Source organism: Stenotrophomonas sp. TWI169 (genome assembly GCF_039674705.1).
GTDB lineage: Bacteria > Pseudomonadota > Gammaproteobacteria > Xanthomonadales > Xanthomonadaceae > Stenotrophomonas > Stenotrophomonas maltophilia_P.
Genome location: NZ_JBDJOB010000027.1, coordinates 1 through 47,158 on the forward strand (window position 1 = coordinate 1; position 47,158 = coordinate 47,158).

The window sequence follows — 47,158 nt, forward strand, 5'->3', positions numbered from 1 at the left end:
GGCCAGTAGATCCACGCCGTGCGTGGCTGAAATCTCTCCGATCTCGAGATCCAAGCCAGGGGCAGATCCGTATTCCACAGGAAAACGGATCTGACCCCAAGAGCCGTTCCGACAGATCGCAGGAAACGGTCGAAGGCGGGGTGGATCAGGTTGTGGGGGTGTCCGCGGCATGGATGCCGCGGCCAAGCCCCCAGGGATGGGTTCACGGCGTCCCCCACAACCTGACCCACCCCGCCAACCCCCAGGAAACCAGCCTTTGCCGTTGCTCCAGCCGTTGCTCCAGCCGTTGCTCTGGCTTCTGCGGGTGCCGGGCGCCGCCCGGCCGAACTACAATCCCGCTCATGCTGAAATTCTCGAACACCCCCCGCAGGTGCCGCCGATGAGCGGCCGTGGGGGCAATGACGGCCAGGTCCGCATCATCGGCGGGCGCTGGCGCAATACCCGCCTGCCGGTGCCGAACCTGCCGGGCCTGCGGCCCAGCAGTGACCGCGTACGCGAGACCCTGTTCAACTGGCTGATGCCCCGACTGGCCGGGGCCCGCGTGCTGGACCTGTTTGCCGGCAGCGGCGCGCTGGGCCTGGAAGCCGTCTCGCGCGGCGCCGCTCACGCCACCCTGGTCGAGCGCGATGCCCAGCTCGGCCGCAATCTGTCGGCCGCCGTCGCCAAGCTGCAGGCCAGCGCGCAGATCACCGTGGTCCAGGCCGATGCCCTGCGCTGGCTGCAGGGCGCGCCCGCGCAGCAGGCGGATCTGGTGTTCATCGACCCGCCGTTCGCCGATGGCCTCTGGCAGGATGTGCTGGCCCAGCTGCCGCGGCATCTGGCAGCCGACGCCTGGCTCTACCTGGAGTCGCCGGCCGGTCACGTCCCGGTGCTGCCGCCGGACTGGCTGCTGCACCGCGAGGGCGGCACCCGTGAGGTGCGCTTTGCCCTGTACCGCCGCGCCACTGCTACACTTTGACTTCATCTGAACATCTGCAACCGCCCATGACCGTGGCCAACCGCCGCATTGCCGTCTACCCCGGCACGTTCGATCCGATCACCAACGGTCATATCGACCTGGTGAACCGGGCCGCGCCGCTGTTTGAAAAGGTCGTGGTCGGCGTGGCGCAGAGCCCGTCCAAGGGGCCGACCCTGCCGCTGGAACTGCGCGTGCAGCTGGCCCGGGATGCCCTGGGCCACCATGGCAACGTCGAGGTCTGCGGGTTCGATACCCTGCTGGCCCATTTCGTACGCTCCGTCCAGGGCGGGGTCCTGCTGCGCGGCCTGCGCGCGGTGTCGGACTTTGAATACGAGTTCCAGATGGCGAGCATGAACCGCCATCTGATCCCGGAAGTCGAGACCCTGTTCCTGACGCCGGCCGAGCAGCACAGCTTCATTTCGTCTTCGCTGGTCCGCGAGATCGCGCGCCTGGGCGGCGACGTGTCCGGCTTCGTGCCGGCCGCGGTGCTCGAAGCCCTGCGCAGGGTCCGCGAGGCGAAATCGACCCAGTCATAAGCCCCGCCGTACCCGCACCCCTTACGTACAACACCACGCACCATTCCGGGAGGAAACCATGAACACCACCATGCGCGCGATGCTGATCGCCTCGTTGGCCCTGGCCTTCACCGCCTGCAAGAAGGAAGAGGCCGCTCCGGTCGACGAAGCCAAGCAGGCGCTGGTCGCCCCGTCCAAGGACGACGACGCAGGCTGGAAGAAGTACCTGCAGGAAGTCGCCATCCAGAACATGGGCAACATCTCCAACAGCCCGTTCCTGTACTACCTCTCGCCGGAATCGGACCCGGACTTCCAGGCCAAGTACGAGCGCCAGACCGAGAGCGCGACCCAAGCCGTGGCCCGTGGCGTGCAGCCGGGCAACATGCTGGCCTTCGGTTCGTCGGCCTCGGGCAAGATGGCGGACATGATCCAGGCCGTGTTCAAGGACGTGTCGCCGGATTCGATGAAGGGCGTGCGCGTCGTCTTCATCGGCCAGTCGGCCGACAACGCCCGCGTGCAGGCGGCCGTGCAGCCGACCGGTGCCGAGTACATTTTCGTCGAAGCCAAGTAAGACCGAGCCGTGGCGGCCACGTTGCAACGTGGCCCGGGTGGCGCCTGTAGCGGGCGCCACCGATGACCTGACCGGCCCGCGCGCCCGCGCTGGCCGGTCCTTTGTCCCAAGGCGCGGGCGAGGAGTATCGCCATGTCGCTGAAAATCAATGAGCTCTGCGTCAACTGCGACGTCTGCGAGCCGGCCTGCCCGAACCAGGCCATTGCGATGGGTGAAACCATCTACGTGATCGACCCCGCCCGTTGTACCGAGTGCGTGGGCCATTTCGACGAGCCACAGTGCGTGGTCGTCTGCCCGGTCGAATGCATCGATCCGGACCCGGAGATCGTGGAAACGGAAGACCAGCTGCTGGCCAAACTGCGCCGGCTGCAGCACGATCATCCCGAACTCTACGCGGAGCCCCCATCCGAATGAAGACGCTGCTCGCCCGTCCCGTGTTGCTGCTCGGCCTGTTGCTGAGCCCGCTTGCCTGGGCCGATGCGCCGGCCCGTGCCGAACGTCCCGATGGCGCTGCCATTGCCAGCGGCCACGCGCTGGCCACCCAGGCCGGCGTGGACATCCTTGCGCAGGGAGGCAACGCGTTCGACGCCGCGGTGGCGGTGTCCTCGACGCTGGCGGTGGTCGAGCCGATCAGTTCCGGCCTGGGCGGTGGCGGCTTCTTCCTGCTGCATGACGCGGCCACCGGCAAGGACGTGATGCTGGATGCGCGCGAGACCGCGCCGGCTGCTGCCACGCCGCAGGCCTTCCTCGACGGGAAGGGCAACCTGGACCGCGACCGCTCGGTCAACGGCGCCTGGTCGGCGGGTATCCCCGGCCTGCCTGCGGCGCTGGTGGAGCTTTCGGCCCGGCACGGCAGGCTGCCCCTGGCGGTCTCGCTGCAACCGGCCATCCGCATCGCCCGCGATGGCTTCCCGGTGTACGAGCGGATGGCCAAGGGCTATGCCTCGCGCCGCGAGGTGATGGAGCGTTACCCCGGGACCCGCGAGGTGTACCTGCGCAACGGCAGGCCGATCGCCACCGGTGATGTGTTCCGGCAGCCGGAACTGGCGCAGACGCTGGAGCGGCTGGCGGCAGGTGGCTTCGATGGCTTCTACAAGGGCCAGACCGGCAAGCTGCTGCTGGCCGGAGTGAAGCAGGCCGGTGGCCGCTGGACCGCCGAGGAGCTGGCCGGCTACCGGGTGAAGCAGCGCGAGCCGATCGTCTTCGACTACAACGGCTGGAAGATCACCACGGCGCCGCCGCCGTCGTCCGGTGGCATCGCCCTGGCCAGCATGCTGCAGATCCTCGAAGGCTGGGACATCAAGCAGATGGATCCGGCGCACCGCGCCCATCTGGTAGTCGAATCGATGCGGCGCGCCTACCGCGACCGCACGTTCTTCCTGGGCGATCCGGACTTCGTGCAGATCCCGCAGAAAGTGCTGACCAGCAAGGATTACGCGCAGGGCCTGCGTGCCACCATCCATCCGGAGAAGGCCACGCCCAGCGACCTGCTGTCGGGCAATCCGACGCCACTGGAGGACGACGAGACCACCCATTTCTCGATCATCGACCGTGATGGCAACCGCGTCGGCGCCACCCAGACCGTCAACCTGCTGTATGGCTCGGGCCTGATACCCAAGGGCACCGGTGTGCTGCTGAACAACGAGATGGACGATTTCGCGCTGAAGCCGGGCACGCCCAATGCGTTCGGCGTGATGGGCTACGAGGCCAACGCACCGAAGCCGGGCAAGCGCATGCTCAGCTCGATGACGCCGACCTTCATGGAGAACGCCGACAAGGTCGTGGTGCTGGGCACCCCCGGCGGCAGCCGCATCATCACCATGGTGCTGCTGGGCATCCTTGGTTACGACGCCGGCCTGGACGCGCAGCAGGTCGCCGCGCTGCCACGCTACCACCACCAGTGGCTGCCGGACCTGATCGAGGCCGAAGACAACGCGTTCGACGCGGCCACCGTGAAGCAGCTGCAGGCGATGGGCCACAAGATCGATCTGCCGGGGAATGTCGCCGCCGGTGGCCGCGGCTCCAGCCACGTCTGGGGCAATCTGCAGACGGTGGAATGGGATCGCAGGAGCAACCGGTTGTTCGGCGGCAGCGATCCGCGCAACCCGGTCGGCAGCGCCCAGGTGGTGCCCGGCAGGTAACGGCCGGGCTCGCCGGGTCCCATCCGGCCGACGGTGAGCCGCGGCGCCCTGCCCGCAACGGCAGGGCGCTGCAGTTTCGTTCTAGCGATTATTTAACGGCCTGCCGACGATAATCGGCGCATGAAACTCTGGTCGATTCGTGGTAACTCGCAGCGCCTCGACGGCGGTGCGATGTTCGGCAACGCACCCCGTGCGTTGTGGGAAAAATGGGCGGCACCGGATGAGCTGAACCGTATCGAGCTGGCATGCCGCGCGCTGTTGGCCAGCCCGCTGGAGGGCAAGACGGTCCTGTTTGAAACCGGCATCGGCGCGTTCTTCGATCCGCGCATGCGCGAGCGCTATGGCGTGCAGGAAAGCCAGCACGTGCTGATCGATTCGCTGCGCGAGGCGGGCTTCGAACATGAGGACATCGACGTGGTGGTCCTCAGCCACCTGCACTTCGACCACGCCGGTGGCCTGCTGGCAGCATGGAGCGAGGGGCGCGAGCCCGAACTGCTGTTTCCCAATGCCACCTATGTGGTCGGTGCACAGCACTGGCAGCGCGCACTTCAGCCGCACCCGCGCGACCGCGCCAGTTTCATCCCGGAGCTGCCCGGGCTGCTGCAGGCCAGTGGGCGCCTGGAAGTGGTCGACGGCGAGTTCTCCCGGGCGCTGGGGAGCAGCGTGCGTTTCAGCTACAGCGATGGGCATACGCCGGGGCTGATGCTGGCCGAGATCGTCGGCCATGGGCATGCAGGCGAGGTTGCTCGCGGTGGCGTGGTGTTCTGCGCTGACCTGATTCCGGGGCGCTCGTGGGTGCACGTGCCGATCACCATGGGATATGACCGCAACGCGGAACTGCTGATCGACGAGAAGCGGCAGTTCCTGGAGGACAAGCTGGCGCGCAACGTGCATCTGTTCTTTACCCACGACCCGCAGGTCGCACTGGCCCAGCTGGGGCGCGACGACAAGGGGCGTTTCGTGACCCTGCACGAGCAGGGTGAACTGAAGGCGCGCGCGCTGGGGTGAGTGCCGGGGTCGGAGCCCTTTCTGCGAAAGGGATCTGACCCCGGCGCACCGGTCAGCCGACGCGGGTGCCGAAGATGCGGTCGCCCGCGTCGCCGAGGCCCGGCAGGATGTAGCCCTTTTCGTTGAGCTGGGCGTCGATTGCCGCCGTGTAGATCTCCACATCCGGATGCGCTGCCTTGACCGCTTCGATGCCCTCCGGAGCGGCGACCAGGAAAATGCCCTTGATGCGTCGCGCACCGGCCCGCTTGAGCATGTCGATGGTGGCGATCAGGGTGCCGCCCGTGGCCAGCATCGGGTCCAGGATCAGCGCATCGCGCTCTTCCAGGCGCCCGGTGAGGCGCTCGAAGTACGGCACCGGCTGCAGGGTTTCCTCATCGCGCTGCAGGCCGACCACACTCACGCGGGCGGCAGGGATCAGCGACAGTACGCCGCTGAGCATGCCCAGGCCGGCCCGCAGGATCGGCACCACGGTGATCTTGGCGCCAGCGATGCGCTGCACGGTCACCGGACCGGCCCAGCCGGGCAGGGTGTGCGGCTCGGTGTCCAGGTCAGCGGTGGCCTCATAGGCCAGCAGCGTGCCCAGCTCGTTGGCCAGTTCGCGGAAATCCTTGGTGCTGAGCGCGGCGTTGCGCATCAGGCCGATCTTGTGCTGCACCAGCGGGTGTCGCACTTCGACGATCTTCATGGTCGGAAAAGGGGGAAGGGAGAGGCGATCATTCTGCCGGATCGGGGTGCGGAACCCCAAACGGAGCGCAGCCAGCGGGCGCGGATCGAGGGCGTCTGTCATGGCCATGCAACCTTGCGGACATACCGTCCAGACCCATTCTTAACAGGAATGGGGATTCCCAGTGCATATCAAGACGCCGTTGGCCGTTGCCATCACGCTGCCCCTGGCGATGGGGGCCAGCGCTCCGCTGCAGGCCGCCGCCCAGCAGACGGTCGCCGCCACGGGGGCAGCGGCGGTCGATGCGATCGACCTGGACCGCATCGAGGTGCGTGCGCAGCTCGAATCGCAGATCCGCGCGGTCGATCTGAAGCGCAGCAGCGACGCGATCGAAGACGCCGTGTCTTCCGACGCCCTTGGCCAGTATCCGGACAAGAACGTGGCCGAATCGCTGCAGCGTCTACCCGGCATCAGCGTCACCCGCGACCAGGGCGAAGGCCGTTTCGTGGTCATCCGGGGCCTGGACGCCAACCTCAACAGCGTCAGCGTCGATGGAATCGCCGTGGGCACGCCGGAGGACTCCAGCCGCGCTGCGCCGCTGGATGTCATTCCCTCCGACTCCACCGAGCGGCTGCGCGTGGTCAAGTCGCCAACGCCGGACATGCCCGGCGACGCGATCGGCGGTGCGGTCCTGGTCGAATCGGCCTCGGCATTCGATCGCGACGGGCGCAGCTTGCGCGCCAAGATCGAAGGCAGCCACCAGCAGCTCTCGGGCGAAACCAGCCCGAAGGCCGCCTTCAACTACAGCGAAGTGTTCGCCGATACGTTCGGCATCGCGCTGGGCGTGAACTACCAGAAGCGCAGGTTTGAATCGGACAACACCGAAGTGGAGTACGACGGCGAGGATGATGCTGCACCGGGGGATGTCACCGCGATCAACCTGCAGCACCGCAAGTACGAGATCGAGCGCAAGCGCATCGGCGCCAACCTCAACCTGGACTGGCGCCCGAATGAAGACAGCAAGTACTACCTGCGCACGTTGTACAGCCAGTTCGACGATGCCGAGACCCGCCAGCGGGTGATCTTCAATTTCGACGATGCCGACATGGTGCGCACCGGCACCGACCAGTACCGGCTGGATGACATGCCGGGCGATGCGATCGACAAGCGCATGCGTTACCGCACCAAGAAGGAGAACACCTTCGCAGCCAGCCTCGGTGGCGAGAACCGGCTGACCAGCGCGGTGGTCGATTACCGGATCGGCTACACCCGAACCGAGGAGCGGGTGAACGACGAGATGGAGGCGCGGTTCACACTGGATGGTGATGACTTCAACGGCACCCTGGACCAGCGCAGCCGGCTGCCGACCTACAGTTTCGACAACCCGCAGTGGCTGGACAACGGCAACTACGCCTTCGACCGCTTCGTGCTTTCGCCCAAGCAGGTCAACGACAAGGAGCACAGCGCGCAGGTCAACGTACGCTTCGACGGCGACAGCAGCAGCCTGAAGTTCGGCCTGCTGGGCCGCTGGCGCGACCGCGATGTCAATACCGACGAGCGTGAGCTGCGGGTGGGCCCGAAGGTGGCACTGTCGAGCTGGACCACGTCGGCCCCCGAGCATCGCCATGGCAACCTGGGCGATGGCATGGATTCGGCGGCGATGCGGGCCTACTGGGCGGCCAATGGCAGCCAGTACAGCGCCCGGCCGCAGGATGCCGGCGCCAATGCCCTGGCATCGCTGGAAGAGGACTATGTGGCCAGCGAAGACATCTTCGCCAGCTATGCGATGGGGACCTGGGATATCGGCGCGCTGCGCATCATCGGCGGCGCACGCGTGGAGAACACCCGTTTCAAGGCGGTGGGCAACCAGGTCGAGGTGGCGGCCAACGGGCGCAGCTTCACCGTCAACCCGCGCGTGGCCAACAACAGCTACACCAATGTGCTGCCGGGCCTGCATCTGCGCTACGACGCAGCCGATGACTGGGTGCTGCGCGCCTCGGCCAACAAGACCGTCTCGCGCCCGTCCTTCGGCGACGTTTCGCCCCGTGTGGGCTACAGCCGCGGCGACGAGGAAGTGCGGCTGGGCAATCCCGAGCTGGATCCGTACGAGTCGAAGAACATCGACCTGTCGGTGGAAAAGTACATCGGCAGCACCGGCATCGTTTCGCTTGGCCTGTTCCACAAGTCCATCGACGGCTATATCGTGGAAACCGTGCGTACCAATGATCTGGACTACGACGGCTTCGACGTGACCCAGCCGATCAATGGCCGCAAGGCCACGGTACGCGGCGCCGAGTTCAACTGGCAGCAGCAGCTGGCCTTCCTGCCGGCAGGCTTCGACGGTCTTCTGGTCGGGGCCAGCGGCACCTGGCTGGATACCGAATTCGATGCCGGCATCGCGGACCGTGCCGGCGAGGACTTCACGCTGCCGCGTGCCTCCAAGCACGTGTACAGCGCGCATGTCGGCTACGAGAAATATGGCCTGAGCACCCGCCTGGCTGCGGTGTACCGCAGCGAGTATCTGGACAGCATCGGCAAGGGGCGTGCATTCGACATCTACGTGGCACCCAACACGCAGCTCGACTTCTCGCTGGATTATCGCTTCAGCCCGCGCGTCAGCCTGTACTTCGAGGCGCAGAACCTGCTGGACAAGCCGTTGGAGCTGTACCAGGGCACGCGCTCGCGCACGCTGCAGATGGAAGAATACGGCCGCACCTATGCGTTGGGCCTGAAGGTGGCGCTGTGATGGGGCGGCACGTTCCGGTGCTCGTGGCAGCGATCGCAACCGCGCTGGTCGTGGGCTGCACGCCAGCGCCCGACCGCGCGCCGGCAGCACATGCGGCGTCGCCGACGCCTCCGGCGCGCACGGTGGCCACCGTTGCCGAGGCGTTCGTCTCGCCACTCACGCCCGCCGACAACATCGATTCGCCCGCAACCTGGCGCACGCCGGACGGGCAGATCTGGCTGATCGCCACCGCCAAGGCCACCGACAAACTGGTGGTGTATGACGGCAGCACCGGCCGTCACCTGCGCGACGTCGGTGCCACCGGTACCGGCCTGGGACAGTTCGATCGCCCCAATGGCATCGCCGTGACCGACGACCTGTTGTGGATCGTGGAACGCGACAATCACCGGGTCCAGGTCCTGTCCCTGCCGGACTTCACACCGCTGGCGACGTTCGCTGCCGAAGATCTGCGCAAACCCTACGGGCTGTGGGTCGATCGCAGGGCGGAGGGCTACAGCGTCTACGTCACGGACTCTTGGGACAACGGCGAGGACGCACAGGGCCGCGACATCCTGCCGCCGCTGGCGGAACTGGACAAGCGCGTGCGCCAGTACCACGTTTCCCGCGACGGCGCGAAGATCGACGCGAATCGCATCGCCGACATCGGCGACACCAGTGAGGCCGGTGCGCTGCGCGTGGTCGAATCGATCTGGGGCGATCCGGACAACGACCGTCTGCTGATTGCCGAAGAGGATGAGAGCTACGCCAGCGAGTTCAAGGTCTATACGCTGGCAGGCCGCTTCACCGGCACCACCTTCGGCCGTGACGTGTTCAAGGCGCAGGCCGAAGGGGTGACCCTGCGGACCTGCGGCAAGGACGGCTGGTGGATCACCACCGAGCAGGGCAAGCAGCGCAGCGTGTTCCATCTGTTCGATCGGCACACGCTGAAGCCGGTCGGTGCCTTCCAGGGCAATACCGTGGCCAACACCGATGGCATCTGGCTGATGCAGCAGCCCAGCACGCGGTTCCCGCACGGTGCGCTGTATGCGGTGCATGACGATCAGGGCGTGGTCGCCTTTGACTGGGAAAGCATTGCCAGGCAGCTGGCGCTGCCGCTGGAGTGTGGCGCATGAGGCGGCACAGCACGCGCGCGTTCGTCGCCAGCCTGCTGCTGGCCCTGCCTCTGCTGGTCACCGCGGCGGTCGAACCCAACACGCAGGTGCCTGCGGGCAGCCGCCACTATGCGGCATCGCCACTGCCGGATCGTATCGTTGCCTCGCCCTCGGCCGACCCCAGCCACGGATTCGCCGTGGCCTGGCGCACGGATGGCAGCGTACAGGCGCCACTGCTGGAGATCGCGCGTGCCGGCGATTCGCCGGCCATCGAAGGCATTCGCGCGCTGCGCGCGACCACGCGGGCGCTGCAGACCGAGAACGGCCTGTCGCACCATCACCGCGTTGACATCGATGGCCTGCAGCCGGATACCGCATACATCTACCGTGTGCAGGGCAGGGCAGGCTGGAGTGCATGGAACCAGCTGCGCACGCTGGCCACCGCCGGGCAGCCGCTGACGCTGCTGTACTTCGGCGATACCCAGAACAAGAATCTCAGTCACGTCAGCCGCGTGGTCCGGGCCGCGCAGAAGGCGGCACCGGACGCTCGCCTGAGCCTGTTCGCAGGTGACCTGGTCAGCGGCGGCGACGGTGTGGACGACAGTGAATGGGGCGAATGGTTCGCCGCCACCGGCTGGCTGGCGCAGGAAACACTGGTGGCGCCTGCCATCGGCAATCACGAGTATTTCGAGGAGTTCGAGGACACTCCGCAGGAACGCCGTGTGCTGGGCCGGCACTGGCCGGTGACCTTCGCACTGCCGGGCAATGGCGCCGCTGCCGCGCAGCAGACCAGCTACTGGTTCGATGCGCAGGGCGTGCGCGTGGCGGTGCTTGATGGAACCTCGGCACTCGATCTCGGCACCGCCCAGGCCCAGGCACACTGGCTGGACAAGGTGCTGTCCGGCAATCCGCAGCCGTGGACCATCGTAATGCTGCACCAGCCCTTCTACTCGCCGCGCGAAGGCCGCGAGAACGCCGCATTGCGTGACGTGCTGCTGCCGGTGGTGCGTCGTCACCAGGTGGATCTGGTGCTGCAGGGGCATGACCACACCTATGGCCGCCGTGGCGAAGGACAGTCCGCCACACCGCAGTACGTGGTGACCGTGGCGGGACCGAAGCAGTACCGTCTTTCCGATGAAGCCCGAAGGACGATGGCCCCGGTGGCCGAGGACACCCAGCTGTTCCAGGTGCTGCGCATCGATCCGCAGCGCCTGCGCTATGAGGCGCGCACGGTGACCGGGCAGCTGTACGATGCTTTCGAGCTGCACCGCGACGCCAGCGGGGGCAAGCAGCGCACGGAGCTGACCGAAGGCCGCATCACGCCACGCGACTGCCCGCGCGCGCAGACTGCCAAGGGTCGCGCCGACCGTTGCTGGGAATAAGGAGACGCCGATGACCATGCCCCGACGCATCGTTCCTCTTGCTGCCATCGGTGCCGCTCTGCTGTTGCTGGCCGGTGCGGTGGCCGCCGCTGATGCGGTGCTGCATCCGTTCCTGGCGGCCCAGCCGCAGCAGGCACCGCAGGAGATGAACCTGGCCGTGGAAATTCCCGCTGGCAGCTTCACCAAGTATGAGATCAAGGACGACGGGCTGGTCCACGTCGACCGCTTCCAGTCGATGCCGGTGGCCTATCCGGCCAACTATGGTTCGATGCCGCGCACGCTGGCGGGCGACAACGATCCGTTGGACGCGCTGGTGCTGACCCGTGAACCCCTGCACCCCGGCGTGATCATCCGCTTCCGCCCGATCGGCTATCTGAAGATGATCGATGGCGGCGAACATGACGAGAAGGTCATCGGCGTGCCGACCGACAAGGTTGATCCGAGCTATGCAGGCGTCCGCGATCTGGCCGATCTGCCGGAGATCGAGCGGCAGCGCATCGAGGCGTTCTTCCGCGTGTACAAGGATCTGCCAGCTGGACGCAACCCGGTGCAGCTGCAGGGCTGGGGCAACGCGGCCGAGGCGCGTACGCTGATCCGCGAAGCCATGCAGCGTTTCGACGCCGGGAAGTAGTCCGGCTGCGGACGGCGTTGCACCCCTGCGCGGTCTTCACCTGTGCTGGCTATCATGGCCGCCTTCCACAGCAAAGGCGGTGCACGTGTCGGTAGCGTTGGTCTGGTTCCGTCGCGACCTGCGGCTGCAGGACAATCCGGCCCTGCAGGCCGCACTGGATGCGGGGCACGATGTGGTCCCTGTGTACATCCACGCGCCGCACGAAGAAGGCGAGTGGGCGCCGGGAGCGGCATCCAACGCCTGGCGTCATCGCTCGCTTGCCGCGCTGGATGCGGATCTGCGTGGCCGCGGTTCTTCCCTGGTGCTGCAGATCGGCGACAGCCTGCCGGTGCTGCAGGCACTGATCGCACGGACCGGTGCCACGGCGGTGTACTGGAACCGCAAGTACGAGCCCGCCACCCAGCCACGTGATGCCTCCATCAAGCGCACGCTGCGCGAGCAGGGCATCGATGCGCAGAGCTGCAACGGCAGTCTGCTGTTCGAGCCGTGGGATATCGCCACCCAGCAGGGGCAGCCGTACAAGGTGTTCACCCCCTACTGGCGCAACGTGCTCAGTCACTGGCGCCTGCCCGGGCTGCAGGCGGCGCCCTCGGCACTGGCAACGCATGCCGTCGAAGGCGAGTCGCTGCAGGCGCTCGGGCTGGCACCGGCGCTCGGCTGGGACGAGGGCTTCTGGGAGCACTGGCAGCCGGGAGAGGCCGGCGCGCTGGAGGCGCTTTCGGTGTTCAAGGACGGCGCGCTGCGAGGCTATCGCGCGCAGCGCGACCTGCCGGACCGGGTCGGCACCTCGCGGCTGTCACCGCACCTGCACTTCGGCGAGATCGCGCCCTGGCGCATCGCCCATGCGCTGGAAGGGCTGCGCAGCGCCGGTACCGACGCCGACATCGATGGCTACCTGCGGCAACTGGGCTGGCGTGACTTCGCCTACCACCTGCTGCATCACTTTCCAGAGACCCCCACCGGCAACCTCAACCCGCGCTTCGACCGCTTTCCGTGGGCCACGCCCAGCGCCGGCCAGCTGCATGACTGGCAGCGCGGCAACACCGGCGTACCGATCGTGGATGCCGGCCTGCGCGAGCTGTGGCATACCGGCTACATGCACAACCGGGTGCGGATGATCGTCGCCAGCTACCTGTGCAAGCACCTGCGCGCGCACTGGCTGCATGGCGCACGCTGGTTCTGGGACACACTGGTCGATGCCGACCTGGCGAACAACACGATGGGCTGGCAGTGGGTGGCCGGTACCGGTGCGGATGCAGCGCCTTACTTCCGCGTGTTCAATCCGGTCACCCAGGCCGAAAAGTTCGATCCTCAGGCGCGCTACATCACCCGCTGGGTACCGGAACTGGCGGCGCTGCCGGTGAAGGCGCGCTTCGCGCCGTGGCAGCATCCGCAGTGGCTGGCCGAGCACGCGCCGGAGTATCCGCGCAGCCCCCTGGTGGATCTGGCCGCCGGCCGGGATGCAGCGCTGGCCGCCTACCGCCAGTCGGGAGCGGGGTAAAGCGCCGTCGCGGGGTTCCAGACAGCTAGCTGAACAAGGGCCTGTCGAGCGGCGTGTTCATCATCCCGGCATCGCGTCCTGCTGTTTATCCTCTGGGCGGCCCGCAAGCCGCCGGCCCGACCGGAAACCAAGGAGACCATCATGATCCGCAACACCACCCGCAATGTCGCACTGGCCCTGATGAGCGCGGCCGTCCTGTCGGCCTGCGCCACCGGCGGTTCCTACGTGCAGAGCGATCAGTACGGCAACCCGACCGAGCAGCAGAACCGGACCGGTCGCAACGCGCTGATCGGTACCGCCATTGGCGTGGCCGCCGGCCTGCTCAGCGGCGACAGTGCGACCGAGCGCCGCCAGCACGCGCTGATCGGTGCAGGCATCGGCGCGCTCAGTGGCGCGGCCGTGGGCCAGTACCAGGATCGCCAGGAACGCGCGCTGCGCGAGCGCACTGCCAACACCGGCATCGATGTGCAGCGCCAGGGCGACAACATCATGCTGAACCTGCCCGACGGCATCACCTTCGATTTCGGCAAGTCGGCACTGAAGCCGCAGTTCTACGGCGCGCTCAACGGCGTGGCCGGTACCCTGCGTGATTACAACCAGACCATGATCGAAGTGGTCGGCCATACCGACAGCATCGGCAGCGATGCGGTCAACAACCGCCTGTCCAAGGAGCGCGCCGATTCGGTCGCCCAGTACCTGATCGGGCAGGGCGTGCAGAGCGTGCGTATCGAAACGCTGGGCGCCGGCAAGGCGTACCCGATTGCCGACAACAGCACCGATGCCGGCCGTGCCAAGAACCGCCGTGTTGAAATCCGCGTGATTCCGTTGCAGCAGTAACGCGCGGCGCGTGCGTGCAGGTCCGGCGCAGCCGGAACGGGAATGCCGCCCTTGCAGGCGGCATTTTCGTTGGGCGAGATGCGCGGCGCCTAGCGCAGGAACGGCGGCCGGGTCATGCTGCGGCCGTCGGCCGCACCACGATCTCGTTCACGTCCACGTCGTCGGGCTGCTCGATGGCGAACCGCACCGCGCGCCCGATCGCATCCGGCTGCAGGGCGATGGCGCGATAGCCGACCATCATTTCGGCGGCGACCGGGTCGGTGATGCTGTCCGCAAGCTCGCTTTCCACCACGCCGGGGTGGATGCAGGTGACCCGCAGCTCGCGGTGTTCCTGGCGCAGGCCCTCCGAGATGGCGCGTACCGCGTGCTTGGTGGCGCAGTAGACCGCAGCGGTCGGTACGACCGACAGCGCGCCGATGGACGCGATGTTGATGATCTGTCCGCGGCCGCGTGCGCACATATGGGGCAACACGGCTGCGATCCCGTGCAGTACACCGCGGATGTTGACGTCGATCATCCGGTCCCATTCGTCCACCTTCAGTGATGCCATCGGCGACAGTGGCATCACACCGGCATTGTTGACGATCACATCAATGGCGCCGAATTCCTCCAGGGCTGAAGTGGCGAACGCCTCGACCTGCGCGCGCTGGGTCACGTCCAGCGCATGCACGCGTACGTCGGCGCCGTGCTGGCGCAGTTCATCCGCCAGCGCCTGCAACCGTTCGAGGCGGCGCGCGCCCAGCACCAGGCGGGCACCCGGCTGCGCCAGCGAGCGGGCGATGCCGGCGCCGATGCCGCTGGAGGCACCGGTGATCAGGATGGTTCGGGAATGGCTCATGGCAGGTCTCCGGAAGGGCTAGGGGGAAATGCCGGGTCGTGCCCGGTGCAGCCACGGTAGACGGCCTGCCTCGTCGCGATAAGATGGCGACTGCTGACTACCTTGTATAGATCCGCTAACCAATGTCCGTCGATCTCAATGCCCTCGCGGTGTTCCAGCGGGTAGCCGACTGCAGCAGCTTCACCGCGGCGGCCCAGCAACTGGGCGTGACCCGGTCGGCCGTCAGCCAGACCATCGCCCGGTTGGAACAGTCGCTCGGTGTCGCTCTGGTGCTGCGCACCACCCGCAGCGTCAACCTCACCGATGCCGGCCAGGCGCTGCTTGCGGCGGTCAGACCCGCCCTGGCTGAGCTGGGCAGCGCCGTGGAGTCCACGCTACGTCGCGGCAGCACCCTCAAGGGCCAGCTGCGCTTGGCCGTGTCCTCCATTGCCGAGCATTTCCTGGCCGGTCCCCTGCTGGCCAGCTTCGCCGCCCGGCACCCGGAGCTGCAGCTGGACATCACGGTGACCGATGAGGAGTTCGACATCGTCGAGGCGGGTTTCGACGCGGGCGTGCGTCTGGGCGAGGTGATCGCCCAGGACATGGTGGCGATTCCGGTGTCCGGCCGGCAGCGGCAGGTGGTGGTGTGCACTCCGCGGTATGGGCAGCAGCACGGCATGCCCAGGCACCCGCGCGAGCTGCCCGGGCACCGTTGCATCGGCTGGCGCGCCGCACCACGCAAGGCGCCCTATCGCTGGGAATTCGAAGAGAGCGGACGCGAGTTCAGCGTCGATGTGCAGCCGGAGATCACCAGCAATGACATGGCCACGATGACCCGCCTGGCATTGGCGGGCGCCGGGCTGGCCTTCGGCATGGAGGACACATGGCGCCCGTGGCTGCAGCGTGGGGAACTGGTCAGCGTGCTGGAGCCGTACTGTCCGTGGTTCGCAGGGTTCTTCCTGTATTACCCCAGCCGGCGCCAGGCCGAGCCGAAGCTGCGGGCACTGATCGAGCATCTGCTGGAACAGCGCGCCGCATGACGCCGGGCAGGCCCCGCTTCACGCCGCCGGCGCGGCCACCTTCTCCAGGATCCGCTTGCCGCTGATCTCAAGCGCGGCATCTTCCTGCTCCTGCTGCTGCCGCGCCAGCTTCGCGCCAGGGCACTGCGCCAGCATGTAATTGGCGTCGAAGTTGAGCTTCTCCACCAGGAAGTCGACGAATGCGCGCACCTTCGGCGAGACCAGGCGGCCGCCGGCAAAGACCGCGTTGAAATCCACCTCCGGACCTGTCCACCCGGCAAGCACGCGACGGACCATGCCTGACTCGACGAACGGCTTGGCCATCACATCGCCGGTCAGCAGCAGGCCTTCACCGCACACCAGCGCGCCGTTGAGCGCGGACATGTCGTTGGCCGTCATCAGCGGCGTCACCGGGAAGTCACGCAGTTCCCCTCCGTTCTCGCCCAGCTGCCAGGTAAAGCGCGGTGAATTGCCAGTGTGGTAGGGCTTGCGCATGGCCAGGATGCGATGGAACTGAAGCTCTTCCGGGTGCAGTGGTTCGCCGTAGCGCTCGATGTAGGCTGGGCTGGCGAACACCTGCGTGCGCAGGCTGCCGAGCTTGCGTGCGACCAGGTTGGAATCGGGCAGGGCGCCGACGCGCAGGGCCAGATCGGCTTCACCGGCGATCAGGTCGAGCTTCTCGTTGCCCATGTGCATGTCCAGGCGGATTTCCGGGTACTGCGCATGGAACTGGCCCAGCAACGGCGCGATCCAGGTGATGCCGATGGAGTAGGGCACAGTGAAACGCAGCCAGCCGCGTGGGCCGGACTGCAACTGGCTGACCGCGCTCTCGGCTTCTTCCAGCTCGCGCGCGATGCGCTGGCAGTGCTCGTGGTAGATCGAGCCCGCCTCGGTCAGGCCAAGACGGCGCGTGGTCCGGTGCAGCAGGCGCGCGCCCAGCCGCGTCTCCAGCTCCTGCACCTTGCGGCTGACAGTGGTCTTGGGCAGGCCGAGCGCTTTGGCAGCTGCGATGAAGCTGCCCTGCTCGACCACTTTGACGAAGATCAGCGTTTCATTGAGATCGTGGGACATGGTCGGGAGTCCTGGACGTCGGGGGTGGGACAATCGTGACAGATCGATTGGACCGGGAACGGGATGATTATTCCCCTTAATCAGGACTAATCAAGTAAAGGTTTGAGGTCTATCGTGGCGCCATTCGTGAAATGGAGTCCCCCCGCCATGAGCCTGCGCAACATTCTTGCCCGTTTCCGGCATGCCGGCCAGAACGCCCTGGATCTGGCGATGACCGTTGAGATCCGCCCGAGTTCCTTGGTGCACAAGGATTTCCGTGAGTTTACCGCGCCCATGCGGCAGCAGCGTGGCGGTGCCATCCGCTTGGCGCCGCAGAAGAGCGATCGACTGCGCCGAATCGGGACTATCCCGGATTTGGGAGGAAATGTCCCGTGAATGGGATTCTGATGCCCGAAGTCCTGGTCCTCGGCGGAACCGGTGCGGTCGGCCAGGGCGTGGTCGGTGCGCTGCTGGAAGCCGGCAGCCCGGTGCTGGTGGTCGGCCGCGATCCAGGACGGCTGGCGTCGCTGGAAGCGCAGTTCGCCGATGAGCCCGGCCTGCAGACCATGCTCGGTTCACTGGCAGACGACGGTTCGGCGCAGGTCCTGGCCGAGCGCGTCGCGCAGCGCCCGCGGCCGTTGGCAGCGGTGATCGCGGCCATGGGCGGTCCTTACAACCGTGGCCGGGTGATGGACCGCAAGGGCGACGAACTGCTCGGCGCACTGCAGGCCGACCTGATGCCCCATGTGCATGCGGTACGCCACCTGCTGCCGCTGCTGCGTGACAACGTGCATGCGCGGCGCTACGTGATGATCGGCAGCCCTGCCGGTCTCAAGCCCTGGGCCGGCTACGGCGAGACCTCGATCACCACCGCCGCCCTGCGCATGTACGCACAGGTGGTGCACCAGGAAGCACAGGCGGTCGGTGTCCGCGCGCAGATGCTGGAGGTGTGCAGCCCGGTGTGTACACCGGCCAACGCCGCCAACGCCTGCATCGAGTGGCCGAGCTCGCTGCTGGTCGGCCGGCGCGTGGTGTCGCTGCTTGATGGCTGCCGCGACAACCGCGCCATCGTTCGCTGCGACAGCAGCGATGCGGAACTGCCGCGGGGCCTGCTGCGACTGGAAGTTCCACCACCGTGGCGCGACGCCGTCGGTGTCGCTTGACCTTGACCTTGGTTGAGGTTGCAGCATACGCCGCACTTTCTGATAGCCATTCTCATTAGCTGTACCACCCCTCCGTACGGATGCATGCCATGACTTCCCCCAAAACCACCCCACATCGTTTCGGCCATCGCATTGCGATGGTCGGCGTGTCGATCCTCGCCGCGGCGGTGCTCGCTGCCTGCAGTGGCGGCCATGCCGAAGAAGCCGGTGCACCGCCCCCGCCGCAGGTCAGCGCAGCGCCGGTGCTGGTCAAGCAGATCAGCCAATGGGACGAGTTCAGCGGCCGCATCGAGGCGGTGCAGAGCGTTGAACTGCGTCCGCGCGTGTCCGGCTACATCGACAAGGTCAACTACGTCGAAGGCCAGGAAGTGAAGAAGGGCGATGTGCTCTTCACCATCGACGCGCGCAGCTACCAGGCCGAGTACGATCGCGCCGCCGCTGAACTGGCCCGCGCCCGCACCCAGGCAACCCTGGCCCGCAGTGAATCGGAGCGGGCCAAGCGCCTGGCCGAGCAGCAGGCGATCTCCACCGAGACCGCCGAGCAGCGTCGCGCTGCGGCAGACCAGTCCGGCGCAGCCGTGCAGGCCGCGCAGGCGGCACTGGATGCTGCCCGGCTCAACCTGGAGTTCACCAAGGTGCGTGCGCCGATCGACGGCCGTGCCGGCCGCGCGATGGTCACCGCGGGCAACCTGGTCACCGCCGGCGACAGCGCCAGCGTGCTGACCACGCTGGTCTCGCTGGACACCGTGTTCGTCTACTTCGATGCCGACGAAAGCACTTTCCTGCGTTACGCGCAGATGGCACGCAAGGGCGAGCGCCCGAGCGAGCGCGACAGCGACCTGCCGGTGAAGGTTGGCCTGTCGGGTGAAGAAGGCTACCCGCACGCGGGCAAGGTCGACTTCCTCGACAACCAGGTTGCACGCAGCACCGGCACCATCCGCGTGCGTGCGCTGCTGGACAATGCCGACCGGCAGTTCACCCCGGGGCTGTTCGCCCGTGTGCAGCTGCTGGGCAGTGGCCAGTTCCAGGCGATGCTGATCGACGACAAGGCTGTGCTGACCGACCAGGATCGCAAGTACGTGTACGTGGTCGACAAGGATGGCAAGGCCCAGCGCCGCGACATCCGCCTTGGCCGCACAGCGGAAGGCCTGCGCATCGTCGAGCAGGGCCTGTCCGCAGGCGACAAGGTCATCATCGATGGCGTGCAGAAGGTCTTCATGCCGGGCATGCCGGTGCAGGCCAAGGCGGTGGCGATGCAGCCGGCTGCGACCGCCGCACCAGGCCGTGATGCCACTGCTGCGCTGAACCGCTGATCCGCCGTCTCCTGATCCGAGTTTCCGCTTAGCTGCCGGCGCCAGCGGCGGCCTTCCCTGCCTTCGTCATATCGGCGAGGGGCAGGGTGGCTGTTGCCCGCCGGCGGCATTTCCCAGGAATTCCTCCATGGACTTTTCCCGTTTCTTCATCGACAGGCCGATCTTCGCGGCGGTACTGTCGATCGTGATCTTCGCCGCAGGCCTGATCACGATTCCGATCCTGCCGATCAGCGAGTACCCGGAAGTGGTGCCGCCGTCGGTGGTCGTGCGCACGGTCTATCCGGGCGCCAATCCCAAGGTCATCGCCGAAACCGTCGCCACGCCGCTTGAAGAGGCGATCAACGGCGTCGAGGGCATGATGTACCTCAAGTCGGTCGCCGGTTCCGACGGCGTGCTGCAGATGACCGTCACCTTCCGCCCGGGCACTGATCCGGACGCGGCGGCGGTGAAGGTGCAGAACCGTGTGGCGCAGGCGCAGGCACGCCTGCCCGAGGACGTACGCCGGCAGGGCGTGACCACGCAGAAGCAGTCGCCCACCTTCCTGATGGTCGTGCATCTGACGTCGCCCAATGGCAAGTACGACACCCTGTACCTGCGCAACTACGCCCGCCTGCACGTCAAGGACGCGCTGGCACGCATTCCCGGCGTGGGCGACGCGCAGATCTTCGGTGGTGGTGACTACGCCATGCGCGCATGGCTGGACCCGGACAAGGTTGCTTCGCGCGGCCTGACGGCCAGCGACGTGGTGCGTGCCATGCGTGAGCAGAACGTGCAGGTCTCTGCAGGTCAGCTCGGCGCCGAGCCGCTGCCGAACAGCCAGTTCCTGACCCTGATCAATGCCCAGGGCCGCCTGCGCAGCGAGCAGGAGTTCGGCGACATCGTGCTCAAGAGCGGTGTCGACGGCGAGATCGTGCGCCTGTCCGACGTTGCCCGCCTGGAACTGGGCGCTGGCGACTACACCCTGCGCTCGCAGCTCGACGGCAAGAATGCGGTGGGTATCGGCATCTTCCAGTCGCCCGGTGCGAATGCACTGGAGATTCGCGACAAGGTCATCGCCACGATGGACGAGATGCAGAAGACCATGCCCGCCGACGTGAAGTACGAAGCGGTGTACGACACCACCATCTTCGTGCGTGATTCGATCAAGGCGGTGGTCTCGACCCTGCTTGAAGCGATCGCCCTGGTGGTGCTGGTGGTGATCCTGTTCCTGCAGACCTGGCGCGCGTCGATCATTCCGCTGATCGCGGTTCCGGTGTCGGTGGTCGGTACCTTCGCAGCGCTGTACGTACTGGGCTTCTCGATCAACACGCTGAGCCTGTTCGGCCTGGTGCTGGCGATCGGTATCGTGGTCGACGACGCGATCGTGGTGGTGGAGAACGTTGAACGCAACATCGAAGAAGGTCTGTCGCCGACCGCAGCCGCCCACCAGGCCATGCGTGAGGTGTCCGGCCCGATCGTTGCGATCGCACTGGTGCTGTGCGCGGTGTTCGTGCCGATGGCGTTCCTGTCGGGCGTCACCGGTCAGTTCTACAAGCAGTTCGCTGTCACCATCGCCATTTCCACGGTGATCTCGGCGATCAACTCGCTGACCCTGTCGCCGGCCCTGGCCGCCCGCCTGCTGAAGGCCCATGGCGCTCCGAAGGATGGCCCGAGCCGTCTAATCGATCGCCTGTTCGGCTGGGTGTTCCGCCCGTTCAACCGCTTCTTCAAGTCCAGCTCGGAGAAGTACGAGCGCGGCGTGGCGCGCATCCTCGGCCGTCGCGGCGCCGTGTTCGTGGTCTACGCGATCCTGCTGGTCGGTACCGGTGTGATCTTCAAGCTGGTGCCGCCGGGCTTCATCCCGACCCAGGACAAGCTGTACCTGATCGCGGGCGTGAAGCTGCCGGAAGGTTCGTCGATCGCACGTACCGATGAAATGCTGCGCAAGGTCGCCAAGATCGCCCAGGAAACCGACGGCGTGGCGCATACCATTTCGTTCCCGGGCCTGAACGCGCTGCAGTTCACCAACACCCCGAACACCGGTGTGGCGTTCATTCCGCTCAAGCCGTTCAACGAGCGTCATGGCCGGACCGCGGCGGAGATCAACGCCGAGATCAACCAGAAGATCGCAGGCCTGCAGGAGGGCTTCGCGTTCGCGATGATGCCGCCGCCGATCCTGGGCCTGGGCAACGGCAATGGCTACCAGATGTTCATCGAGGACCGCGGCAACCTGGGCTACGGCGCGCTGCAGAATGCCGTGCAGGCGATGCAGGGGACCGTTGCACAGACTCCGGGCATGGCCTTCCCGATCAGCAGCTACCAGGCCAACGTGCCGCAGCTGGATGCGGAAGTGGACCGTGTGAAAGCGAAGGCGCAGGGCGTGCAGCTGACCGAGCTGTTCGACACGCTGCAGACCTACCTGGGTTCGGCGTACGTCAACGACTTCAACCAGTTCGGCCGCACCTGGCAGGTGATCGCCCAGGCGGACGGCCCGTTCCGTGAGAGCGTCGAGGACATCGCCAAGCTGCGCACCCGCAACGACCGCGGCGAGATGGTGCCGATCGGTTCGATGGTGACCATCAAGCAGACGTTCGGCCCGGACCCGGTGCTGCGTTTCAACGGCTATCCGGCAGCGGACCTGGCCGGCGAGGCCGACCCGCGCCTGCTGTCCTCGGCGGAAGCGATGAACAAGTTGACCGAGATCGCCGGGCAGGTGCTGCCGGTCGGCATGGCCACCGAATGGACCGACCTGAGCTACCAGCAGGCCACCCAGGGCAAGGCCGCGTTCATCGTGTTCCCGGTGGCGATCATGCTGGCCTTCCTCGTGCTGGCCGCGCTGTACGAGAGCTGGTCGCTGCCGCTGGCGGTGATCCTGATCGTGCCGATGACCCTGCTGTCGGCTCTGTTCGGCGTATGGCTGACCGGCGGCGACAACAACGTGTTCGTGCAGGTGGGCCTGGTGGTGCTGATGGGCCTGGCATGCAAGAACGCGATCCTGATCGTCGAGTTCGCCCGTGAGCTGGAGATGGGCGGCAAGGGCATCGTCGAGGCCGCGCTGGAAGCCTGCCGCCTGCGCCTGCGCCCGATCGTGATGACCTCCATTGCGTTCATCGCCGGCACCGTGCCGCTGGTGCTTTCGCACGGTGCGGGTGCCGAGGTGCGCTCGGTGACCGGTATCACGGTGTTCGCCGGCATGCTGGGCGTCACCCTGTTCGGCCTGTTCCTGACCCCGGTGTTCTACGTCGCCCTGCGCAAGTTAGTCACCCGCAACGGCGGTGGCCAGCTGGTGCAGCACGGCGAGCCCACCATTCATCACTGATACGGAACCCCGTCGCCGCCGGTCGATGATCGGCGGCGGCTTCTCCCTCCAAAGGCATGAATCCATGAACACCCATCAGAACAAGATCGCGCTGGTTACCGGCGCTACCCGTGGCATCGGTGCCGAGACCGTGCGTCAGCTGGCGAAGGAAGGCGTGCACACGCTGCTGGCCGGCCGCAAGCGTGAGACGGCGGTGGAGCAGGCACTGAAGCTGCAGGCGGAAGGCCTGCCGGTGGAAGCGCTGCAGCTGGACGTTACCGACGCTGCGAGCATCGCCGACGCGGTCGAGCAGGTGCGCCAGAGTCACGGTCGGCTGGACATCCTGGTCAACAACGCCGGCATCATGATCGAGAACCCGGCACAGGCACCGTCGGAGCAGTCGCTGGATACGTGGCGTCGCACCTTCGACACCAATGTATATGCACTGGTGGCGGTGACCCAGGCGTTCCTGCCGCTGCTGAAGCAGGCCAAGGCCGGGCGCATCGTCAACGTGTCCAGCATCCTCGGCTCGCAGACCCTGCACGCCGACCCGGGTTCGGGCATCTATGACTTCAAGATTCCGGCCTACAACGCCTCCAAGGCGGCGGTGAACAGCTGGACGCTGGCCCTGGCATACGAGCTCCGCAGCTCGCCGATCAAGGTGAACACCGTGCACCCGGGCTACGTCAAGACCGACATGAATGGTGGCCACGGCGAGATCGAGATCGCCGAAGGTGCGCGTTCCAGCGTGCAGATGGCGCTGATCGGCCCTGAAGGCCCGAGTGGCAGCTTCACCTATCTGGGCGAGGTGCTGCCATGGTGATCCGCACCCTGGCGGTGGCCGTTTCCAGCCTCGTGCTGGCCGGCTGTGTCACCGTCGGTCCCAATTACAAGGCGCCCCAGCAGGAGCCTGTCGTCCTGCAGGGCGCGGAGCAGCCGGTGTTCAGCACCACATCGCCCGTTGCCAGCTGGTGGGCGCAGTTCGATGACCCGGTGCTGGAAGAGCTGGTGCACGGCGCACTGTCGAGCAATCTCGACCTGCGCGTGGCCGTGGCGCGTGTCAGCCAGGCGCGGGCGGTGTTCGTCGAAAGCCGCTTCGACCAGGCACCGCACGTGACCGCAGGCGGCAGTTACGATCGCCGCAAGCAACCCGATCCGCAGCTGGGTGGGCAGCGGGTGTTCAGTGAAAGCTACCAGCTCGGCTTCGATGCGGGCTGGGAGCTGGATCTGTTCGGCCGCAAGCGCCGTGCTGCCGAAGCTGCACGCGCCGATCTGGGGGCCGAGCAGGCCAACCTGGCCGATGCGCAGGTACTGGTTGCCGCCGAAGTGGCACGCAACTACTTCGAGCTGCGCGGCACGCAGAAGCGCATCGCCGTGGCCCAGCACACACTGGTCAATCTGCGTGATACGCAGAAGCTGACCGAGGCGCGCTGGGAACTGGGTGCCGGCAGCGAGCTGGATGTGCAGAGCAGCCGTGCCCGGCTGAAGGCGATCGAGGCCGATATTCCCCTGCTGGAAGTGGCCGAGACGCAGTCCCGCAATCGCCTGGCGGTGCTGCTGGGCCAGCGCCCGGAAGTACTGGCCGACATGCTCGCGCCGCATGAGGTGCCGGCGTTCGCCAAGCCGTTGCCGCTGGGCGATACCCGCGAGCTGCTGCGCCAGCGTGCCGACGTGCGTGCGGCCGAGCGGCGGCTGGCAGCCGCCACGGCACGGGTGGGGGTGGCAACGGCCGATCTGTTCCCGCGGTTGTCGCTTTCCGGTTTCGTCGGCTTCCTCGGCGGCGACGCCAATGGCCTGGTCAACGGCAGCAACAAGGCCTGGTCGCTGACGCCGTCGTTGAGCTGGGCGGCCTTCGATTTCGGAACCGTGCGCGCACGTCTGCGTGCCAGCAAGGCCGAGGCCGAGGGCGTTGCCGCGCAGTACGAGCAGACGGTGCTGCTGGCACTGGAAGACACCGAGAACGCGCTGACACGCTACTCCAAGCAGCAGGCAAGGCTGGCGATCGTGGTGGAGCAGGCGCAGGCCGCACGACGAGCCGAGTCGCTGGCGCAGATCCGCTATCGCGAGGGCTCGGAAGACTTCCTGACCCTGCTCGACGCGCAGCGCACCCAGCTGGCCGCCGATGATGCACTGGCGGCCGCCGAGGCGGAGGTCAACGTCAGCGTAGTCGGCGTATACAAGGCGCTGGGTGGTTGGGGCCAGTCCCCGCAGGCGCCGAGCGTGGCACAGGTGAATTGACCGGACGGGGACGGAGGCAGTGGCCTCCGTCCCCGTTTCCGGTCAGGGCCACCGATGGGCGGGCGCCTGCCGCCCTGCCATGCCGTCCTCCACACTTTGCGAACTCAGGCAGGGCAGCGCGGCGTGAGCCGTGGACACCGTCACATTCATGACGCTTCTGACTCTCCCGGAAGCGCCTTCTGCCGTGTAACAAGTGGGGCGGGCCATCAGAGGACAGGCGATGACGGACGGCAAGCGGGATACCCAACGAATGTTGTTCGGCGATCCGGGACCACCCGGTGCAGGACTGTCCGTCGCGGTGGTCGTTCTGCTGGTGCTGGCGATGCTGGCCGCGGCCATCGGCTTCGTGCGGCTGCCGGACTCCATGTTGGGCCTGGGCCTGATCGGCGTGGCCGTGCTGCTGGCCATCGGCGCTCGCATCTGCCAGGCGCGCGATCAGCACCAGGCGCTGTATCGCCTGTTGGCGCGGCAGCCGCCGCGGTGAACGCGGCGGCAACCCGACTCAGGGCCGGGGCCAGTCCAGCTCGACCACCAGCGGGAAGTGATCCGAGGGCAGCACGCCGTCGATGCGACGGTCATCGGTCAGGAAGCTGCGCGCACGGAAGCCTCTCACCAGTACCCAGTCCAGCTGCGTGGTGGCCTTGCCGGTGAAATCATGGAAGGTCAGGCGCGGCCCCTGGGGAGACGCCACCTGGGTGCGTGCGTCCTGCAGAACGCGGGTGAGCGTCGCGTAGGTTCCGCCCCCGGGTTCACTGTTGAAGTCGCCCGTCAGCACCACCGGCAGATCCGGCGGCAGCGTCGCCACCCGCCTGCCGATCAGCTCGGCTCCCTTGACCCGGCGCGGTTCGTCTTCGTCGCGATAGGGCAGGTGGGTGTCCATGAAGTAGAAGCGGCGGCCATCGTCAAGGCGACGGAACAGGGCCCAGGTCACCATGCGCGGGTACAGGTTGCCCCAGGTGATGCTGCCGGCGATCTCCGGTGTATCGGACAGCCAGAAGTTGCCGGATTCCTCCACGGCCAGCACCCGCGTGTCGTAGAACACGCCCATGTGCTCATCGCCGCTGCCACCGCGCCGTCCTTCACCGAACCACGCGTAGCCGGGCAGGTGGCCGGCGAGATAGTCGGCCTGTTCCTGTACCAGCTCCTGGGTGCCGATGACGGCCGGGCGGGCATCCAGGATGACCTTGACCATCGCATCGCGGCGATCCGGCCAGCGCTTGCCTGGCGCGGTGTCGGCCGGGGTGCGGACATTGAAGGACATCACCTTCAGCGGCGCAGGGGCCGCCGCCCAGGCGATGGCGGGAAGAGCGAAGGCCAGCAGCGCACACAGCGCAGGGCGACGGAAACGCGACAGCATCGTGGAATCCCTCCATTCCATGTAAACGATTCCATGAAGGATGGCACGGATTGGCAGGGGAGGGTATGCCGGGATGGGTCATTGGCGTGGCGGCTGCACGGGGGCCCGCTCAGTCTTCGATCTCGCCGCGTCGCGCGGCCGCGCGCACGGCCTGCGCCGTCGTCGCAACGCCCAGGCGCTGGCGCGCGCGGCGCAGGTGGTTCTCCACGGTGCGCGCGGACAACCCCAGCGTGGCGGCGATCTCCGCCTGGCGCCGGCCGGCTGCGACCCAACGCAGAACCTCGCGTTCCCGCGTGCTCAGTTCGCCCAGGGGGCGTTCAGCCGGTGCTTCGGCCAGCCGGCGGGCGGCGCGGAATGCTGCTGTGCCGGCAGACTCCAGCAGCAGCCGGGCAGGCGCGGAAGCGTCGATGATCGTTCCGGCGAAACTGATCGCCCCTTCCAGCCCCGTGGTTCCGAACACGGGTACCTGCAGGCCATGCAGGCCGTCGCCGCGGGGCTGCCTGACCACCTGGTAGCGGGCCCCCCTTGCGCCGTCGCGCTTGCTCCAGAAGAACGGGGCATCGCTGTCGAGCACGTGGCGGTTGACCGGGCAGGCATGCAGGTAGCGGGCAAGATCGGTCTCACGCCCTTCGCCCAGCCAGTCGCCCTCGATCCAGTACACGCGGTGTGCGCCGCGTTCGAGCCCGGTGCCGGCCGCAAACACCAGCACGCGATCGTAGCCGAGGGGCGCGGCGATCGAGCGAAGCAGCGCGCCGATCTCGGCGATCGAACGCGCCTGCTCCAGTTCCAGCAGCATCGGCACCAGCGCGGCCACGGTGTTCAGCGACCTGCCAGCGCGTCCAGCAGGGTGCGTGCGGCCAACTGGCCGAGTGCATTGCCGGCCAACGGACTATCGCCTGTCAGCAGCAGGCGATCCTGCAGCACGCTGCCGTCAATACCCTCGTTGACGATCTGCACGCCCTGCTGCGCGAGCTTTTCACCGAAGAACCACGGCAGTTGCCCGGGCATGTAGCCGATGTCCGGCGTCTGCCGGTCCATCGCATCGGGGAAGGCGCAGATGCGGTAGCCACGGAACAGCGAATCACCGCACGCTTCATCGATCCCGGCAGCCAACAGCGCTGCAGGGCCGTGGCAGAGCGTGATGATGTAGCGCTGCTGTGCCATCGCCCAGTGCAGCGCCTTGCTGACCGCGCGGCTCTCCGGCAGACCGATCAGTGCACCATGCCCGCCCGGAATGAAGATGGCTGCATAGTCCGACGCCGCGTCCAGCGAGGCCACGATGTCGTCCAGCACCTTCGGCTGGCGGAACCGCGCCTGGTAACGTTCGTACAGACCGCCGATGTCGCGGTCCTCGCCGGGGAAGGCCCACCATTCGAACTTCACGGCGTTGCCGGACAGGGTTGCCACATCGAAGTCGAAGCCGGCCTTGTCCAGGTGATACATCGGCAGCAGCGTTTCGACCGGGTGATTGCCGGTGGAGAACAGGTGGCCGTTGGCGGTCGGCAGGTAGCGCTCATCGGCGCCGATCATCAGTATCTTCCAGCGGCCATCCCGGCGTGCGTCGGCATAGTCCGCGCCGGACAGATTGCTGGTGGGTGACGTGAACTGCGAGAGCGACCAGGGCGAGGGAAAGAAGGCATCGCGCTCGGCCGGATCGGGACGGGGTTGGCGGCTGAGGTCCTGGGTGTTCATGTGGCTGGCCTGCTGTCGGGGAGGTGCGGCCAGCATAGGAGGCACTGTGCGTACGTGCGATGAGGGATTTCCCGCAACGGCTGAACCGCCGTCCCGGCTGGTGGCGGAACGGCGATCAGCCTGCGCTACTCATCGCGCCGGTCGTGTGCCTGCATGTCTTCATGCAGGATGCGCCTGAGCTCGACGATGGCGGGCGTGGCTTCCTGCACGCTGTGACCGGACACGATCACCTTCTCCGATTCGGCGCCCGGCAGGTGCGAACTCCAGTACGGCACCAGTCCGTCGCTGGTCTGCTCCAGCGGTCCATCGGCTTTGGCGCGCGCGATGATGGAGTGGTAGCGCACGCTCGGAGACATCGGCAGATCGGCGACGGCCTTGACGAAGGGGTCATCCTTGTCGAGATTCTGGATGCTGTTCATCTGGTAGCCGTGCTTGCCGTCGTCGCGGTCGACGTGGCCGTCGTTGGCGATCGTCGCCACGTCCTCCAGCACGGTCAGTGGCAGCCGTACCAGACGGCCGATCCAGCGCCCGAGGCGGGTACCGGCGACGTCGGTGCCGCGATGCGGCGTGGCAATGAATACCACCCGTGAGATCTCCGGTTCCGGCTTGAACGTGAGCACCGGCGCGCCGCGGGTGCGCAGCAGCTCGCGCTGTGCCGGCGTCATCTGCGCGGTTGCCAGCAGGGTCTCGACCAGATGGTCGCCGGACGAAGACACCATCAGCCGCGAGATCACTCCGCCCATGCTGTGCCCGACCAGCACCATGTCATGCGAGGCCGCCGCCTTTCCAGTGGGATCGAAGTGCTGCAGCACGTCGGCCAGCATGTGGCGGATCGCATCGTGGCTCATCGCGATGGGCATATTGGTCGGGTAGTAGAACTGCCACACCTGGAAGTCCCGGCGGATCTCATCGTCGCGCATCAGCTCGTTGGCGACGTTGACCCATGCCTCCGGGCTGCTTGCCAGGCCGTGGATCATCAACAGCACGCGGCGCTTCGGGTCGTAGGGCTGCATCATGTACAGATGCGGCGTATCGATGCCGCCCTTGCTGCCGAACAGCGAGCGCAGCGATTGCCGGCTGAAGTTGGAGCGTGCGAGCCACAGCGCGTAGCCTGCCGTGAAGTTGGCCGCCAGTGGCACCTGCTGGCCATGCAGGGTGACTTCCGAAACCTGGTAGGGATCGTGGATCTCCACCTCCGGCTCGTCGTCGTGCAGCACTTCCCACAGGTTGTCGCCGGAGAACCGCAGCAGCACCGACATCGAAGGTGATGGCATTTCGCTCCAGCTGCGCTGTACCGGCGCAGCTGCGCTGGCCTCGGCAGCAGGCGTGTCCACGTCGCTGCCGGGATCATCCATCACCGCCACCAGCTCGGCGCCGAAGCCATCCCGGCGATGCACGCTGCGCAGGGTACCGGTGAACGAGAGCGCTGCGGCGGGAACCAGCTCCCTCGGCGTACGCTCGTCCAATGGCGAGCCGTCGTCCGATGGCGCCAGCACAAAGGTCCATCGTCCCAGCTGGAAGCGGCTGGTGTCGCTGTGCACCCGGCCAGTGGCGTAGGCCTCGAACAGCTGCACGGAGGCTTCCTGCACGGCCAGGTTGTAGTAGTCCCGCACCTGCGTCTGGCGATCCTCGAAACCCCGCTGGTTGGCGGTGCGCTCGGTGAAGAACAGATAGGCGTAGGCCTGCCTCGCAACCTGCATCCACGCATCCAGACGCGGCTGGAAGCCGGCGTCCAGTTCGGTGACCACGGCCTTGGCGCGGCCTTCGGCGGAGTACTCGCGCTTGGGGGCGGGCAGAGTCAATGCGTACTGCAGCCAGAGTTCGGCCAGGGCCGAGCGCTTGTCTTCCTCGCGCACGACGATGCTGGCCTCCATTGCATCGATGCAGGGCGGACCGGGCCTGGCGCAGACACCCTCGTCCAGACCGGCCACGCGCAGGGTTTCCAGGGTGGCCGAGCTGAGCTTGCCGGTGGTGAGGATGTCACCGCGCTTGAGCGCGATGTACTGGCCGGGGGTAACCGAGGCGACCTGCACCGAGGGCCCGAACTGGCGCAGGGTGGCGCAGCCGCTCAGCGCCAGCAGCAGGGTGAAGACGAGAGCCGTGCGGCCGACGATGCCCATTCCCGTGGTTGCCATACGATCCTCCTGCGCGGTCGCGCCACTCTAGCGGGAGGCATGTCAAGGCGGAAGCGGCGTGCGCCGGTTCCTTCAGCGGCCGGTCGTCAATCGTCCAGATCGCTGTTGCGGATTGCCAGGACCACCGCAGCAGTACATGCCAGGACACCGAGCAGGAAGCCGATGGCTATGCCGTCGAACCAGTTCATGGGTTTCGTGCCGGGAATGTGGGAGATGGTGGCCTGTGGATCTGACCGGCGGGCAACGCATGGCGCAGCGGCCGTGGCGGGCCGCTGCGCCCGGGCCTCAGTTGCTGGCCTCCCTGACAGCTTCTGCGGCGTCGATGATGCCCGGACCGCAACCCCCCGGGCAGTTGGCCGCCGCGATCGGATGGGCGGTGCGGCGCAGGATGTCCTTGACCTGGCTGGTGGTCTTCGGCACCGGTGCCACCGCCTGCATCAGCGCGACGACGCCGGCCACGTGCGGTGCCGCCATCGAGGTGCCGGACATGAAGTCAAAGGCATTGTTGCCCACCGTGGACAGAACGCCCTGCGCCGGATGCTGGCGGGTCGGTGCGCAGTTGGTCGAGTTCGGCGGTGTGGCCAGGGGCAGGAACTCGCCCACCGAGGCGCGGCACGACCACGTCTCGCCACCGGGCGCGGTGATATGGATGCCTGCACCGTAGTTGGAGTAGAACGCGCGGCGCCCGCCCTGGTCGTTCGCGGCTACCGCGATCACGCCGTTGCAGTTCGCCGGTGCGAACTCGGACACATCGAGGTTGCTGTTGCCCGCCGCGACCACCACGAGGGTGCCGGTGGCCGTGATGTCGTCGATCGCATCCTGCTCGGCCGGCGAGCAGGGCCGACGGCCGCCCAGGCTGAGATTGATGACCTCGGCCGGGTTGGCATTGGCGGGAACACCCGGCACGGCGATGCCAGCGCTCCAGAGCATGCCGTCGATGATGTCATCCGAGCCGCCATTGCCCTGGTTGCCCAGCACGCGTACCGGTACGACCTTCGCGTTGTAGGCCACGCCTGCCACGCCGATCTGGTTGTTGGTTACCGCCGCGACGGTTCCCGCAACGTGGGTGCCGTGCGCGATGCCCGAGGCATCGAAGGCATCCGCATCGCGGCCATCGCCATCGTCGGAACCGCCACAACCGGGATTCAGCCCGCCCAGGATGCACTGCAGATTGCTGAACGGCCGGGTGGAGGAAATCATGTCGTAGCCCGGCAGCAGGTTCGGCTGCAGGTCGTTGTTGTCGAGATAGCCCGAATCGATCACCGCCACCACGACCCCTTGGCCGGTGGAGCGATCCCATGCCGCCGGCACGCGTGCGCCACTGACGGGATTGCTGTAGTGCCACTGTTCGGCGTAACGCGGATCGTTGGGCGTGGCGAACGCACTCATCATGAAGTTCGGCTGCACGTATTCGACGTCCGGGTCGTCGGCGATGCGCTGCATCAGGATCTCGGCCTCCGGACGATCCAGTGCCTTGTCTGTCCTGATCACATCGGCGCCGCCACCCATGCGGCGCTGATGCGCCACCGCCGCAGCCTGCGCCGCACCCACCGAGCGCTTGCTGCGCTGCTGCGCGCCCAAGCGCTGTTTCAGCGCATCCTGGGCGGTGTCGGCAGAGACGCGTTTGCGGCTGCCATCGCGGTACTTGACGATGAAACTGCTGTACTGCTGGTTGTTGTCCATGCCCCGTGTCCACACCCGTTCGGTGGATTGGGCGAAGGCAGGGGCACTGGCCAGGACCAGGGTGATGGCACTGGCAAGGGAAACCCGAAGCGACGTACGCATGAATACAGTTCCTTTGTGAAAGGTGCGATGAGCCGGTCGTGCCCTGGGGGCTCGACTCGAGATGAAGGGGGTATGTCCGCGCGGTCTCCTTTCTGATGGCGACCTTGAACGAACGGCTTCGCAGACCGTTCTCCCCCAGTGCGGGGGTAGGAAATTTCTGAACTGATTTACCGATGTCGAGATCGACACGCGCGGCGAGCGGTGTATACCGCAAGCAATAAAAAAGCCCGGAGATCCCCTTCTGGCGGGAATGTCCGGGCTTCTCCGGTCCTTGAAGGACCGCTCGTTGGTGGAGGTGGGCGGAATTGAACCGCCGTCCGAAGGCACTCCATCCCCAGCACTACATGCTTAGCTCGCCGTTGAATCTCGTCCCCGAACAGCACGGCGTGCAAAGCGCATCCGGGAACCAGCCTGTTGTGTTCTAGTGCCGGACTGACAGGCAGCCGTCCAGCGCGATTCCATGATAGTGACTCTACACCGCGAGCATGGACACAAGCGGTTTCGAGGCTTAGGCCTTAAGCGGCCAGAGCGTAGTTGTCGTCGTTGGCAACTAGAGTTTTGCAGCTGGATTTACGAGGAAAGCTACCCCCTCGGCATGCGCCAGGCGACTTCACAACCCCCGTCGAAACCAATGCACCCCCGGTTTCTACAGTGCTGCAAGGTACAGGGCCGATTCCGTGTCACCACGGGCAGGGCCTGCCCAACGGTTGTCATGCTACGGCAAAACAGCTGAACAGTCACCTCGCGCGGCCGGTCAATCCGCAACATGTTGTACTGCCTGTGTCATAGCGGATTGCTAACGTCTCCGGCACGGATTTGCGACACACTGGTCGTGACCATCCAGGGCAGGACAGAAACGGGAGACTGTGGGTGACCGACGCGATGCAACAGCGCAGCCTGCGCCAGCTGGTGGGCCCGGTCGGGGCCGACTATCAGCGACGGGCGTTGCCTCCCGGTTGGGTCTGGGCGCTGCTGGCGGTGCTGCTGGCGGCGACCTGGCTGACCGAACTGCCGGCCACCGCAGCGGTGGCGCTGGTCGCCAGCGCAGTGGTGGTGCATTGGCCGCAGCGTGGGCGCACCCATTGGCTGGGCTGGCGGCTGCCGGCGCTGGCGGTACTGGCGGCGTTGCTGTGGGGGCCGGACGTGCTGGCGCAGTGGTTCGAGCACGGCCTGGCGCTGACCTTGATGACATTGGCCAGCCTCAGCATCGGCGTTCACGTGTGGCAGTCGCGGCAGCTGGCGCGCCAGCTGCAGGGTGCAGCCGATGCCCTCGACGATACGCAGCTGCTGGCCCTGCTGCCGGCCGATGCAGCCCAGCTCGCCCAGCAGTGGCGGGCGGGCGATGATCGCCACGCGCCGGAACTGGCGGTGGTGATGCACCTGGCCGTGATGCACGCGGCCCTGGCGCCGCGCGCGCGCGGGCAGGGCACGCTGGCGGGTTGATGGCCCGGGCCGCCGGGCATCGCCCGGCGCCACAAGGCGGCGGGGCCTGCCTCAGGCGTCGCGGTTGCCGCGCCGCATCACCCGCTGCTTCTCGATCGCCCAGTCGCGATCCTTGGCCGCATCGCGCTTGTCGTGGTTCTGCTTGCCCTTGGCCAGCGCGATCTCCAGCTTGATCTTGTTCTTGCTCCAGTACATCGCGGTCGGCACGATCGTATAGCCATCACGCTCGACCTTGCCGATCAGCTTGTCGATCTCGTTCCGGTGCAGCAGCAGCTTGCGCTCGCGCCGATCCTCGGCCACCACGTGGGTGGAGGCCTGGATCAACGGAGTGATCTGTGCGCCGATCAGGTAGATCTCGCCACGCTTCACGTAAGCGTAGGCGTCGATGATGTTGCCGCGCCCCGCCCGGATCGACTTGACCTCCCAGCCCTGCAGGGCGAGCCCGGCCTCGAAGCGCTCTTCGATGTGGTACTCGTGGCGGGCACGCTTGTTCAGCGCGATGGTTTTGTTGGCCGTCGCGCTCTTTGCTTTATCCTTGCCGCTGTTCTTGCTCATTTCCGTATTGTCTCCGATTCGGGCCCGCCCGGTCGATTGCCGAAACGTCCCGTATACATGCCTACTATCCGCCGCAGCGCCCTGGTCGAACATTCGGCCGCGCGCATGTTCGACCTGGTCAACGACGTCCAGGCTTATCCGCGCCGCTTCCGCTGGTGCTCCGATGCCCGCATCCTGGAGCAGGGCGAGGACCGGCTGGTGGCGCGTCTGGACCTGGGCCTGGGTTCGTTCAGTACCTGGTTCCAGACCGAGAACACCCTGCAGCGCCCGCACAGCATCGACATGCAGCTGCGCGACGGTCCCTTCAAGCAGCTTCATGGCCGTTGGGAATTCCACGCGCTGGCCGAAGACGCCTGCAAGGTGACGCTGACCCTGGAATTCGAACCCAGCTCACGGCTGCTGGGCCCGGCGCTGGCGATCGGCTTCCAGGGTCTGGCCGATCGCATGGTCAACGATTTCGTCCGGGTTGCCGACGAGGACTGAGCGATGATCGAGGTCGAGGTGGTGCTTGCCTGGCCGCAGCGGGTGCTGTCACGCCGGTTGCAGCTGGAAGAGGGCGCCACGGTTGCCGATGCGATCGCCGCTGCCGCTCTTGAGGGCAGTGCCGGCTGCCCGGCTGCCGCCGTGCATGGTGTGCTGGCCCGCCCGCAGCAGGCACTGCTGGATGGGGACCGGGTCGAACTGCTGCGCCCACTGCAGGCCGATCCCAAGGACAACCGCCGGCGTCGCGCGCTCGGCGGTTGAGGGCCAGGGCCCGTCCGTCGGAACGGGCTGGCGGCCTCAGCGGCCCTTCTTCTTCTTGTCCTTCGGCAGGTTGCGGCCGAACTGGCGGACTGTCTGCTGGGCCAGCGCCTTGTCGTTGGCCGGGAAATAGTCACCCTCCCAGCGCGTCACGGCGTCGTTCTCGAAATACACGGTGAAGTTCTTCACTTCCGTGCGGCCGAGACGGTCGACCCGCTGGCTGGAGGTGTAGTCCCAGCGCTGGGCATGGAACGGGTCCGGCACGGAGGGCGTGCCCAGCAGCGCGTTCACCTGCTGCTTGCTTTGCCCGACCTGCAGCTTGGCCACGGCATCTTCCCGGATCAGGTTGCCCTGATAGATGGGTTGCTTGTAGATGATGCCGCACCCGGTGGTGGACAGGGCGACGGCGGCGACCAACAGGAGATTGCGCATCGGGACTGGCGGTTGGGGAAATCGAACCGATGATACACTCCCGGCGTGCCACCGCGACCCAATCCGAGGCAGCTGGCGCTAAATCGCCAATGAACGGAGACCTATGGAAACCCACGACCTGCGTAAAGTCGGCCTGAAGGTAACCCATCCACGGATGCGGATCCTGGCGCTGCTCGAGCAGCGCACTGCCCAGCACCACATGACCGCCGAAGACATCTACCGCCAGCTGCTGGAGCATGGTGACGAGATCGGCCTGGCCACGGTGTACCGGGTACTGACCCAGTTCGAGGCTGCCGGCCTCGTGCTCAAGCACAATTTCGAAGGCGGCCAGGCCGTCTATGAACTGGACCGCGGCGGCCATCACGATCACATGGTCGATGTGGACAGCGGCAAGATCATCGAGTTCGAAAGTACCGAGATCGAGGAACTGCAGCGCAAGATCGCGGCCGATCACGGCTATGAACTGGAAGAACACTCGCTGGTGCTGTACGTGCGCAAGAAGCGCAGATAGGCACCCCCTGCGTGCCGGTTGCGACGAGACCCCGGGCTGGCCCCGGGGTTTTTCGTCAGCGCGGCGGAGTGACCGCCGGGTGCGATGGCGGCATCAGCATCCGCAGATCCACGGCCTCGGCCATGGCCCGGTTGCCGGCATCGCCCGGATGCAGATGGTCGCCTGAATCGTAGGCGGCGGCCATCCGTGAGGGATCGGCGGGGTCGCGCAGCACTGCATCCAGGTCGATCACCGCATCGAATGGGCTGTCCTGCCGCAGCCAGGCATTGAGCTGCTGGCGCAGTGCGTCCTTGTCCGGCTGGTAGTAGTCGTCCAGCGGGGTGCCGGGCAGGGCACCGGCGAACGGCGGCAGGGTTGCGCCGACAATGCGCAGTCCATGGCGATGGGCCTGTCCGGCCAGGCTGCGATAGCCGGCCTGCAGTTCGGCGAGCCCGGGCCGGTCCTGGCCGCGCGCGAACGCTGTGCCCGGCCAGCTGATGTCGTTGATGCCGATCAGCACGATCACACTGGCGACACCGGGCTGGTCGAGGACATCGCGCGGGAAGCGGGCCAGGGCGGATTCCCCCATGCCGTCGCGCAGCAGGCGTCCGCCGGAGATGCCGGCGTTGACCACTGCGATTCCCTGCGGTGCCAGCCGTGCGGCGAGATGGTCGGTCCAGCGCTGGTCCTGGTCGAGGCTGGCCGTTGCGCCATCGGTGATCGAATCGCCGATCACCACCACGCTGCGCGCGCGGGCTGCGGTTTCGACGTAGATGCCGGACAGCAGCAGGCGGGCCGTGGTGCTGCGGGCCCCGTCCAGGTCCGCAGCCAGGCTCTGGTCACCCGGCGCGATCCAACTGGTCTGCCGGCCCTCCCAGTGGAACGTCCGCAGCGGCGTGGGCTGTGGCAGATGGATGCTGACCTGCAGCGACTGCAGGTTGCGCGTGGGCAGTGGCAGCGCGTCGCTGAGCCGGTCCTGGCCAGGCGCGATCAGCACGCCGGGCTGGCCATCGAAGGTCAGCGCCTGCGGCACCTCGCCCGGATGTGCCGCCAGGGTGGCCCGGCCCACCCGCAGTGGCTGTGTCCCGTAGGCGTTGCTCAAGCGGACACGCAGGCGCGAGCCGCCCAGGCTGATGCGGACGGTCTGGCGGAAGGTCTGGTCGGCCAGCTCTGCGGGGATCAGCGTCGGAAACAGGAAGTCTGCCTGCCAAACCGGTTGTGGACTGGCTTGCCAGCTGGCCACCCAGTGCCGGGGAGGGGCGGCCGTGGCGCTGGCTGCTGCGGACAGGGTGAGCAGGGCAGCGGTGGTCAACGTGCTCAGGCGGTTCATCGGAAGCGTCCGTCGGAAGGAGGGGCCATGGTGTCCCTGCCGCTTTCTGTGAACTAGACTGCGCCTGGATAATCATCTGTGAACTGGATTCATCACCATGGCGCGACCCGACATCAATCGCTCCGGCGAGCTGGAAGTGTTCGTGAGGGTGATCGAAACCGGCGGATTCTCCGCGGCGGCCCGCAGCCTGGACATGACGCCCTCGGCGGTCAGCAAGCTGGTGGCGCGGCTGGAGCAGCGGCTGGGCACGCGCCTGCTGCAGCGATCCACCCGCCAGCTGCAGCTGACCCCGGAGGGCTGCGCCTTCTACGAGCGCGGGCTTCGCGTGCTTGCTGACCTGGAAGAGGCCGAGCGCTGTGCGAGCGCGCATGCCGAACCGCGCGGGCGGCTGCGGGTGAATGCCAACGTGCCCTTCGGCCAGCATTTCCTGCTGCCATTGCTGCCCATGTTCCTGCAGCAGCACCCGCAGGTGGGGGTGGACCTGACCCTGACCGATGAAGTGATCGATCTGCTCGAGCAGCGCACCGATGTGGCCGTGCGGGCCGGTCCGCTGAAGAGTTCCAGCCTGGTGGCACGACGGTTGGGGGCGACGCGGATGATGATCGTGGCCTCACCCGGCTATGCGCAGCGACACGGTCTGCCTGGCAACGTCGACGACCTGCAGACGCACAACCGGCTGGACATCGGCCATGCGCGGGCGATGCAGGGGTGGCCGCTGCTGCAGGGCGGCCAGGTGCTGCGCGTGCCCACCAGCGGCAATGCGCGCGCCAGCAACGGCGATGCCCTGCGGCAGCTGGTGCTGGGAGGGCTCGGGCTGGCCCGGCTGGCCGCGTTCCAAGTCAGGGACGACATAGCGGCCGGGCGGCTGCTGCCGGTGCTGGAAGAGGCCAATCCCGGCGATCTGGAAGAGGTGCACGCGGTATTCCTGGGGCAGGGTGGCTATCTGCCGCTGCGGGTGCGTGCGTTCCTGGATTTCCTGGTGGAAACGGTGGATCTGGCGCGGCCGCTGGGGTGAACCTACGGTGGGACGGACCGGGCGTCGCTCGACGCCGCCGGCGTCAGACCTGCAGCAGCTTGCGGGCGGCCGCGCGCGCTTCCTTGCTCACTTCGACGCCACCGAGCATGCGTGCCAGTTCTTCCTCGCGTGCCTTGAGGTCCAGCTTCTCCACCGCACTCTGGGTCATGCCTTCCACCGGTGCCTTGCTGACCCGGTAGTGGGCATGGCCCTTGGACGCGACCTGCGGCAGGTGGGTCACGCACAGCACCTGGCGCTTCTCGCCAAGGGCGCGCAGTTTCTGGCCGACGATGTCGGCCACCGCGCCACCAATGCCCGAGTCGACTTCGTCGAACACCATGGTCGGCACGGCGTCCAGGTCGAGCGCGGCCACTTCGATTGCCAGCGAGATGCGCGACAGTTCGCCACCCGAGGCCACCTTGCGCAGGGCGCGTGGTGGTTGACCGGCATTGGCCGCGACCAGGAACTCCACGCGTTCGGCGCCCTGCGGGTCGGGCTTGCCGCCGTCCTGGGGTTCCAGCTCGATCAGGAACTGGCCACCGCCCATGCCCAGCTCGGCGATGATGCCGGTGGTGGTGGTCGACAGCGCGGCCGCCGCACTGCGCCGGCTTGTGGTCAGTGCTTCGGCCTGCACCCGCCAGGCGGCCGCGGCCTTGTCGATCTCGCCGGCCAGGCGCTGCAGCCGTTCGTCGGCGCCGCGCAGCTGCTCCACTTCGGCATGCATGCGCTCGCGCTGCGCGCCCAGTTCGTCCATCGGCACGCGATGCTTGCGCGCAAGGTCGTGCAGGCGGCCGAGACGGCGCTCGTTCTCCTCGAACTGCTCGGGGTCGGCATCCAGGTCGTCGTGCACGCGGTCGAGCAGGGACAGGGCTTCGTGCAGCTGGATCGACGCGTTTTCGATCAGGCTGTCCACCTCGCCCAGGCGCGGGTCGTGTTCGATCAGCCGGGCCAGTTCGTGCCGCACCTGCTGCAGCTGATCCAGCGCCGAGCTGCCCTCGTCGCCGTTGAGCTGGTTGCTGGCGGCCTGGCAGGCGGTCAGCAGCGCGCTGGCATGGGCCTGGCGCCGATGGCTGGCGCCCAGCGCGAGGATCGATTCGGGCTCCAGATCCTCACGGTCCAGTTCGCGCAGCTGATGCTCGAGGAAACCGATACGGTCACTGACGTCGCCCTGCTGCGACAGCGCCAGGGATTCATCGACCAGTGCCTGCCAGGCGGCTGCGGCGCGGCGGACCTGACGGCGCACTTCCTCGTTGCCGGCATAGGCATCGAGCAGGGCCAGCTGGGAAGGACGCGCCAGCAGGGCCTGCTGTTCATGCTGGCCGTGGATTTCCACCAGCAGCGCGGCCAGTTCGCCCAGCTGGGCGAGGGTGACCGGGCGGCCGTTGATCCAGGCCCGCGAACCGCCGTCGGCGCGGATCACGCGGCGCAGCTGGCACTGGTCCTCATCGTCCAGCTCGTTGTCGGCCAGCCACTGGCGTGCGGCCTGCAGATGCTCCAGCGCGAACTCGGCCGACAGCTCGGCACGGGCGGCACCGTGGCGGACCACGCCACTGTCGGCGCGCAGGCCGGACAGGAAGCCCAGCGCGTCGACCATCAGCGACTTGCCGGCGCCGGTCTCGCCTGAAACCACGGTCATGCCAGGCCCGAATTCAAGTTCGGTAGCGCGGACGACGGCGAAATCCTTGATCGATAGGTGTCTGAGCATGGGTCTGGGGGTATCTGAGCCGCGCAACGCTAGCACGCGCACGCGGGCGGTCCAATGGCTTGCCAAGGTGATCCGGCGCCATTATCTAGTCTCCGTGTCTCACAGGTTGATTCCATGCACGGTTCCGCCGACCAACTCGCCCCGCGCGCGCGCCATCTGCTGCGCACGCTGATCGCGCGCCACATCCAGGATGGTGAGCCCGTGGGCTCGCAGACGCTGGCGCGCGTGGCCGGGCTGGAAGTCAGCCCGGCCACCATCCGCAACATCCTCGGCGACCTGGAGGACCTGGGCCTGCTGGCGTCGCCGCATACCTCCGCCGGGCGGATCCCGACCGCGCATGGCTACCGGGTGTTTGTCGACAGCCTGCTGCAGATGCAGCCGCCGGGCGAGGGCGAGCTGGCCCGCTTGCGCCAGGAACTGGCCGGTGGCGGCAGCACCCAGGCCCTGCTCGGCAGTGCCTCCGAGCTGCTGTCGGCGATGAGCCACTTCGTCGGCGTGGTCAGCGCGCCGCGGCGCGAGCAGTTCGCCTTCCGCCAGATCGATTTCGTGGCGCTGGACGGCCGCCGGGTGCTGGCGATCCTGGTGTTCGCCGACAACGAGGTCCAGAACCGGGTGATCGAAACCCGCCAGGACTTCGCCCCGGGCCAGCTGGAGCAGGTCGCCAATTACCTCAACGCCCATTTCGCCGGGCTGCCGCTGGCGGAGATCCGGGCGCGCCTGCTGCTGGAGCTGCGCGATGCCCGCTCCGAGCTGGAGCAGCTGCTGGCGCACAGCATCGAACTGGCCGAGCAGGCCCTGCAGCCCGCGGCCGACGACATGCTGGTGGCGGGCCAGACGCGCCTGATGGGGGTCCAGGACCTGTCCGACCTGGAGCGCCTGCGTGAACTGTTCGAGCTGTTTTCCAGCAAGCGCGAGATCCTGCAGCTGCTGGAGCGGACCATCCAGGCCCCGGGCGTGCGCATCTTCATCGGCGAAGAGACCGGGATGATGCCGCTGCAGGGCGTTTCGCTGGTGACCGCCCCGTATGCGGCCAACGGGCAGGTGCTGGGCGTGCTGGGGGTGATCGGGCCGAAGCGGATGGCCTACGACCGCATGATCCCGCTGGTACAGGCCACCGCCGACGTGCTGGGGGCGGCCTTTTCACCGACCGGGCGCGGATCCGGTGCCGCGGACGCTTGAAACGCAGCATCCCGCCCACACTAGGGTGGGTGGAGGCGGGGAGTGACCGCCAGGGACCCAGACATGAACCACGAACATCCAGATTTCGAATCCCAGCAGAGCGCCGCCGACGCGGCCGCCGCAGCAGGCGTCAATGACGAAGTGGAGCGCCTGCGCGCGGAAGTCGAGCAGGTCAGGGCCGATGCGCTGCGTGAGCGCGCCGACCTGGAGAACCAGCGCAAGCGCGTGGCCCGCGACATCGAGCAGGCCCGCAAGTTCGCCAACGAGAAGCTGCTGGGCGAACTGCTGCCCGTGTTCGACAGCCTGGATGCCGGCCTGAAGGCCGCCGGCGACGACCCGCACCCGCTGCGCGAGGGCCTGGAGCTGACCTACAAGCAGCTGCTGAAGGTCGCCGCCGACAACGGCCTGGTCCTGATTGACCCTACCGGCCAGCCGTTCAACCCGGAGCACCACCAGGCGATCAGCCAGGTGCCGGCCCCGGACGCCGCCCCGGGCAGCGTGGTGACCGTGTTCCAGAAGGGCTATCTGCTCAACGAGCGCCTGCTGCGGCCGGCGCTGGTGGTGGTGGCCGCCGACTGAGCGGTCGATCCGGGAGCGGCCGCCGGGCATGGCCCGGTGCTACCCCCGGATCGTCATCGCCGGGCCATGCCCGGCGAACCTTGAACGGCTGAACACAGCGTTCGGGAGATGGCTTGAATGTTCCACGAGCCTCCCCCACATCCCATTCATCCACCGGCCGAGCGGCCGGACTGACATCCACACAGCATTTCTCAGGAGTCTCCCCCATGGGCAAGATCATTGGTATCGACCTCGGCACCACCAACTCGTGCGTGGCGATCATGGACGGCGGCAAGGCCCGCGTCATCGAGAATTCGGAAGGCGATCGCACCACCCCGTCGATCGTCGCCTACACCAAGGACGGCGAAGTCCTGGTCGGTGCCTCGGCCAAGCGCCAGGCGGTGACCAACCCGAAGAACACCTTCTACGCGGTGAAGCGCCTGATCGGCCGCAAGTTCACCGACGCCGAGGTGCAGAAGGACATCGCCCACGTCCCGTACAGCATCCTCGCCCATGACAATGGTGATGCGTGGGTGGCCACCAGCGACGCCAAGAAGATGGCGCCGCAGGAAATCTCGGCCAAGGTACTGGAGAAGATGAAGAAGACCGCCGAGGACTTCCTCGGTGAGAAGGTCACCGAAGCGGTCATCACCGTGCCGGCCTACTTCAACGACAGCCAGCGCCAGGCCACCAAGGATGCTGGCCGGATCGCGGGCCTGGACGTCAAGCGCATCATCAACGAGCCGACCGCGGCCGCGCTGGCCTATGGCCTGGACAAGGGCGACAACAAGGATCGCAAGATCGTTGTGTACGACCTGGGCGGCGGTACCTTCGACGTCTCGGTGATCGAGATCGCCAACGTCGACGGCGAGAAGCAGTTCGAAGTGCTGGCCACCAACGGCGACACCTTCCTGGGCGGCGAAGACTTCGACAACCGCGTCATCGAGTACCTGGTGGAAGAGTTCAACAAGGACCAGGGCATCGACCTGCGCAAGGATCCGCTGGCTCTGCAGCGCCTGAAGGACGCTGCCGAGCGTGCCAAGATCGAGCTGTCCAGCGCCCAGCAGACCGAAGTGAACCTGCCGTACGTCACCGCTGACGCGTCGGGTCCGAAGCACCTGAACATCAAGCTGACCCGCGCCAAGCTGGAAGCGCTGGTGGAAGACCTGATCAAGAAGTCGATCGAGCCGTGCCGCGTCGCCCTGAACGATGCCGGCCTGCGTTCGAGCGACATCAGCGAAGTGATCCTGGTCGGCGGCCAGACCCGCATGCCGAAGGTGCAGCAGGCGGTGACCGAGTTCTTCGGCAAGGAGCCGCGCAAGGACGTCAACCCGGACGAAGCCGTGGCACTGGGTGCGGCGATCCAGGGTGGCGTGCTGGGCGGCGACGTCAAGGACGTGCTGCTGCTGGACGTGACCCCGCTGTCGCTGGGCATCGAAACCATGGGCGGCGTGTTCACCAAGATCATCGAGAAGAACACCACCATCCCGACCAAGGCCTCGCAGGTGTTCTCCACCGCCGAGGACAACCAGTCGGCTGTGACCGTGCACGTGCTGCAGGGTGAGCGCGAACAGGCCCGCTTCAACAAGTCGCTGGCCAAGTTCGACCTGTCCGGCATCGAGCCGGCGCCGCGTGGCCTGCCGCAGGTGGAAGTGTCCTTCGACATCGACGCCAACGGCATCCTGCATGTGTCGGCCAAGGACAAGAAGACCAACAAGGAACAGAAGGTCGAGATCAAGGCCGGCTCGGGCCTGTCCGAGGAAGAGATCGCGCGCATGGTCGCCGACGCGGAAGCCAACCGCGAAGAAGACAAGAAGTTCCAGGAGCTGGTGCAGGCCCGCAACCAGGCCGATGCCCTGATCCACGGCACCCGCAGCGCCATCACCGAGCACGGCAGCAAGGTCGGCGGCGATGTCATCGGCAAGGTTGAAGCGGCTCTGGCCGATCTTGAAACCGCGATGAAGGGCGACGACAAGGCACAGATCGAAGCCAAGTCGAAGGTGCTGGAGGAAGCCGGCCAGTCGCTGTTCGCCGCAGCGTCGGCAGAGCAGGGCGGTGCCCCGGGCGCCGATGCCGGCAATGCGGGCAAGGGCAACGACGACGTGGTGGACGCCGAGTTCACCGAAGTCAAGGACGACAAGAAGTCCTGATCCGGACCGACGCGGGACGCTGCCTGGCAGCGTCCCGTTGTCGCATCAGGGTCCTGACCGCCTCCGGCGCGTCGGGGCGCCCGACGCAAGAGCGGACCTGGTTCCGCTCTTCCGCTTTGACGAATCCCGACATTCCGGAAGCCGATTCACGATATGAGCAAGCGCGATTACTACGAAGTGCTGGGCGTGGCCCGCACCGCCAACGAAGAAGAGCTGAAGAAGGCTTACCGCCGCTGCGCGATGAAGTTCCATCCGGACCGAAATCCGGGTGATGCGGCTGCCGAAGCCTCCTTCAAGGAGTGCAAGGAAGCCTACGAGGTCCTGTCCGACGGCAACAAGCGCCGGATGTATGACAGCCACGGCCATGCCGCGTTCGAGCACGGCATGGGCGGGGGCGGTCCGGGTGGTCCGGACATGAACGATATCTTCGGCGACATCTTCGGCAACATCTTCGGTGGTGCCGGCGGCGGTCCGCGCCAGGCACGCCGCGGTGCCGACATCGGTTACGTGATGGAGCTGGACCTGGAAGAAGCGGTGCGTGGCGTCGAGCGCCGCATCGAGATCCCGACCCTGGCCGAATGCGGCGATTGCGATGGCAGCGGCTCGGAAGATGGCAAGGTGGAGACCTGCAACGTCTGCCACGGCCGCGGCCAGGTGCGCATCCAGCGCGGCATCTTCGCCATGCAGCAGGCCTGCCACAACTGCGGCGGCCGCGGCCAGATCATTGCCAAGCCCTGCAAGACCTGCCACGGCAATGGCCGTGTCGAGGAAGACAAGGTGCTGTCGGTGAAGGTGCCGGCGGGCGTCGACACCGGCGATCGCATCCGCCTGGCTGGCGAGGGCGAAGCGGGGCCGGCCGGCACGCCGCCGGGCGATCTGTACGTGGAAGTGCGCGTGCGCGAGCACCCCATCTTCCAGCGCGATGGCGACGATCTGCATTGTGAAGTGCCGATCCGCATCTCGCAGGCGGCGCTCGGCGATACCGTGCGCGTGGCGACGCTGGGTGGCGAAGCGGAGATCCGCATTCCGGCAGAGACCCAGACCGGCAAACTGTTCCGCCTGCGCGGCAAGGGCGTGCGTTCGGTGCGTAGCCGCAGCGAGGGCGATCTGTATTGCCGCGTGGTGGTCGAGACGCCGGTCAACCTGACCAACGACCAGCGCAGGCTGCTGGAGCAGTTCGAGGCCACCTTCGTCGGTGAGGAAGCGCGCAAGCACTCGCCGAAGTCCGCCACCTTCATGGACGGCGTGAAGGGCTTCTGGGACCGGATGACGTCCTGAATTTTCAACGCAAGCGTTGAACGGTAGCGCCGGGCCATGCCCGGCGTTGTCGTGTATGGGAATGCATTGCGCGCCGCCGGGCATCGGTCCGTGACCTTATGAATCCGGTAGCGCCGGGCCATGCCCGGCGTTTCTGTGCATAGGGTCAGCGGAAGAACGCCGCCGGGGTCTGCCCCAGCTGGCGCTTGAACATGCTGGTGAACGCGCTGGGGCTGTCGTAGCCCATCGCCAGTGCGACATCGATGACCTTCTCGCCGGTCGCCAGCCGTTCCATTGCCGCCAGCAGCCGCGCCTGCTGCCGCCACTGGCCGAAGGTCATGCCCAGTTCGTTGGCGAAGTGGCGCTGGATGGTTTTCACATCCACTTCCAGTGACTGCGCCCAGTCCTGCAGCGTGGCGTCATCGCCGGGGTGCTTCTGCAGGTGCTGGCAGATCCGCTGCAGGCGCGGATTGGTAGGCGCGGGCAGGTGCAGCGGCAATACGTCCATGCGATGCAGCTCGTCCAGCAGAAGGCGCACCAGGCGGCCATCGCGGCTGTCTTCGATGTGCTCGCCCTTGATCAGGGTGGCTGCCTGCAGCAGTTCGCGCAGCAGCGGCGCCACCTGTACCGCGAACGGTTCGGCCGGCAGTTGCGGGGCGAATGATGGGTCGATGTACAGGCTGCGCATGTGCACGGCGGCAATGCAGTCCACCGCGTGCACCATGCCGGCCGGCATCCAGATCGCACGGGTGGAGGGCACGACCCAGCGACCGACTTCCGAGCGCACCACCATCAGCCCGGAGACAGCATAGACCAGCTGGTGGCGCTGGTGCTTGTGGCCTGCGATATGGGTGCCGGCCGGATACTGGGTAACCCGGTAGGTGACCGGGCGATGCAGCGGCACATCGCGCCACGGCGCAGCCGGATCGACGTCACCGCCAATGTCCTTTTTGCGATAGGCCATGACCCGAACGCGGCAGAAGGGAGGGGAAGGCAACCGTAGCATGCGGAACCGCCCCCAAATCTGACTGCGTCCATGTCGACTCTGGCTTCCCCTGCAACGACCTCCCGCCCGGTGGCGCCCGGTGTATTGGCTGCCATTTCCACCTCGCATGTCGTCAACGACATGATGCAGTCGCTGATCCTGGCGATCTATCCGGTCATCAAGGGCGGCTTCAATCTCAGTTTCACCCAGATCGGCCTGATCACGCTGACCTACCAGCTCACCGCGTCGATCTTCCAACCGCTGGTGGGGATGCATACCGACCGCCATCCAGCGCCGTACTCGTTGCCGATCGGCATGGCCTCGACGCTGTGCGGGATGCTGCTGCTCGGCTTCGCGCCGAACTATGCGATGGTCCTGATGGCCGCCGCGCTGGTCGGCATCGGATCGGCGATCTTCCACCCGGAAGCGTCGCGCATCGCACGGCTGGCGTCTGGCGGGCGCCATGGCTTCGCACAGTCGGTGTTCCAGGTCGGCGGCAACTTCGGTACCGCGCTGGGGCCGCTGATTGCCGCCGCCGTGATCGTGCCGTACGGCCAGCATGCGGCCTCATGGTTTGCCGGTGCTGCGCTGGTCGGCATCGCCCTGCTGACCTATGTGAGCCGCTGGTATGCGCTGCACCTGGGCGCACCCCGCCCGGCCGGCGTGGCGGCGGTGGCGTCGCGGCATCCTCCGCGCACCGTGGCCAAGGTGCTGGCGATCCTGCTGGTGCTGATCTTCAGCAAGTACTTCTACATGGCCAGCATCGGCAGCTACTTCACCTTCTACCTGATCCACCATTTCGGCATTCCGGTGGCGCAGGCGCAGCTGCACCTGTTCGCGTTCCTGGTGGCTTCGGCGGCGGGTGGCTTCCTGGGCGGTCCGCTGGGCGATCGCATCGGCCGCAAGCCGATCATCTGGACCTCGATCCTGGGTGTGGCGCCGTTCGCACTGGCGTTGCCGCATGCGGATCTGCTGTGGACCACGGTGCTGGCGGTGCTGATCGGTTTCGTGTTGTCGTCTGCCTTCTCTGCCATCGTGGTCTATGCGCAGGAGATGATGCCGCACCGGATCGGCATGGTGTCGGGCCTGTTCTTCGGTTTTGCGTTCGGCATGGGCGGCCTGGGCGCGGCGGTGCTGGGCCTGCTGGCGGACAGGACCAGCATCGAATACGTCTATCACCTGACGGCGTTCCTGCCGCTGCTCGGCATCGTGGCGGCATGGCTGCCGCCGTCGCGGCCTGCTGCTCACTGAGGGAGGGTGGGTTTGCAGGGCTTGCAGCCCTGCACCTGCAGAGGCAACGGCAACAACCGAAGCGCGCTATCCGTGGATTGGCGGGGGGGGGGGGGGGGGGGGGGGGGGGGGGGGGGGTGGGGGGGGGGGGGGGGGGGGAGGGGGGGTGTCGGGGGGGGGGCGCGCCGCCCCCCGCG

Annotated in this window: 43 protein-coding genes and 1 other RNA gene; 30 read left to right on the forward strand and 14 right to left on the reverse strand. The window is 67.0% G+C overall.

Annotated features, from left to right (window positions below; translation table 11 throughout):
- Positions 1–379 precede the first annotated feature (379 nt).
- The 6 genes from rsmD to ABE543_RS16610 all read left to right on the forward strand — a co-directional run bounded on the left by rsmD (position 380) and on the right by ABE543_RS16610 (position 5,193).
- Positions 380–958, forward strand: a complete 579-nt coding sequence (gene rsmD / locus ABE543_RS16585; RefSeq protein ID WP_346475913.1) for a 16S rRNA (guanine(966)-N(2))-methyltransferase RsmD — start codon at positions 380–382, stop codon at positions 956–958.
- A 26-nt stretch (positions 959–984) separates the two neighbouring features.
- Positions 985–1,494, forward strand: a complete 510-nt coding sequence (coaD, locus tag ABE543_RS16590) for a pantetheine-phosphate adenylyltransferase (RefSeq protein WP_053517312.1) — start codon at positions 985–987, stop codon at positions 1,492–1,494.
- Positions 1,495–1,552: 58 nt separating this feature from the next.
- The gene (locus ABE543_RS16595) at positions 1,553–2,044 is read left to right on the forward strand and encodes a hypothetical protein (RefSeq protein ID WP_053517314.1); all 492 of its coding nucleotides are present in this window, start codon (positions 1,553–1,555) and stop codon (positions 2,042–2,044) included.
- 132 nt (positions 2,045–2,176) lie between these two features.
- Positions 2,177–2,458, forward strand: a complete 282-nt coding sequence (locus ABE543_RS16600) for a YfhL family 4Fe-4S dicluster ferredoxin (RefSeq protein ID WP_053517316.1) — start codon at positions 2,177–2,179, stop codon at positions 2,456–2,458.
- Positions 2,455–4,185, forward strand: coding sequence for a gamma-glutamyltransferase (gene ggt / locus ABE543_RS16605; protein WP_197600423.1), 1,731 nt, complete (start codon positions 2,455–2,457; stop codon positions 4,183–4,185). Before ABE543_RS16600 ends, ggt begins: the two co-directional genes overlap by 4 nt.
- A 120-nt stretch (positions 4,186–4,305) precedes the next feature.
- Positions 4,306–5,193: an MBL fold metallo-hydrolase gene (locus ABE543_RS16610; RefSeq protein ID WP_053517318.1), complete on the forward strand. Its 888-nt coding sequence runs from the start codon at positions 4,306–4,308 to the stop codon at positions 5,191–5,193.
- A gap of 52 nt (positions 5,194–5,245) precedes the next feature.
- On the opposite strand, the gene upp is transcribed toward ABE543_RS16610, so the two are convergent.
- Positions 5,246–5,878, reverse strand: a complete 633-nt coding sequence (upp, locus tag ABE543_RS16615) for a uracil phosphoribosyltransferase (protein WP_346475914.1) — start codon at positions 5,876–5,878, stop codon at positions 5,246–5,248.
- Between the two features lie 163 nt (positions 5,879–6,041).
- Here upp and ABE543_RS16620 point away from each other — a divergent pair, with 163 nt between their 5' ends.
- From ABE543_RS16620 to ABE543_RS16645, 6 genes are all read left to right on the forward strand, one after another.
- Entirely contained in the window at positions 6,042–8,603 is a 2,562-nt protein-coding gene (locus ABE543_RS16620) for a TonB-dependent receptor (protein WP_346475915.1), read from the forward strand.
- Complete coding sequence (locus tag ABE543_RS16625; RefSeq protein WP_346475916.1) at positions 8,603–9,715, forward strand: phytase; 1,113 nt, start codon at positions 8,603–8,605, stop codon at positions 9,713–9,715. Before ABE543_RS16620 ends, ABE543_RS16625 begins: the two co-directional genes overlap by 1 nt.
- Positions 9,712–11,076: a metallophosphoesterase family protein gene (locus ABE543_RS16630; RefSeq protein ID WP_346475917.1), complete on the forward strand. Its 1,365-nt coding sequence runs from the start codon at positions 9,712–9,714 to the stop codon at positions 11,074–11,076. The genes ABE543_RS16625 and ABE543_RS16630 overlap by 4 nt, the downstream gene beginning before the upstream one ends.
- Positions 11,077–11,086: 10 nt before the next feature.
- Positions 11,087–11,707 (forward strand): inorganic diphosphatase, encoded by a 621-nt coding sequence (locus tag ABE543_RS16635; RefSeq protein WP_346475918.1) that lies wholly within the window; start codon positions 11,087–11,089, stop codon positions 11,705–11,707.
- A gap of 85 nt (positions 11,708–11,792) precedes the next feature.
- Positions 11,793–13,208 (forward strand): deoxyribodipyrimidine photo-lyase, encoded by a 1,416-nt coding sequence (locus tag ABE543_RS16640; protein ID WP_346475919.1) that lies wholly within the window; start codon positions 11,793–11,795, stop codon positions 13,206–13,208.
- Between the two features lie 141 nt (positions 13,209–13,349).
- Entirely contained in the window at positions 13,350–14,045 is a 696-nt protein-coding gene (locus tag ABE543_RS16645) for an OmpA family protein (protein ID WP_053517326.1), read from the forward strand.
- Between the two features lie 112 nt (positions 14,046–14,157).
- Here ABE543_RS16645 and ABE543_RS16650 read toward each other — a convergent pair whose 3' ends face one another.
- Entirely contained in the window at positions 14,158–14,883 is a 726-nt protein-coding gene (locus ABE543_RS16650; protein ID WP_346475920.1) for an SDR family oxidoreductase, read from the reverse strand.
- 122 nt (positions 14,884–15,005) lie between these two features.
- On the opposite strand from ABE543_RS16650, the gene ABE543_RS16655 reads away from it, so the two are divergent.
- A complete protein-coding gene (locus ABE543_RS16655) occupies positions 15,006–15,902 on the forward strand; it encodes a LysR family transcriptional regulator (RefSeq protein ID WP_346475921.1) in 897 nt (298 codons plus the stop codon).
- A gap of 18 nt (positions 15,903–15,920) precedes the next feature.
- Here ABE543_RS16655 and ABE543_RS16660 read toward each other — a convergent pair whose 3' ends face one another.
- On the reverse strand, positions 15,921–16,952 hold the full coding sequence (locus tag ABE543_RS16660; RefSeq protein WP_065174970.1) for a LysR family transcriptional regulator: 1,032 nt from the start codon (positions 16,950–16,952) through the stop codon (positions 15,921–15,923).
- Positions 16,953–17,099: 147 nt separating this feature from the next.
- On the opposite strand from ABE543_RS16660, the gene ABE543_RS16665 reads away from it, so the two are divergent.
- The 7 genes from ABE543_RS16665 to ABE543_RS16695 all read left to right on the forward strand — a co-directional run bounded on the left by ABE543_RS16665 (position 17,100) and on the right by ABE543_RS16695 (position 25,406).
- On the forward strand, positions 17,100–17,327 hold the full coding sequence (locus tag ABE543_RS16665; RefSeq protein ID WP_053517540.1) for a hypothetical protein: 228 nt from the start codon (positions 17,100–17,102) through the stop codon (positions 17,325–17,327).
- Complete coding sequence (locus tag ABE543_RS16670; protein WP_053517454.1) at positions 17,324–18,094, forward strand: SDR family NAD(P)-dependent oxidoreductase; 771 nt, start codon at positions 17,324–17,326, stop codon at positions 18,092–18,094. The genes ABE543_RS16665 and ABE543_RS16670 overlap by 4 nt, the downstream gene beginning before the upstream one ends.
- Positions 18,095–18,183: 89 nt before the next feature.
- Positions 18,184–19,407 carry an efflux RND transporter periplasmic adaptor subunit gene (locus ABE543_RS16675; RefSeq protein ID WP_197600416.1) on the forward strand — a complete coding sequence of 408 codons (1,224 nt, stop codon included), beginning with the start codon at positions 18,184–18,186 and terminating at the stop codon, positions 19,405–19,407.
- 127 nt (positions 19,408–19,534) lie between these two features.
- On the forward strand, positions 19,535–22,705 hold the full coding sequence (locus tag ABE543_RS16680; protein WP_346475922.1) for a multidrug efflux RND transporter permease subunit: 3,171 nt from the start codon (positions 19,535–19,537) through the stop codon (positions 22,703–22,705).
- A gap of 64 nt (positions 22,706–22,769) precedes the next feature.
- Positions 22,770–23,507 carry an SDR family oxidoreductase gene (locus ABE543_RS16685; RefSeq protein ID WP_111185462.1) on the forward strand — a complete coding sequence of 246 codons (738 nt, stop codon included), beginning with the start codon at positions 22,770–22,772 and terminating at the stop codon, positions 23,505–23,507.
- Positions 23,501–24,922 (forward strand): efflux transporter outer membrane subunit, encoded by a 1,422-nt coding sequence (locus ABE543_RS16690; protein ID WP_065174973.1) that lies wholly within the window; start codon positions 23,501–23,503, stop codon positions 24,920–24,922. Before ABE543_RS16685 ends, ABE543_RS16690 begins: the two co-directional genes overlap by 7 nt.
- A gap of 220 nt (positions 24,923–25,142) precedes the next feature.
- Positions 25,143–25,406, forward strand: coding sequence for a hypothetical protein (locus ABE543_RS16695; protein WP_053517461.1), 264 nt, complete (start codon positions 25,143–25,145; stop codon positions 25,404–25,406).
- 18 nt (positions 25,407–25,424) lie between these two features.
- Here the strand turns inward: ABE543_RS16695 and ABE543_RS16700 are convergent, their stop codons facing one another.
- The 6 genes from ABE543_RS16700 to ssrA form a co-directional block, all read right to left on the reverse strand.
- Positions 25,425–26,279, reverse strand: coding sequence for an endonuclease/exonuclease/phosphatase family protein (locus ABE543_RS16700; protein WP_322523305.1), 855 nt, complete (start codon positions 26,277–26,279; stop codon positions 25,425–25,427).
- A gap of 109 nt (positions 26,280–26,388) precedes the next feature.
- Complete coding sequence (locus ABE543_RS16705; protein WP_111185466.1) at positions 26,389–27,093, reverse strand: PA1136 family autoinducer-binding transcriptional regulator; 705 nt, start codon at positions 27,091–27,093, stop codon at positions 26,389–26,391.
- 5 nt (positions 27,094–27,098) lie between these two features.
- Positions 27,099–27,971: a glyoxalase III HchA gene (gene hchA / locus ABE543_RS16710; RefSeq protein WP_111185670.1), complete on the reverse strand. Its 873-nt coding sequence runs from the start codon at positions 27,969–27,971 to the stop codon at positions 27,099–27,101.
- 125 nt (positions 27,972–28,096) lie between these two features.
- Positions 28,097–30,106, reverse strand: coding sequence for an alpha/beta hydrolase (locus ABE543_RS16715; protein WP_340044821.1), 2,010 nt, complete (start codon positions 30,104–30,106; stop codon positions 28,097–28,099).
- A gap of 285 nt (positions 30,107–30,391) precedes the next feature.
- Positions 30,392–31,891: a S8 family serine peptidase gene (locus ABE543_RS16720; RefSeq protein WP_229765817.1), complete on the reverse strand. Its 1,500-nt coding sequence runs from the start codon at positions 31,889–31,891 to the stop codon at positions 30,392–30,394.
- 287 nt (positions 31,892–32,178) lie between these two features.
- Positions 32,179–32,532, reverse strand: a transfer-messenger RNA (tmRNA) gene (gene ssrA / locus ABE543_RS16725).
- A gap of 229 nt (positions 32,533–32,761) precedes the next feature.
- Here ssrA and ABE543_RS16730 point away from each other — a divergent pair.
- Entirely contained in the window at positions 32,762–33,334 is a 573-nt protein-coding gene (locus ABE543_RS16730) for a hypothetical protein (protein WP_322523308.1), read from the forward strand.
- 51 nt (positions 33,335–33,385) lie between these two features.
- On the opposite strand, the gene smpB is transcribed toward ABE543_RS16730, so the two are convergent.
- Positions 33,386–33,889: an SsrA-binding protein SmpB gene (gene smpB / locus ABE543_RS16735; RefSeq protein ID WP_019661238.1), complete on the reverse strand. Its 504-nt coding sequence runs from the start codon at positions 33,887–33,889 to the stop codon at positions 33,386–33,388.
- 57 nt (positions 33,890–33,946) lie between these two features.
- Between smpB and ABE543_RS16740 the strand changes: the two genes are divergently transcribed.
- Both ABE543_RS16740 and ABE543_RS16745 read left to right on the forward strand, forming a co-directional pair.
- A complete protein-coding gene (locus tag ABE543_RS16740) occupies positions 33,947–34,372 on the forward strand; it encodes a type II toxin-antitoxin system RatA family toxin (protein WP_053519703.1) in 426 nt (141 codons plus the stop codon).
- Positions 34,373–34,375: 3 nt separating this feature from the next.
- Entirely contained in the window at positions 34,376–34,633 is a 258-nt protein-coding gene (locus tag ABE543_RS16745; protein WP_053519704.1) for an RnfH family protein, read from the forward strand.
- A 36-nt stretch (positions 34,634–34,669) separates the two neighbouring features.
- On the opposite strand, the gene bamE is transcribed toward ABE543_RS16745, so the two are convergent.
- Complete coding sequence (gene bamE / locus ABE543_RS16750) at positions 34,670–35,062, reverse strand: outer membrane protein assembly factor BamE (protein WP_053519705.1); 393 nt, start codon at positions 35,060–35,062, stop codon at positions 34,670–34,672.
- Between the two features lie 103 nt (positions 35,063–35,165).
- Here bamE and fur point away from each other — a divergent pair, with 103 nt between their 5' ends.
- The gene (fur, locus tag ABE543_RS16755; protein WP_053519706.1) at positions 35,166–35,573 is read left to right on the forward strand and encodes a ferric iron uptake transcriptional regulator; all 408 of its coding nucleotides are present in this window, start codon (positions 35,166–35,168) and stop codon (positions 35,571–35,573) included.
- A gap of 55 nt (positions 35,574–35,628) precedes the next feature.
- Here the strand turns inward: fur and ABE543_RS16760 are convergent, their stop codons facing one another.
- A complete protein-coding gene (locus tag ABE543_RS16760) occupies positions 35,629–36,882 on the reverse strand; it encodes an SGNH/GDSL hydrolase family protein (protein WP_262218389.1) in 1,254 nt (417 codons plus the stop codon).
- A gap of 97 nt (positions 36,883–36,979) precedes the next feature.
- Between ABE543_RS16760 and ABE543_RS16765 the strand changes: the two genes are divergently transcribed.
- Positions 36,980–37,897 (forward strand): LysR family transcriptional regulator, encoded by a 918-nt coding sequence (locus tag ABE543_RS16765; RefSeq protein WP_111185598.1) that lies wholly within the window; start codon positions 36,980–36,982, stop codon positions 37,895–37,897.
- A 43-nt stretch (positions 37,898–37,940) separates the two neighbouring features.
- Here ABE543_RS16765 and recN read toward each other — a convergent pair whose 3' ends face one another.
- Positions 37,941–39,602: a DNA repair protein RecN gene (recN, locus tag ABE543_RS16770; RefSeq protein WP_346475923.1), complete on the reverse strand. Its 1,662-nt coding sequence runs from the start codon at positions 39,600–39,602 to the stop codon at positions 37,941–37,943.
- A 114-nt stretch (positions 39,603–39,716) separates the two neighbouring features.
- On the opposite strand from recN, the gene hrcA reads away from it, so the two are divergent.
- The 4 genes from hrcA to dnaJ all read left to right on the forward strand — a co-directional run bounded on the left by hrcA (position 39,717) and on the right by dnaJ (position 44,767).
- The gene (gene hrcA / locus ABE543_RS16775) at positions 39,717–40,781 is read left to right on the forward strand and encodes a heat-inducible transcriptional repressor HrcA (RefSeq protein ID WP_053519710.1); all 1,065 of its coding nucleotides are present in this window, start codon (positions 39,717–39,719) and stop codon (positions 40,779–40,781) included.
- Between the two features lie 63 nt (positions 40,782–40,844).
- On the forward strand, positions 40,845–41,360 hold the full coding sequence (gene grpE / locus ABE543_RS16780; RefSeq protein WP_053519711.1) for a nucleotide exchange factor GrpE: 516 nt from the start codon (positions 40,845–40,847) through the stop codon (positions 41,358–41,360).
- A 206-nt stretch (positions 41,361–41,566) separates the two neighbouring features.
- Positions 41,567–43,489 carry a molecular chaperone DnaK gene (gene dnaK, locus ABE543_RS16785; protein ID WP_053519712.1) on the forward strand — a complete coding sequence of 641 codons (1,923 nt, stop codon included), beginning with the start codon at positions 41,567–41,569 and terminating at the stop codon, positions 43,487–43,489.
- A 153-nt stretch (positions 43,490–43,642) separates the two neighbouring features.
- Positions 43,643–44,767, forward strand: a complete 1,125-nt coding sequence (gene dnaJ / locus ABE543_RS16790) for a molecular chaperone DnaJ (RefSeq protein WP_053519713.1) — start codon at positions 43,643–43,645, stop codon at positions 44,765–44,767.
- Between the two features lie 145 nt (positions 44,768–44,912).
- Here the strand turns inward: dnaJ and ABE543_RS16795 are convergent, their stop codons facing one another.
- Positions 44,913–45,710, reverse strand: a complete 798-nt coding sequence (locus tag ABE543_RS16795) for a helix-turn-helix transcriptional regulator (protein WP_322523309.1) — start codon at positions 45,708–45,710, stop codon at positions 44,913–44,915.
- Between the two features lie 72 nt (positions 45,711–45,782).
- Between ABE543_RS16795 and ABE543_RS16800 the strand changes: the two genes are divergently transcribed.
- Positions 45,783–46,982: an MFS transporter gene (locus ABE543_RS16800; protein ID WP_164152967.1), complete on the forward strand. Its 1,200-nt coding sequence runs from the start codon at positions 45,783–45,785 to the stop codon at positions 46,980–46,982.
- Positions 46,983–47,158 lie beyond the last annotated feature (176 nt).

Excerpts from the sequence above, each read along its gene's own strand:
- rsmD (WP_346475913.1), top strand. The coding sequence starts at position 380 with ATGAGCGGCCGTGGGGGCAATGACGGCCAGGTCCGCATCATCGGCGGG.
- coaD (WP_053517312.1), top strand. The coding sequence starts at position 985 with ATGACCGTGGCCAACCGCCGCATTGCCGTCTACCCCGGCACGTTCGAT.
- ABE543_RS16595 (WP_053517314.1), top strand. The coding sequence starts at position 1,553 with ATGAACACCACCATGCGCGCGATGCTGATCGCCTCGTTGGCCCTGGCC.
- ABE543_RS16600 (WP_053517316.1), top strand. The coding sequence starts at position 2,177 with ATGTCGCTGAAAATCAATGAGCTCTGCGTCAACTGCGACGTCTGCGAG.
- ggt (WP_197600423.1), top strand. The coding sequence starts at position 2,455 with ATGAAGACGCTGCTCGCCCGTCCCGTGTTGCTGCTCGGCCTGTTGCTG.
- ABE543_RS16610 (WP_053517318.1), top strand. The coding sequence starts at position 4,306 with ATGAAACTCTGGTCGATTCGTGGTAACTCGCAGCGCCTCGACGGCGGT.
- upp (WP_346475914.1), bottom strand. The coding sequence starts at position 5,878 with ATGAAGATCGTCGAAGTGCGACACCCGCTGGTGCAGCACAAGATCGGC.
- ABE543_RS16625 (WP_346475916.1), top strand. The coding sequence starts at position 8,603 with ATGGGGCGGCACGTTCCGGTGCTCGTGGCAGCGATCGCAACCGCGCTG.
- ABE543_RS16630 (WP_346475917.1), top strand. The coding sequence starts at position 9,712 with ATGAGGCGGCACAGCACGCGCGCGTTCGTCGCCAGCCTGCTGCTGGCC.
- ABE543_RS16635 (WP_346475918.1), top strand. The coding sequence starts at position 11,087 with ATGACCATGCCCCGACGCATCGTTCCTCTTGCTGCCATCGGTGCCGCT.
- ABE543_RS16645 (WP_053517326.1), top strand. The coding sequence starts at position 13,350 with ATGATCCGCAACACCACCCGCAATGTCGCACTGGCCCTGATGAGCGCG.
- ABE543_RS16650 (WP_346475920.1), bottom strand. The coding sequence starts at position 14,883 with ATGAGCCATTCCCGAACCATCCTGATCACCGGTGCCTCCAGCGGCATC.
- ABE543_RS16655 (WP_346475921.1), top strand. The coding sequence starts at position 15,006 with ATGTCCGTCGATCTCAATGCCCTCGCGGTGTTCCAGCGGGTAGCCGAC.
- ABE543_RS16660 (WP_065174970.1), bottom strand. The coding sequence starts at position 16,952 with ATGTCCCACGATCTCAATGAAACGCTGATCTTCGTCAAAGTGGTCGAG.
- ABE543_RS16665 (WP_053517540.1), top strand. The coding sequence starts at position 17,100 with ATGAGCCTGCGCAACATTCTTGCCCGTTTCCGGCATGCCGGCCAGAAC.
- ABE543_RS16675 (WP_197600416.1), top strand. The coding sequence starts at position 18,184 with ATGACTTCCCCCAAAACCACCCCACATCGTTTCGGCCATCGCATTGCG.
- ABE543_RS16680 (WP_346475922.1), top strand. The coding sequence starts at position 19,535 with ATGGACTTTTCCCGTTTCTTCATCGACAGGCCGATCTTCGCGGCGGTA.
- ABE543_RS16685 (WP_111185462.1), top strand. The coding sequence starts at position 22,770 with ATGAACACCCATCAGAACAAGATCGCGCTGGTTACCGGCGCTACCCGT.
- ABE543_RS16690 (WP_065174973.1), top strand. The coding sequence starts at position 23,501 with ATGGTGATCCGCACCCTGGCGGTGGCCGTTTCCAGCCTCGTGCTGGCC.
- ABE543_RS16695 (WP_053517461.1), top strand. The coding sequence starts at position 25,143 with ATGACGGACGGCAAGCGGGATACCCAACGAATGTTGTTCGGCGATCCG.
- ABE543_RS16700 (WP_322523305.1), bottom strand. The coding sequence starts at position 26,279 with ATGCTGTCGCGTTTCCGTCGCCCTGCGCTGTGTGCGCTGCTGGCCTTC.
- hchA (WP_111185670.1), bottom strand. The coding sequence starts at position 27,971 with ATGAACACCCAGGACCTCAGCCGCCAACCCCGTCCCGATCCGGCCGAG.
- ABE543_RS16715 (WP_340044821.1), bottom strand. The coding sequence starts at position 30,106 with ATGGCAACCACGGGAATGGGCATCGTCGGCCGCACGGCTCTCGTCTTC.
- ABE543_RS16720 (WP_229765817.1), bottom strand. The coding sequence starts at position 31,891 with ATGCGTACGTCGCTTCGGGTTTCCCTTGCCAGTGCCATCACCCTGGTC.
- smpB (WP_019661238.1), bottom strand. The coding sequence starts at position 33,889 with ATGAGCAAGAACAGCGGCAAGGATAAAGCAAAGAGCGCGACGGCCAAC.
- ABE543_RS16740 (WP_053519703.1), top strand. The coding sequence starts at position 33,947 with ATGCCTACTATCCGCCGCAGCGCCCTGGTCGAACATTCGGCCGCGCGC.
- ABE543_RS16745 (WP_053519704.1), top strand. The coding sequence starts at position 34,376 with ATGATCGAGGTCGAGGTGGTGCTTGCCTGGCCGCAGCGGGTGCTGTCA.
- bamE (WP_053519705.1), bottom strand. The coding sequence starts at position 35,062 with ATGCGCAATCTCCTGTTGGTCGCCGCCGTCGCCCTGTCCACCACCGGG.
- fur (WP_053519706.1), top strand. The coding sequence starts at position 35,166 with ATGGAAACCCACGACCTGCGTAAAGTCGGCCTGAAGGTAACCCATCCA.
- ABE543_RS16760 (WP_262218389.1), bottom strand. The coding sequence starts at position 36,882 with ATGAACCGCCTGAGCACGTTGACCACCGCTGCCCTGCTCACCCTGTCC.
- ABE543_RS16765 (WP_111185598.1), top strand. The coding sequence starts at position 36,980 with ATGGCGCGACCCGACATCAATCGCTCCGGCGAGCTGGAAGTGTTCGTG.
- recN (WP_346475923.1), bottom strand. The coding sequence starts at position 39,602 with ATGCTCAGACACCTATCGATCAAGGATTTCGCCGTCGTCCGCGCTACC.
- hrcA (WP_053519710.1), top strand. The coding sequence starts at position 39,717 with ATGCACGGTTCCGCCGACCAACTCGCCCCGCGCGCGCGCCATCTGCTG.
- grpE (WP_053519711.1), top strand. The coding sequence starts at position 40,845 with ATGAACCACGAACATCCAGATTTCGAATCCCAGCAGAGCGCCGCCGAC.
- dnaK (WP_053519712.1), top strand. The coding sequence starts at position 41,567 with ATGGGCAAGATCATTGGTATCGACCTCGGCACCACCAACTCGTGCGTG.
- dnaJ (WP_053519713.1), top strand. The coding sequence starts at position 43,643 with ATGAGCAAGCGCGATTACTACGAAGTGCTGGGCGTGGCCCGCACCGCC.
- ABE543_RS16795 (WP_322523309.1), bottom strand. The coding sequence starts at position 45,710 with ATGGCCTATCGCAAAAAGGACATTGGCGGTGACGTCGATCCGGCTGCG.
- ABE543_RS16800 (WP_164152967.1), top strand. The coding sequence starts at position 45,783 with ATGTCGACTCTGGCTTCCCCTGCAACGACCTCCCGCCCGGTGGCGCCC.